Source organism: Prosthecobacter sp., from assembly GCF_014879935.1.
In the GTDB taxonomy this organism is placed as follows: domain Bacteria; phylum Verrucomicrobiota; class Verrucomicrobiia; order Verrucomicrobiales; family Verrucomicrobiaceae; genus Prosthecobacter.
The window spans coordinates 1-57671 of the sequence record NZ_JACSRD010000165.1; the positions used below are offsets into that span (position 1 = coordinate 1).

Below are 57671 nucleotides of genomic sequence, written 5' to 3' on the forward strand. Positions count from 1 at the left end.
CACGTCCGTCGTGCGGAAGTAGAACTGCGGGCGGTAGTTGTTGAAGAACGGCGTGTGACGGCCGCCTTCATCCTTGGAGAGGACGTAAACTTCAGCCTTGAACTTCTTGTGAGGAGTCACCGAGCCGGGCTTGGCGATGACCTGGCCGCGCTCGATGTCGTTCTTCTTTGTTCCACGCAGGAGGAGACCCACGTTGTCGCCAGCACGACCTTCGTCGAGCAGCTTGCGGAACATTTCGATGTCCGTGACGGTGGTCTTGACGGTCGGGCGGATGCCGACGATTTCGACTTCGGACATCTTCTTGATGATGCCACGCTCGACACGGCCGGTGCAGACAGTACCACGGCCTTCGATGGCGAACACGTCTTCCACAGGCATGAGGAAGTCCTTGTCGATCGGGCGCTCAGGCAGCGGGATGTAGCTGTCCACGGCATCCATGAGCTTGAGGATGTTGGCTTCGTGAGTGGCGTCGCCTTCAGCGGCCTTGAGGGCGGAGCCCTTCACAATCGGGATTTCATCACCCGGGAAGTCATACTTGGAAAGGAGGTCGCGAACTTCCATCTCGACGAGGTCGAGGAGTTCGGCGTCGTCCACCATGTCCACCTTGTTCATGAACACCACGAGGGCCGGCACGCCCACCTGACGGGCAAGCAGGATATGCTCACGGGTCTGGGGCATCGGGCCGTCGGCGGCGGACACCACCAGGATCGCTCCGTCCATCTGGGCGGCGCCGGTGATCATGTTCTTCACGTAGTCAGCGTGGCCGGGGCAATCGACGTGCGCGTAGTGGCGCTTCTCGGTTTCATACTCCACGTGGGCGGTGTTGATCGTGATGCCGCGCTCTTTTTCTTCCGGAGCAGCGTCGATCTGATCATATGCACGGGCCTGGGCCATGCCCTTCTTCGAAAGGACGGTGGTGATGGCGGCGGTGAGGGTCGTCTTGCCGTGGTCAACGTGGCCGATGGTGCCGATGTTGACGTGCGGCTTGTTGCGTTGGAATGCTTCTTTAGCCATGGAGTAGGTTAGGTGAGGGGGTGCGCTTGGGACTGGTTCGTTTGTCGTGTTTCGAAGACCCCGCAAAGTGCTGCCGCCTGAACTGGAGCTGTTGATGGGACTTGAACCCACGACCTCGTCCTTACCAAGGACGTGCTCTACCACTGAGCTACAACAGCAAATGTTCTGGCGGCGGCCCCCTGAAGGACCTCCTCCTCTTTCGACAAGAAAACCGGGACACAAGAATCTCTTGAACTGGCGTCAAGAGACAATACGCCCCGGCTTTTACCGAAAAAGTGGCGCGAAAGTAGGGCGAGGGGACAACCTGTCAAAGATTATTTCCAAACTTTGCGAAAGACCTGGATGCCCTCACTCGCTTTCTGCTTTCCCGCAAAGCTCGTCGGGCGGGATTTTGGTGTTGGATTAACACCCGCAGCCCCTATTCTCCACGTGAACGCACCACACACGACCTATGAAAACACTGCTGGTTTCCGCCCTCGCACTTCTCGCCATCTCCACAGCCGCCTTGGCCAAAACCGGGTGGGATGACGACTATGAAAAGTCTCTCGCCAAGGCAAAGGAGGAGAACAAAATGGTCCTGCTCGACTTCACCGGCTCCGACTGGTGCGGCTGGTGTGTGAAGCTGGACGACGAGGTGTTTTCGAAGTCAGCCTTCAAAAAGTTCTCAAAGGAACACCTCGCGCTGGTCGAGCTCGATTTTCCACACGGCAAAAAACTCCCGAAGAAGACCGCTGAACAGAACAACGCTCTCAAGAGCAAGTTTGGCGTGAGCGGCTACCCCACCATTGTCCTGCTCGACAAAGACGGCAAAGAAGCGGCACGTTGGGTGGGCTACAAAGCGACCCTGCTCGATGAATTGAAAGCCAAGGTCGATGCCGCCAAAACCTCCGCCGCCAAGTGAGTCCAGATTCCACCCGCCCGTCGCCATGAAAACACTGCTCGCATCCCTGTTGTTGCTGGTCACCGCCACCGCTTTCGCCGAGCCCAAGGCCGGCTGGAGCGAGGACTACACGGCCTCCCTCGCCAAAGCCAAGGCGGAAAAGAAGGATGTCCTGCTCGATTTCACCGGTTCTGACTGGTGTGGCTGGTGCATCAAGCTCGACAAGGAAATTTTCTCCACAGCCGAGTTCAAGCAGCTCGCCGAGAAGAAGCTGGTGCTCGTCGAACTCGATTATCCGCGCAGCAAAACACTCCCGGATGAGGTGAAGAAGCAAAACGCCGAGTTGAAGGCAAAATTTGGCATTCGCGGCTACCCCACCATCATTCTGGTCAACTCACGCGGGAAGGAAGTGAAACGCTGGGTTGGCTACAATGCGAACATGCTGGCCGAACTGAAAAAAGAAGTCCGTTAGCCGGTATGCGGCTGCCTCCGGTCCGTTCCGTCGCCATCCTGCTCATCGTGACAGGCCTTCACGCGGCGGACCCGGATGAAACGCGCCTCAAGGACATCGTCAAAGAAGCCCGGGCCGGCGATCAGGAGGCTCTCGGACCGCTACGCGATTTTCACAGCCACAAATCGGGTGCCAGCGCGGTTCTTTCGCTCGCCACCGACAGACGCGTGGGCCTCGGAATCAAACTGCGCCTGGCCGAGATCGTTTCGACCTGGCCGCCAGGTGAGGCTCGCAAGTCGCTCGGGGACTGGCTCCTCAAGCATCCTTCCTGCGAGAACAACGAACTCCTGTTTTTCGCTGAGATCGGGCTTCCGGAGGCCCGAAGCGTCTTTTGGAGCATCCTTGCCGGGATCAAAGGCCCGCTCGCAGCCATCCGCGATCCCGAACGCGTGGCCTTGGCGGCGAGAGCACTCGGTGCGTTTCAGGACAATCCTGAACCGGTGGTCTCTCGCATCGCCTCCTTGCTCGATCCTGCCTGCCAGCACGTGATGCGTGCATGCGGGGCTGACGCACTGGGCGGAATTCGGCATCCACTCGCCCTCGAATCGCTGCTTCCTCATCTCAATGACGACGCGATCGGCAGCATCGCCCGCCGCTCGCTCTACCGGCTCACCGGCACTGATTTCGGCCTCGATACAGACAAGTGGACAACCTGGCTCAAGGCGCAGGATTCCCAGATTCCGTGGAAGATGCTGACGCGGACCGACTTCGACAATTACCTCAAGCTTCAAAAGCTCCTCAAGCCACTCGATGACGATCCCGCAGGCAACTTGGCCTCGTTTTACGGCATCGAATTCAAAGCCAAGGCCGCGCTGTTCATCCTCGATGTGAGCGGCAGCATGAACGCCGACGGCCGCATCACGAAACTGAAGGCGCAAATGAGCAACCTGCTCGTCGCCATGGGCAACCACTCTGACAAGCTTCGCTATGGCATCATCACTTTCGGTGAAGCCATTGACTCGTGTTTTTCGCGGGGCATGGCCGTCAATGACGACAAGAGCCGTCGCCAGGCGGAGCGCTTCCTTGATCGCATCGAAGCCGAGGGCGGCACGCCGATGTGCGCGGCCCTCACCCACGCCCTCACCCGCATCCTCCCGGAGGGCAATGTGGACACGATCTACTTCCTCAGCGACGGCCAGCCGTGCGATGGCACGCCCGCACAGGTGGTCGAGCTCGCACAGCGCATCCACGAGACGTTTCAGACACGCATCCACACCGTCAGCATTGGCGAGGATCCTGCGCCAGATGCAGACACCCCTTCCCTGCTGCAGCAGATCGCCACCGCATGCGACGGCACCTTCGTCATTCCGCCGTGAACGTCGCAAACCGGCAAAACTGCGCCGCCTGCTTGTGCGTATTCAAAGAGTATCCTAAACTTACACCCACATTATGAAAACCATCGCATCCTTCTTGTTCCTTGCCGTTGTCGCCCTGTCCTCCTGCCGTGGCGGCGGCGGTCCAGCCACCCGTGTCGGACGCGGAGTGGATCACGCCTTCTACAAGGCCGGCCAGGGCATTTCCACGGCCGGACGCGCCATCGAAAACACAGCGCGTTAAGCCCAGGGATCGCATTTCCAGGCCAGCTCGCTGATTACGCGGCGTTCCGCGTGATCAGCGGGCTTTTTTGTCCTGTCGCATCCGATCAATCCCCCACCTTGACCGGGCAGATAATTCCGCTTTGATCCGCCACCCATGAAGCTCTTCCATCTCCTGACACTCCTGGCCCTCGTTTCTCTGGTGAGCTGTGCCACCGCCCCGAAAATCAACCGCATGCCCGTCACAGGTGGAGAAGTCGTCACCATCGCGAATCGCGGCATTTCGGTCGCATTGCCCACCGGGTGGCGCTTGACCACCTCACAGCCGGCCGACACCCTCTTTCTCGCTGATGCGGATGGCGGTGCCCTGCGATTCGCCCTGGTCAGCCCGTCAGGGAAACCCAAGGACATCAATGTCGCCAGCGCCAGCTTCCAGAACGGCGTGAAGGGCGCCCTCGCGGAAAATGGCTTCACCAAAGTCACTCGTGCTGAATTGATCAACGTGTCCGGCGTGAACGCCTTCGTTTGTGCCGCCACCGCGAAGTCCGAGTCGGTGATGCAGGTCCACCTGATCCACCGTGGAAAGGCCCTGCTGCTGGTGTTTTACTCGAAGAAGACGCCAGTCACCCAGGTGGCCTCCATCAAGGCGATCCTCAATTCATTCCAAGTCCGCTGAGGCCTGCCAGCCGCCCCTGACGGCTCAATCCAGGTCGCGGCGTGATGCAACGTCGCACCCGTCATGCTTCCGCCGAACACTTTCTTCATCGCGGGCCCCACGGCCTCCGGCAAATCGGCGCTCGCCGTTGCTCTCGCACGAGAAATCGGCGGCGAGATCGTGAATGCCGATGCCTTCCAGCTCTACGCCGGGATGGACATCCTGACGGCCAAACCCACCGCAAGTGAGATGGCTGGAGTACCGCACCACCTCTATGGAGTGCTGCCGCTGACCGACTCCTGCGATGCCCAGCGCTACCATTCGCTCGCCCAGCCCGTCATCGAAGCCATAGCGGCGCGCAGCCGCGTTCCCATCGTCGTTGGCGGCTCGGGACTTTACATCAAGGCACTCACGCACGGCCTCTCTCCCCTTCCTGCGGCCTCGTCAGAGTTGCGGGCGCTGTTTGCTCACCTGACTCCCGGCGAAAAGGTGATCTGGTTGCTACAGCGCGACCCCGAGGCCGCCACCACGGTCAATCTGCGCAATCCACGCTATGTCGAGCGAGCGCTGGAGATCTGCCTGCTCACCGGCCGGCCGCAGTCGGCATTGAGACGTTCCTTTGAGCAAGACGAACCGCAGGTGAACGGCGTCATCCTCGAATGGAACCGCGAGACGCTCTACGACCGCATCAATCGACGCACGCTCGCCATGATCGACGCCGGGCTCGTCCAGGAGGTCGCTGCCTTGCGCGATCTCTCGCCCACGGCCGGAAAAGCCATCGGCATCCAGCAAGTTCGCGAGCACCTCGCCGGCCGTGCCACGCTCGAACAAACCATCGCCGCCATCCAGCAGGCCACGCGGCACTATGCGAAGCGCCAGATCACCTGGTTTCGCCGCGAACGCTGCTTCCAAACGATTTGCCTCGATTCCCTTCCCACGGCAGAGTACGTGCGTCGTCTTCTCGAACTCTTTCCATGCCTCCGCCCGTCCAGCCTGTCCGCCCAGTCTTCGTCAACCTAGGTCCCCGCAGTTACTTGGTGCAGGTCGGACGCGATCTTTTGAAGACGCTCGGCGAGGAGGTGAACAAAAAGCTCCCCGACCGCGTGAACTGCATGGTGGTCACGGATTCGAATGTGGGGCCTCTTTATGCCGAAAAAGTGATCGAAAGCCTCCGAGCCGCCGGCAAACAACCGCACCTCGTCACCGTCCCGGCGGGTGAGTCGTCCAAATCTCTCTCCTGGAGCGAATCCGTGCTCAGCGAGATGGCCCGCGCCGGTCTTGATCGCAAAAGCTTTCTCGTCGCCCTCGGCGGCGGCGTGATCGGCGACCTGGGCGGCTTCTGCGCGGCCATCTACCAGCGCGGCATCCCCTACGTCCAGGTGCCCACCACCGTGCTCTCGCAGGTGGACAGCTCGGTCGGTGGCAAGACCGGTGTGAACCTGCCCGATGCCAAGAACATGGTTGGCTGCTTCCACCAGCCGGTTCACGTCATCGCCGACATCGACACGCTCAATTCGCTGCCCACACGCGAGTGGAATGAAGGCTTCGCCGAAATCATCAAACACGCCGCCATTCGCGATGCGTCGATGTTCGACGCCATCCGCTCCCTCGCCGAAGGCAAGGGTGATCTCGTGGCCCTCATCCGGCGGAACATCTCCATCAAGGCCGTGATCGTCGAGGCCGATGAGTTCGAAACCATCGGCACGCGTGCGCTGCTCAATTTCGGCCACACGCTTGGCCACGCCATCGAAGCCGCCGCCGGTTATGGCCGTCTGCTGCATGGCGAGGCCATCAGCCTCGGCCTCCGGGCCGCCGCGTGGCTTTCCATGCAGATCTCCGACCTCACTTCCGACGACTACGAGCGCATCGTCGGCCTTTTGAAGCTTTGTGATCTTCCCACACGCCTGCCGGATGACCTCGACATCGAGGAGATCATGCGCATCACCCGCATGGACAAGAAGTTCGAGAACGGCAAGATCCGCTTCGTCCTCCTGCGCAAACCCGGAGACGCCTACGTCAGCAAGGATGTGATCGAAGGCCATCTGAAGCAGGCGCTCGAAGAACTGCGCAAATGACGACCTGATGAACGAATGACGACGTACCGACCAGAACCGAAGCCGCGCAGCACAGCCTGCATTCGTCACTCGTCATCCGTCATCCGTCATTTTTGATGCGTTTCCTCGCTCCCAGCTACTTCCACTTTGCCTGGCTTGCTCTCATCCCGCTCGCACTGTGGTTGTTCCGCCGCCAGGCGAAGCGCGTGCCTGTTTCGACGCTGCTCTTCTTCAAATCACTCGCACGTGAGCATCAAGAGTCCGCCTGGCTGCGGCGGATCAAAAAGTGGCTCTCATTGCTGCTGACGTTGCTCGTGCTGCTCTTCGCCATCTTCGCCCTGGCACGGCCCAGCAGCAATCTGTCCGCCGACTCGCCCGGTGCTGTCGTCATCATCGTCGATTGCTCCGCCTCCATGGCCGCCAAGGATCAGCAAGGTCGCTCGCGGCTCGATGAGGTGCGGCAGCGCGTGAAGAATCGTGTGCGTTCCCTGCCTGATCAGGTGGTGCTCTCGCTCATCAACTTCGATTCACGCCCGCGAGTGCTGCTTTCCCGCAGCCGGAACCGCCGGGAGTGCCTGCGGCTGCTGGATGAACTCACCCCCATGCCCGTCGAAGGCGATGTCGAGGCCGCGCTGAACGTCGCCAGACGACTGGCCGATCTCGAATCACGCTCGCGTGTCTGGCTCGCGGCTGATTCCGCGCCCTCCGCCCCCCACGATCTTGATTTGATTCCGGCCGCTTTGGCAGAGCCGCTGAATGCGGGCATCACGGGCTTTCAGATTCGCGTCAGCCCTCTCGCTCGTGATCGATACGAGGCTTTTGTCAAAATCAGCGCCGCAGCCAGCAACGCCGCCAAAGTCACCTCGACGCTCGAGGTCTCGCTCGCCGGCCGGATCGCCCAGTTGCGGGAGCTGGAGCTCGCTCCAGGCGAGTCTTCCGCGCTCATCCTGCCTCTCGAAGGTCTGCGCGGCCAGCGGCTGGAGATGCGACTGACCACCGCAGGTGATTGTTTCGGCTGGGACGACGGACTTTCCGCCCCGCTGCCAAAAACGAAGCCGCTGAGCGTCGCCTGGTTTGCCGAAAAGCCCGATCCCTTCACCGAACTCGCCCTTTCCTCACTCATCGAGGCTGGCCGCATCGAGATGAAGAAGGGCAATCCCGCCTCATGGCCGCCGAAGGAGTCGCCAGATGTGTTCGTCTTCGAAAACTGGCTGCCGAAAGACTGGCCTGCGGACAAACCGGTGATCGCGCTCACACCGCAGCAGAACGCCGGCCCGTTGCAGACCCGCCCCATGCGCGGTCTGCCGCATGACAGCGTCCGCGCGGTGCAGCCGGATCACCCAGTGCTTTTCCGCGTCAGCAACAGCCGCATCGCCATCACCCAAACCACCGTGCTCGATCTTCCGGTGTCCATCGAGCCGTTGTGGATCGCCGGCAACGAGCCCGTGCTCGCCGCAGGCGAATCCAACGGCCAGCGTCTCGTGGTCACGGCATTCTCTCCCGCACAGTCTGAGCAACTCGCCCTGCTTCCTTCCTTCCCGCTCGTTCTCGGAAACTCGCTCTACTGGTGCGCGGAGAACAGCCAGGCGCTCGCCGACATCCGCACTCTGCACACCGGCGCGATGCTTGGCGCTGACGGCCTCGTGCAGTGGCATGCATGGGATGGCTCACAATTCATCGACACCTCCGATGATCCGGCCAATGGCCTCCTGACGCTCAACCGCATCGGCACCTGGGAAACGGGAGGCGATCGCAGCGGTTCCTGTGCTTTGATCTCCGATGCTGAGACGCATCTGCCGAAACAGGACCCTCAGACCGTCGCCTCCCCCCAGCAGGCGTCCCAGATCGTCACAGCGACGGCTTTCAGCACTTGGCCGAAACGTTTGATCTGGCTGGTGATCGCCCTGCTGCTGCTGGAAAGCTTCCTTTTCCATCGCAAAGCAGTGTATTGAAACTTGTTCACAGCCGTTTCGTTTATTCACACGAAACAAGCCTCAAAAAATCCCACATCTTGGTTAGGATCCCCTAACAAACCCCAAGATAGGGTGAAAAATCGGGTTCAGGGTTGCAGCCTCTCGGCCTGAAATGGTTCTGTCCACCTCAGAACCTCCTTCGTCAGCTTCACGCGCACCTTTTCCTGCCATGTATCTCAAAAGCCTCACTCTCCACGGCTTCAAGTCCTTCGCCGACAAGACTCACTTTGAATTCCACAAAGGTGTCACAGGGATCGTCGGCCCGAACGGATGCGGCAAATCCAACGTGGTCGATGCCATCCGTTGGGTGCTCGGTGAAACCTCCGCCAAGGCCCTGCGTGGCGATGAAATGGCGGACGTCATCTTCAACGGCACCGACAAACGCAAGCCCGTCGGCCTTGCGGAAGTCACCCTCACCATGGCGGACTGCGAGCAGGCACTGAACGTCGATTTCAACGAAGTGTCCCTCACCCGCCGCGTGTTCCGCGACGGCCGCAGCGAGTATCGCCTCAACAACACCGTCTGCCGTCTCAAGGACATCCATGATCTCATCGCCGGCACCGGGATCGGCCGCGCAGCCTACTCGATCATGGCTCAGGGCCAGATCGACATGCTTCTCAGTTCGAAGCCGGAAGACCGCCGCACGGTGTTTGAAGAGGCTGCTGGCATCACCAAGTTCAAATCGCAGAAGAAGGAAGCCCTGCGCAAACTCGAATACACCGAGGCAAACCTCCTCCGCGTCGCCGACATCATCGCCGAGGTGAAGCGCCAGATGGGCAGCCTGCAGCGCCAGGCCGCCAAGGCCCGCCGCTATCAGGCTCTGCTGGAAGACACGCGTCTCCTCGACACGCATCTGGCTCACAAGCAGTACACGGAATTCTCCGGCGAGAAATCCGAGACGGAAAACCAGGTCCGCATGCTCACCACTCAGCTCGATGAGGTGCAGCGTGATCTTCAGACCTCCGAAACCGAGGCGGCACAGACCCGCGAGGCCTATCACGCCATCGAATCCCAGATCAGCCACCTCCGCCAGCAGGCGCAGGAGCTCCGCTCGCAGATGCAGAGCGCCGAAGGCCGCATCGGCTTCAATCGCGAGCGCAATGAGGAGCTGGAGGGCCGCATCAAGCAGAACGACGAGCAGATCAGCGCCAGCCAGCAGCTTCTCGACGAGGCGCGGCATCAAATGGCCATCGCCGACGAGCAAGTGCTCACCATCCGGGAGAACATCGAGAACCGTCAGCAGGCAGTCAACGAGCACAACAGCCTGCATCAGAGCATCCTTCCGGAGCGCGGCCGCCTGGAGAGCGAACGCCGTGCCGTGCGCGAGTCGATCCGCCAGTTTGAAGGCCAGATCGCCGCCTCAGATGCCCGTGCGCAAAGCCTGGGCAACCAGATCAGCGCCGACCGCCAGCGCCACGAAACCCTGGGCCGCGAACGTCAGGCCGCCGCGCAGGCGAAGGAGGCCAGCCAGATCGAATACGACGAGCTTCAGCGCCAGATCCAGGAGCTGGAGGAGACACGCAACGAACTCGACGAAAAAGCCAAGGAGTGCGCCCGTGAGATCATCGAAAAACGCCGTCAGCGCGATTCGATGCATCAGGAGCTGAACGAGCTTCAACGCAGCGTCACCCAACGCAAATCACGGCTCGAAGTCATCGAGCAACTCCTGCAAAAGGGCGAAGGGCTGCCCGAAGGCACCCAGAGCGTGCTCCGTGGCCTCGACAATCCGGACGTGTATTCCACCGGCGTGCGAGGTCTGCTGGCTTCCAGCATCGAAGTGACGGACCCCGCCTTCATTCCCGCCGTGGAGGCCGCGCTGCGTGATCATCTGCAGGCCGTTCTTCTCACCGAAAGCGAACTCGCCGCCCAGATCGTGGATCGTCTCAACGATCACAAGATGGGGCGCGCCACGCTCTTCCCGCAGGACTTCTGCAATCTCCACCGCAACGGCGACCGCGAGCTCATGCCCGCCGGTGCCATCGCCTGGGCGACCGACAAGGTGCGCGTGAAGACCGGCGTGCAGAGCCTCATCGATCATTTGCTGCACAACGTGCTCGTCGTCGATGACATGCACACCGCATTGCGTCTGAAGCGCGAAATGCCGCACCTCGCCATCGCCACGATGCGCGGCGAATTCATCACCACCGACGGCATCATCTACGGCGGAGCGTCAAAGCAGGAGGAATCATCCACGCTTCGACGCGAGGCGGAGGTGCGCCAGCTCCGCACCGAGGTCGAAGCGCTCGATTTCCAGCTCCTGGAGAAGGAGGAGGCGCTTCAGCAACTGAACGCGCAGCTCGAAGACCAGCAGCGTGAGGAAATCACCCTGCGCGAGCAGAGCCAGCGTGCGCGCGAAGGCTTCTCACAGCTTCAGGGCAAGACCTCCGTCGTCCAGCGTGCCCTCCAGCAGGCCGTGGCGAAGCTGGAAAGCGTGGAATGGGACCAGGCGCAGATCGATGAGCGCATTGGCGGCTCTGAAAGCCAGATCAGCCAGATGCGCGAAGCCTCCGCCATCGCCCAGGAACAGCTTGAAGGCTCCCGCGTCCGCGAAGCGGAGCTGGAAGTCGAGATGGAGTCCTTCCTGCGTCGCGAACTCGAATCCAGCGAGCGTCTGAACGAACTGCGCACCTCGCTGGCCCTCGAACAGAGCGCCTTGCAGTCCCTCGAACGCCAGAAAGCCCCCATGGCCTCCCGTTTGCAGGAGCTGCAGGTGGCCGTGGAGCGTTACGACCAGGAGATCAACACCTGGCGCATGCGCATCAATCAAAGCGAGGCCGAAAACGTCCGCCTGAACGAGCAGATCGAGTCCCAACGTGGTGCCATCGGCGCCATCGAGGACCACTTGAACTCGAAGAGCGACGAACGTGCCGCCTTCTTCGAAAAAGTGTCCGAACTCGAAACGCGGCTCGTCGGCCTGCGCCAGAGCTACAACGGCCTCAACGAGTCGCGCAACCGCGCCGAGGTCACCCTCACCCGTGTCGATCTCCGCCTCGAAAACCTCATCAACCAGGTTCAGGAGCGCTACTCCTTCCACATCGAGGCCTTCGAGCCCGATTACCACGTGCTCATGGTCACGATCGAGGAGCAGAAGAAGAATCGCAATCGTGGCAAGCGCGGTGCAGCCAGCGCTGCGGAATCCGAGAACGCAGACTCGGGCGAAGACACGGTTGCAGCCGAATCTGCCGAAGTCGAAACACCTGAAGCCGAGGAGAAGCCTGAGATTCGTGGCATTTCCAACCGCGATGATGAAGTGGACATCGACGATGTCGTCGTTCCGGGCCAGGAGGCTGAACCCGACTGGGCGTTCGTCATGGAGGTCGTCTATGAACTCCGCCAGAAGCTCGAAGGCATCGGCCCCGTGAACCTGGATGCCATCCAGGAGTTCGAAGAACTGGAGGAGCGTCATCGCTTCCTCGAAACGCAGCACGGCGACCTCGTGAAGTCGAAGGAGGAGCTGCTCCAGGTGATCGCGAAGATCAATGAGACCACGAAGACCATGTTCAGCGAGACCTTCCAGCTCGTGCGTGGCTACTTCCAGAACAACTTCAAGGAGCTCTTCGGTCCGCAGGCCAAGGCGGACCTGATGCTGATCGATGAAGGCGATCCGCTCGAGTCCGGCATCGAAATCATCGCCAAGCCGCCGGGCAAAAAGCTCCAGACCATCAGCCTCCTCTCCGGTGGCGAGCGCAGCATGACCGCCGTGGCGCTGCTGTTCTCGATCTATCAGGTCAAACCCTCGCCCTTCTGCGTGCTGGACGAGCTGGATGCCCCTCTCGACGAGACCAACATCGGCCGCTTCCTCAAGATGCTCGACAATTTCATCGACAACTCCCAGTTCATCATCGTCACGCACAACAAGCGCACCATGAGCCGCGCGGATGTCATCTACGGCGTCACCATGCAGGAGTTCGGCGTGTCGAAGCCTGTCGGCGTCCGCATGACCACCGAGGACACCCGCACTTTGAAGAAGTCGGACCAGGAACTCGCCCTCGAAGCGCCAGCGAAGCCGAAACGCGGCCGCAAAGCCGCCGATTCGGACGAAGCAGAGGCCACAGACGACGAGTCCACCGATGCAGCAGCCGAAGACGAGGAGCCAAAGAGCGAACTCGATGCCGAGCAGGAACGCCTGACCGCCATCGAGGAGCGCGAGGAACAGTCCCCTGCGGTGCTGGTGTGAGGCTCCTTCGCAATCCATGAACAAAGAGGCCTTCGGCATGTGCTGAAGGCCTTTTTGTTTGTCACGCGGCGCTGTTCCGGCTCATGTCGGGCATGACTTTCACGATCGAAGCCTTCCACTTCCACGTCCTGCCGATGCGGACGCGGTTTCCGTTCAAGTATGGCATCGCCAGCATGAGCGCACTGCCGCATCTGTTTGTCACGGCGGATCTGGTGGTCGATGGGGAGCCTGTTCAGGGATTGGCGAGCGAAGGACTGCCGCCGAAGTGGTTCACGAAGGATCCGGACACCTTGTTCGAGGTGGATCTGGCTGAAATGCTGGCGGTGATCCAAAATGCCTCGCGCATCGGACGGCTGGCAGGTGAAAAGGGCACCAGCTTCTTTGCCTGGTGGAGGAATCTCTATGCCGAACAGGAAAGCTGGTCGCAGGTGCGGTCTGTTCCATCCTTGCTGGCAAATCTGGGCGTCAGCTTGATCGAGCGTTCCGTTCTCGACGGGCTGTGCAAGGCCTTGGGCCAGCCGCTGCATGCGGTGCTGCGAACCGATGCGTTGAAGATTGATCTCGGCAGTGTTCGTGAGGAACTGCGCGGCATGCGCATCACAGATGTGATTGCCGCCGAGCCGCTGTCACGTGTCCATGCGCGTCACACCATCGGCCTTGGCGATGCCTTGACGGCTGCGGATGGAAGTCTGGACGACGGACTGCCTTTCACGCTGGAGGAATCCATCCGCGCCTATGGCCTGCGTTACTTCAAGATCAAGGTCTGCGGCAAGCTGGACGCGGACCTGCCGCGCTTGCGAGACATCAGCCGCATTCTCACTTTGAACTGCCCTGACGGCTTCCACTCCACGCTGGATGGCAACGAGCAGTTCTACGATCTGGCGTCGTTCTGCGAATTCCATGAAGCCCTGCGGGCGGACCCGGCGCTGGAGCCGCTTTTCCGCAGCATTTTGCTCATTGAACAGCCGCTGCATCGCTCAAAGGCGCTCACTGAAGAGGTGCGGTCCGGCCCGGGCATGATCATCGACGAGAGCGATGGTTCCTTGAAGGATCTGCCGCTGGCCTTGGACCTCGGCTATCGCGGCACGAGCCACAAGAACTGCAAAGGCATCGTGAAGGGCCTCGCGAATGCCGCGTTGCTCAATAAGCGGGGCACCAGCATCCCCGGCGGGCCGATTTTGAGTGGCGAGGACCTGGCGGGGATGGGACCGGTGGCGATGCTGCAAGATTTGAGCATGGCAGCACTGCTCGGGATCACCCACCTGGAGCGAAACGGCCATCACTACTTCCGCGGGCTGAGCATGTATCCGCAGGAGATCCAGGAAGCTGCGTTGCAGGCGCATGCTGGCTTCTACCACCGGCATGCGGAGGGCTTCCCCACCCTCCGCATCGGCCAAGGGGTGCTGGACACAGGCACGCTCAACGCGGCTCCTTTTGGCTGCGGCATGGAGATCGATGCCAGCCGGTTCGAGCCTCTCAATGATTGGATCAAACGTGGCGGCATGAACGAACTGTGATGCGGATCACCGAAGCCGAGGAGAGCCCTCAGTGGTGGGCGCCCTCAGGATTCCGCTCGATCTCCGGACTGGCCCGGCGCTGCGGAGCTGCCCTGACCGAGCGGGGCGTGGGAGCGACGACCACGCCCGGAGCGCGCGTGGCACCGCCGGCGAGTTCCTCATCCGCCCGACCGGATGTCACACCCGTCGTCGTTCCGATGGAACGGCTGGTGCTTTCCTCCCGCTCGGCGGCAAAACTGCTCCCCTCCTCGCGGTCATCCATCGTCCCACGAAGATAGGCTGTGACCGTGCGGCCAAGATTCTGCCGGAGGTGCTCTGCCATGCGCGTTTCATCGCGAAGGATGGACTCGCAGGTGTCCACGATCTCCAGCATCTGCGCTTCCTTTGCCGCGGCGATCAAAGCCGTGTAACAGGCCACCTCAAAGTGCTCTGACGCATAGGCGGCGAGGAGGCACTTCACCTGCTCGACCTTGGCAAACATGACGCTGGCCCCCTTCATCCACTCCATGCCCTGGGCCATCATCGTTTTCAGAGTGGAGGTGTCATCCCCCAACTGGTGGAGGCAGTTCCGCACAGCCTCGGCATGAGCCTGGGTTTCGCCGAGATGGGCGTTGGCACGATCACGCGTGGTCATCGGCAGCTTGTCGTTGTCGATCTGCTTTTGAAGGGCCATTTCCATGGCTTTTTCCATGGCATAGGCATCGCGCAGCCAGTCGATCAGTTCTTCTTTGGTTTTCATGAGGAATGGAGGTGGTTGGTTGAAGAGGGTGAAAACAAATCGCTCAGTGAACAGGGCTTGAACGTCAGGCGGTGCCATGAAGCCCTTCTCGGGAATCATGGCACCACCTCGGTTCACGCAAACGATCCGTCGTGTCCTCACCGCGCGGGACGCTGCCGTCGCACCTCGACGCGAGGGGAACTGTGGAAGAGGTCCCGCAGGGTGCCTGTCATGGTGTCAGGACGAGCCTGGGCATTCTGCGCTGCGTTCACCTCGGTGTAGTAGGAGTCCGTGCGACCGTCCGAGAACATGAAGTGCGGCTGCTCCTTCAAACCGGCGAAGGTCTCATTGATCAGCAGGCCGTCGTGCCGGGCGTTGTAGCGCAAGGCTGACGGTTGAAGAACATGGCGGCCCGTGCCGCCCATGGCGAAGGTGTTGTCCACCACCTTCACGATCCGTCCGCCTGGCAGGTCCATCAGAAGGGTGCCCACCTTGCCCATGTAGCGGCCCTGCAGGTTGCGAATCTCCATCTTGTGAATCGTTTCGGTGGTGTGCACGAAACCCAGCGAGGGGCGGCCTTTCCTGTGCCCCGCATGAGAGAACCACGGATCAATGCCGAAATAGCGGCTCACCGCTGCCACGCGCTCCGGGCGTGAGGCGGTGGACACTTGCGACATGCGGATCTGTGGCGCGGCGATGAAGCGTGCCTTGCTGACGTTCAGCCGGGCGATCTCGGCGGTCGGACTGAAGGTCAGGGCCGTTGGAGGCACCGGGGTCACCCTGTCGCCACCATTCCAGAACCCTCCGCCAGAAGAGATCAAGACCTCGACCAACCGGGCATTTTCCATGTCGGCGGTGATGGCTTTGATCTCGCCAAGCCGCTCATTCTGTAAGTTCCAGACGTCCATGCCGATGATTTCGGTGAAGCGTGTCACCGGGCTGTAGATCTCGCCATTCGGCTGCGGTGTGCCGGCGGTGCCGCCGCCGTAGATCGTGACTCCGGGCATCTCGACACCGGACGTCGCCGCGTTTTGCGCGTGCAGACAGAAGCAGGAGGCAGCGAGGAGGCTGCCAATGAAGGTGGGGTTCAGTTTCATGGGGGGCTTGCAGTGGGGGGGTATCAGCGCACCCGCCGGACTTTGGCACCCACCCAATGGGAGCCTGGCCCGACGACCGCTTCGCATGAGAGTTCGCAGAGCGTGATCTCACGCGCTGTCAGTTCAGACTCCGGTCCGCAGGTCAGAGTTGAAGGGTGCCGCAGAATCAGACTTTCCCGGATGAACGGCTCAGCGTGCCGCAGAAGCCCCGAGATGACGCCTGTAAATATCTTCCAGGCGATCCAGCATGTGATCGAGGCTGTGATGTTGCTCAACCATGGCACGACCGGCCTGGATCATGCGCTTGGTGTCATCCGGATGGTCGATGGCTTCGGCAATACGTGCTGCGAGAGCGGTTGAATCTCCCGCAGCAGTAATGCGACCGGTTTTTCCTTCCTGGATGATCTCGGGAATGCCGCCGCAGTCACTGCCAACGACGGCAGTGCCGCAAGCGAGGGCCTGAAGGCCGATCTGCGGCACCCCCTCGTGCTTGATCGAGGGGATGCAGAGAACGTCGAGAGCGCGGAGGACGTTTGGAATGTCTTCGCGGTGTCCCGTGAAGACCACCTGCCCTTCCACGCCATGCTGGCGGGCGATTCCCGCGTAGTTTTCCACCGGCGCACCGCCACCGACGACGACAAACTGGAAATCGCGTCCGGCCGCGCGCAGGCGGCGGACTGCATCGAAGAAGACCGCGTGGCCTTTCCATGAGCGGAGCACCGAGACCATGCCGATCACAGGCGGTGCCCCGGGATCACAGTTCACCGGCAGTTCCGCTTCCGCCCCCTCGGGGTGGAAGCGGGACACATCAATGCCGGTGGGCAGAGTGGTGATGTGACCGCCAGAGAGATGGAAGATGCTCTGAAAATGATCGGTGATCTTCTGGCTCGTGGTCAGCACGTGATCCGCGAAGGTGGTGAACGCATGGCGGCTGACCCAGGCGTTCGGATAGCTGACATCGATGTGCCGGCTGCGGATGAGCAGCGGCGTGCGGGCCAGCCGCGCGGCGATGCCCAGGAGCCAGCCGTCGCGGGAGCTGTGGGTGTTGACGATCTGGATTCGCTCGCGCCGCAGCCACAGCGCCAGCCGGACGGCGTCAATCGGCAGCAACCGCCGATCAAAAGCGCATTCACGCCGGCCCATGCCAGCCTGCGTCGCCCGCTTCAGGATCTGGCTTTGCGGATGTGCGAGAACCCACACAGGGCAGCCCCGACGCTGAAAGCCCGACAACTCAGCCATCACACGATGCTCCTGCCCGCCCCAACCACGGGAGGCTTCGGAGTGCAGGATGCGCCAGCGGGCGCTCGAGTCGGGAGCAGGATCGGTTTGCACGCAGCCGTCTCTTGTCCGCACCGGGCTGGAAATAAAGCGGAAATCCCTCCGGGCTCAGGAAAATCAGTTTGCACCTGCCATCATCTCCCTTTTCATGCATCCTCGATTGTTTCATGAAAAAAGCGCTTATCACCGGTATCACAGGCCAGGACGGTTCATACCTGGCCGAATTGTTGCTAAAAAAAGGCTATGAGGTCCACGGTATCATCCGCCGTTCTTCGAGCTTCAACACCGGTCGTATCGATCACATCTACCAGGACCCACACGTGAACGGCGCCCGCCTGGTGCTGCATTACGGCGATCTGGCGGACGCGGTGCAGATGGTGAAGCTGCTTTACGACCTGAAGCCGGACGAAATCTACAACCTGGGCGCCCAATCACACGTGAAGGTGTCTTTTGACATCCCGGAATACACTGGAGACGTCGATGGGCTGGGTGCCCTCCGCATCCTGGAAGCGATTCGCGAGACGGGGCTCGACAAAAAGACACGTTTTTACCAGGCCTCGTCTTCCGAGATGTTCGGGAAGGTCCAGGAGGTTCCGCAAACCGAGAAGACGCCGTTCTGGCCGCGATCCCCTTATGGCTGTGCGAAGGTCTTCGCCTACTGGCTCACGGTGAACTATCGCGAGAGCTACGGCCTGCACGCGTCCAATGGCATTCTCTTCAACCACGAGAGCCCCCGCCGTGGCGAGACCTTCGTGACGCGCAAAATCACCCGTGCCGCCACCCGCATCAAAATGGGCCTGCAGGACAAGCTTTACCTGGGCAATCTGGACGCGAAGCGCGACTGGGGCTTCGCCGGCGAATACGTCGAAATGATGTGGCTCATGCTTCAGCAGGAGCAACCGGACGACTATGTGGTGGCGACGAACGAGACGCACAGCGTGCGCGAATTCTGCCAGGAGGCCTTCAGCCTCCTGGGACTGGACTGGGAAAAATACGTGGTGCACGACGCCCGCTACGAGCGCCCGGCCGAGGTCGATCTGCTCATCGGAAACCCGGAGAAGGCCCGCAAACAGCTCGGCTGGGAGCCGAAAGTGAAGTTCAAGGAACTGGTGAGAATCATGGTCGAAGCCGATCTGAAGCTTGCCGAACATGAAGCCAGGGTGAAACAGCTCTGAAGATGATGAAGCTGTACATTTCCGGTCACACAGGCATGGTGGGAAGCGCCCTGGTGCGGCGGTTTCAGCGGGAACCCGACGTCACTCTGGTGCTGCGCAGCCGCAAGGAGCTGGATCTCACCGACCAGGCCGCAGTGAAAGCATTCTACGCCGCTGAAAAACCCGACGCCGTGATCATTGCCGCCGGCAAGGTGGGCGGCATCCACGCCAACAACACCTATCCTGCCGAATTTCTCCACGAGAACCTCGCCATCGCCACCAACGGCATCCACGGAGCCTGGATCAACGGCGTCAAGCGCCTGCTGTTCCTCGGCAGTTCCTGCATCTATCCCAAGCTGGCACCGCAGCCGATGCGTGAAGACTGCCTGCTCTCCTCGGCCCTCGAACCAACCAACGAAGCCTACGCCATCGCCAAAGTCGCCGGCCTGAAGATGGCGGAGTACTACCGCAAGCAGTATGGCGTGGTATATCACTCCGCCATGCCGACGAACCTGTATGGCCCGGGCGACAACTACCACCCTCAGAACTCGCACGTGATGCCGGCGCTCATAAGGCGTTTCCACGAGGCCAAACAGGCCAGCCTGCCCGAGGTGACCGCGTGGGGCACAGGCAGCCCTCGGCGAGAATTCCTGCATGCCGACGATCTGGCAGACGCCTGCGCCTTCCTGATGAAGCTGGAGAACCCGCCCGACCTCGTGAACGTGGGCTGCGGCACCGATGTGACCATCCGTGAACTGGTTGAACTGGTGGCAGAAACCGTCGGTTACCAAGGCAAGATCGTCTGGGATGCCTCGAAGCCGGACGGCACGCCCCGCAAGCTGCTGGACACCTCGCGCATCAACAATCTCGGCTGGAAACCGCACATCTCGCTCAAGGACGGGCTCGTTCGGACTTATCAGTCGTTCCTGGAGGAACTGGCCGCAGGCAAACTGCGTGCCTAGCCCCGAGACCGGGCTCGCATCCTGCTCAGAAAGAACGGCGTTTCTTGGTTGCGCATGCCGAATGCAAAACCCAAAGTGACATTCTGCCCGACATGCCTCCCACGGACTCAAGCCTCAACATCACCCAGACCAAGTTTCTCCTCGGAACCGCAGAACGTGAGATGCTGACCGGCCATCATGGCCTTGTGGTGTGGATGACTGGACTTTCGGGAGCGGGCAAATCGAGCATCGCAGTCGGCCTGGACCATCATCTCAACCGCCAGCGCCATCTGTCCTACATCCTGGACGGCGACAACCTGCGCTCCGGCCTGTGCATGGACCTTTCCTTCAGCGAACAAGACCGCAGCGAGAACATCCGACGCGCGGGTGAAGTGGCCAAGCTCATGGCCGAGGCCGGGCTGATTGTCATCTGCGCCCTGATTTCGCCCTTTGCCATGGACCGCAAGAAAGTGCGGGAAAGCTGCGACAAGTCGGCAGTCCCCTTCATGGAGGTGTTCATCAACGCCCCTCTTGAGGTCTGCGAGCAGCGTGACCCCAAGAAACTCTATCAGCGCGCCCGCGCGGGCTCCATTCCGGGCTTCACCGGCATCGATTCGCCTTACGAGGCACCGGTGAATCCCGAGGTCGAACTGCGCACCGACCTGCACAGTCTCGATGACTGCATCCGTCATCTCGCGGCCAATATCACGAAACGCACGGCCTTGGAAGGCTGAATGTGAATCTGGCGCCTTTCTCCCCATTTCCCGCATGAGTCGCAAAGTTTGCATCGTCGTCACCGCCCGCCCCAGCTACTCCCGCATCCGCAGCACGATGCTCGCACTCCGAGATCTGCCTGGCGTGGAGCTTCAGGTGGTGCTGGCAGCCTCTTCGCTGCTCGACATCTACGGCAACGTGGCAGAGTTCATCCAAAAGGACGGCTTCACAGCCAACGCTCGCGTTTACAACGTGATCGACGGCCAGAGCCGCCTCACCTCGGCCAAGACGACCGGCCTTGGGATGATCGAGCTCGCCACGGTCTTCGATAATCTGCAGCCAGACATCGTGGTCACCATTGCGGACCGGTTTGAAACGATGTCCACCGCGGTGGCCGCAGCTTACATGCACATTCCACTGGCGCACATCCAGGGCGGCGAGATCACCGGCTCCATCGACGAGAAAGTGCGGCATTCGATCACCAAGCTGGCTGACACGCACTACGTCTCCACTGAGCAGGCACGAGATTACGTGATCCGCATGGGCGAACCGCCGGAGCGTGTGTTCAAGACCGGCTGCCCGTCGATCGACATCGCTGCCGATGTGCTCAACGCCCCAGACCTCTCCGCCGATATCTTCGAAAAGTACGGCGGCGTGGGTCACAAACTCGAGCTCTCCAGCGGTTTCATCGTGCTCATGCAGCACCCGGTGACAAACGAAGCCCCTGTGGCGCGGAAACAGATGGACGCCTCCCTCGAAGCCGCACGCCGCCTCAATCTGCCGGTTCTTTGCTTCTGGCCGAATCTGGATGCGGGTTCGGATGGCATCTCGCGCGCGATCCGTATTTTCCGCGAGAAGGGACTGGATGAGCACTTCCACTTCTTCAAGAACATCGCTGGCAATGACTTCCTGCGCCTGCTCATGAAATCGAGCTGCATCGTCGGCAACTCCAGCGTCGCCATCCGCGAATGCTCCTTCCTTGGCGTTCCGGCCGTGAACATCGGCACCCGCCAGCAAGGCCGTGAGCACGCGCCAAACGTGCTGCATGCAGGACATGATGCGGATGAAATTCTGGCCGCCATCTCGAAGCAGGTGGCTCACGGCCGTCATGAGACCTCACATCTCTACGGCGACGGACAATCGGGGCCGCGAATTGCAAAGCTGCTCTCCGAGGTCCCGCTCGAAACCGCGAAGAAACTGAATTACTGACAGCACACAGCCTCACAAACGGCTCAAGAGGCGCTCTCAACGGCCTTTCACTGACTTCCAGCACTCATCTCATGTATCCCTCCCCTCTCAGCCGTCCTGAGCGCATCAAAAATCTGGGTTATGACTTCGCCCGTCAGCCCAAGGAGCGAATCCGCCGCTGCAACCTCTCCGGAGCCAGCGACTTCATAACGATCACGCATGTGGACCGCTATGGCTACCCTGCCCGCGCTGATCTTTGCCGCACCTCAGGGCTGGTCTTCCTGAACCCTGTTATGACGCAGGACGCCTACACGGAGTTCTACAAGCACACCTACCGTCCGCTGGTCAGCGCCTTTCACAACCGCCTCATTGATGCCCGCACGATCCAGGATGAGCAGCGTGGCTACGCCGCCGAGGTGATCGAATTTGTCGCCCCTGAATTCCAGGGCAAGCCCATGCGCAACTTGCTCGACATTGGCGGCTCCACCGGAATTGTCGCAGCCGAGTTTGTGAAAGCCTTCGGCTGCAAGGCCACCGTGGTCGATCCAGCGCCCGACGAGCTCGTTTTTGCCGGCGAAATGGGAATGCAAGCAATCCCAGGCTTCATCGAAAATGTGAACCTGGAGAAAGGAGCGTACGACTTTGTGATGATCTGCCAGAGCATCGACCACCTCCTGGATGTCGATCTGGCCATCAAGCGCATGCGTGATGCCATGACGGATGATGGCGTGTTCTTCATCGACATCGTGGACTTCCGGGCGGCCTATCTGCGCAACCAACGCATCGAGGACGCGATCAAGATCGACCATCCCTACTATTTCACGCGCCAGACCATCGAAGCCTACCTGCGCAAGCATGGTCTCCGGGTCGAACGTGTGAATTTTGCCGCGGATCATCTGCATGTCGGCTTCCTGTGCCGCAAGTGCGAGCCGAAGGAAGATTTCCTCCCCGAAACTGCATGGATCGAGTCCTTCATCGACGAGGTCCGCCAGATCCAGAACGCTCCGCTGTCTCTGCGTCATGGCTAAGCCGCGAATCATCGGCCTCATCCCGGCCCGAGGCGGCTCCAAAGGCATTCCTGGCAAAAATCTGCGCTCGCTCGGCGGCAAGCCGCTGCTTCAACTCGCTCATGAAGCCGCCATGAACTCCGGGGTGGTCGAACGCGTCATCCTTTCGACCGATTCAGAGGAAATCGCCACCCTTGGACGCAAAGTCGGCATCGAAGTTCCCTTTCTCCGCCCTGCTGAATTCGCGCAGGATGACACGCCCATGATCGCGGTGCTCAAACACCTGATTGAGCATCTGCGTGCCAGTGGCGACGTGCCGGATGCGATCATGATCTTGCAACCCACGGCCCCTCTCCGCAGGGCCGAGCATCTGCGCAAGGCCGGTGAACTGCTGGTCCCCGAGGAAGTGGATTCAGTGGTGGGGGTCACTGAAATCCCGCAGCACTACGCGCCTCACTACGCAATGAAGGTCACGCCGGAAGGACGACTCACACACTACCTTCCAGACAGCGCCAGCATCAAACGCCGTCAGGATGTGCCCAAAGCGTATTCGCGGGATGGCACGGTTTACCTTTTCCGTCTCTCGACGCTTGAGAAGTACAACGACATCTATGGAGCCAATTGCATCCCGCTGGTGGTGCCTTCGGATGAAACGCTGAATCTCGACACGCCCGAGGACTGGGAGCAGGCGGAGCGGGTCTTTGCACGAACGGCGTCCCGCTGATCAGTCGAGAAACTGCCGCGCCCAGATTTCGAGATTGATCCACTGCCAGATGAAGAAGGAGTTCTGGTTGTCGCCAGCCAGGTAGCGATCATAACGCTCCTTCGCACGATCAGGGCAGATCCATCCACGTTGCCGGAAAGACGCGCTGCCGAGGATGTCTTCGACGAAGGGCCTCCACTCGTTCGCCAGCCACTCCCGCTGCGGGCTTTGCACGGTGCGTTTGGGTGCCTCGGCGACGGCTGGATCAATTTGCCGGCGCAACAATTCGCGCACCGGCGCCTTGGTGCCGCGCCGGTTCATCAAGATCTCCGGTGACAATGCCAGCCCCCATTCAACCAGTTCGTGGTCCATGAACGGAACACGCAGTTCCTTAGAGTACATCATCGAGATGCGGTCGTTGAAGCGGAGCGCTCGTGGAATCTTGGTGGCGAGGAGGTCGCTCATCGCCAGATCACGTGCCGAGTGGCCTGTGGATGGCGGGAGCGTTGGAGTTCGGATTTCCGCGTTCCGCAAGACACTGCCCATGGCTTCGGCGTGAAAAGGGATCGTGCCATCGATGGCCGCACCGCCGCCGACGCGGGCGTGGGCGAGGTGCTTTTCGATGCCGGCCCGCGGTTCCTGCCAGAATGCCATGTACTCAGACAAAGCGGCCTCATAGGCCGGTGTGCCCAGCTTCTGGGCGAGGTCGGCCAGGTGGTACTTTTTGTAGCCGAGGAAGATTTCATCGACGCCGTTGCCGTCCAGCAAGACCGTCACGCCAAGCGAACCCGCGCACTCATACAACGGAGCAAAGCCAATGACCGGAACACCCCCAAACGGCTCCGCCTGATGCCGTAACACGGATTCGAACCGTGCCAGGCAATCTTCCGCGTCCTGCATGATGTAATGACAATTCACGCCCGTGCCCTGCGTCGCACGCCTTACCCAATCTCGCTCGCTGTAAGGATCTGCGTAATCCTGGGTGAAACCATGGATCTCCGGATGAAACCGGGTGACGTAATGGATGAGCGTGGACGAATCGACTCCGCCAGAGACGTTCACCCCGACAGGCACATCACTGATCAAGTGACGTTTGACCACAGCCGCCAGCAGATGGTCCAGTTCTTCGAGGATGTCTTCTTCTTTGCACGCAGTGCGACCCGCAGCCTTGGCTGCGACGTCATACCAGCGGACGATCTTCACTGCCGCGGGATCATCGAGACTCACCCGCATGCAGCAGCCTGCCTCAAGGCGGATCACCCCTTCAAAGAAGGTGGGCGTGCCGATCTCGTAGGTGCCGGTGGCCAGGAAGGTCTTGATCGTGTTCAAGTCAGGCGAACGTCGGCCCAGCATCGCAAGCAACGGCGGAATCTCGCTGGCAAACAGCCACTGGCCGTCTCGGGACGCGTGGTAGAATGGTTTGATGCCAAAACGATCACGTGCCGCGAACATGGCCCGCTCGGCACGATCATAAATGGCGAAGGCGAACATGCCATTGAGGTGATCCAGCATCTTGTCCCCCATCGCGGCGAACAGTTCGACCAGCACCTCCGTGTCGCCGTCGGTGCGCCATTCATGCCCGGGCAGCAGCGCTCTCAGCTCACGATAGTTGAACACTTCCCCGTTGAAAACGATCAGGTAGCGGCCGCAGGCGGATGCCATGGGCTGGTTGGCACGATCATTGAGGTCCAGAATCTTCAGACGCTTGTGGCCGAGCACGCAGCGTGAGCCTTCCAAGGATTCGAGCCGCCACGCATCAGGACCGCGGTGATTCATCAGATCAAGGGCACGACGGCAGAGGTCTTGATCGAAAAGTTTTTGCAGGCTCAGCCCGCCAAGAATGCCACACATGCTCGTTTACGGTGAAAGTGCGTGAGACTGGCGGCAAAGCAACGCATCCGCAAGATCAAAGCCGATGAGAGCCACCTCCCTGACGGCTTGCATGGGCATCAAACAACGCTACCAGTCGCCTTTTCCACGGCCCACCGATCTCCCGACTTGGACCCCAAGCTTTCATCGCCACCCATCGACCAGACGCCGGGCCTCAGCGCCCGTATTTTTCATGCCAACGTCCTGGAAGCTGGAAAAAAGGCGGTCCTCTTCCCTGTCGAGACCATCAGTCGTGAACTGGACTTCAAGCTGGTGCTCGCGGGCTTCTGCGTCACGCCGGAAAACCAAATCTTCCTGGGCAACCACACCGACATCTATGAGCTGGGCAAAAAACTCAACCACGGCCTCTACGTCGGCAAAAACGTGCTCAACGTCTCACCGACTCGGCTGCGGGTCTGCTACGACGATCTGAAGAAGAACCATTTCCGTGTCATCTACCTCGACGAGGAAGGTGCGATCTTCGCGGGCGGCCCTGAGGACTGGAAACAGGACATGATCCGCAAATTCGACCCGCGCTGGCTCAATGCGGAGGATCATGCGTGCTCCTGGGGCACCTTTCAGGACCAGCTCTATCACGATCTGAAGCCAGCCTGCGAAAACAACATCGTGATGACCGGCCATCCCCGGTTCAGCCTGTGCCACGAGCGCTTCCTGCCGTTGTATCAGAAGGAGATCGACGAACTCAAACAACAGCACGGCAGATTCATCCTCGTCAGCACCAACTTCACCCGTGGCAATTTCGGCGCGGGCGCCGACTACTTCTTCAAACGCTACCACGTGACGCCTGATTCGCCGCTTCGGGCCCCGCTGGTGGAGGAATTTGCCTACCATCATCAAAAGCTCGGCCTTTTCATTCGGCTGGTCAGCCGCCTCAGCGACTCCTTCCCACAACACAAGATCATCCTGCGTCCGCATCCGAGCGAGAGCCATGCGATCTATCAGGCGATCCTGCAGCACATTCCGCGGGCTGAGATTCACGTGCATGGCTCTCTCACCGCCTGGCTGCGTGCCGCCGATGCGCTGATTCATTGCGGGTGCACCACGGGCATCGAAGGCTGGCTCTCCGGCACCTACGTCGTCAATTACCAACCGCTGCATGCGGATGCTTTTGAACGCAGAGTGCCGAATCTCGTCGGTGAACGTTGTGAAACTGAAAACGAGGTCGTTTCACGGCTTCAGCAAGCCCTCGCTTCCCAGCATCCTCCCCGCACGATTCTGGCACCCGAGGCACTGGCTCTGATCAAGAGCCTGATCGACAACGTTGAGCAGTCCACCGAGAGCTTCGGGAAGCTCGCAGCCCTTGTGCAGTCGGTTGAAAAGGAACTGCCGCCGGCCACGGCTCTTGGCTCTCTCAGCCCGTTCTCGCGACGTGGAGCCAAGGAGAAAGTGAAGACGTTTGTCCGTTCGCACTACCCGCGCTTCATCAAGCCGTGGAAGCCGCGCAGTTCCTACCGCTTCCAGCGTTTCCCCGGCCTCGATCCGGCAGCAATCGACTCGAAACTTACTTTTGTGAGCGAACTCACAGGCCGCCGTCTCGTGGCGAAATATTGGAGTTCCAAGTTGATGAGCGTCACCTGCGGGTAAATTCAGCCTTTCTCCCTCCATGAATCTCTCTCGAATCAAAATCTACGGCGCAGGCTCCATCGGCAACCATCTGACCAACGCGGCGCGCAGCCTCGGCATCAGTGTTTGCGTGGTGGACCGTGACCGCGAAGCCTTGCGCCGCATGCGGGAGGAGATCTATCCCTCACGTTATGGCCGCTGGGACGACGCCATCCAACAGTTCGATGCCGATAACGACCCGGAAGGCGGCTTTGACCTCATTTGCGTCGGCACACCGCCTGCGGCCCATATTCCTCTGGCACTGAAAGCCTTGAAGGAGAAGCCGAAGGCCATCCAGGTCGAAAAACCCCTCTGCATGCCGGACATGGCCTCCGCGGAAGAGTTGCGGAAGCTGGCACATGACAACGGCGTGAAGGTTTTTGTCGGCTATGACCACGTGGTGGGCAAGTCTGCCCGTCAGGCCGTCGAGATGGTCAAATCAGGCGTGATCGGCGACGTGCTCACCCTTGATGTGGAGTTCCGTGAGTTCTGGGGTGGCATTTTTGCCGCGCATCCTTGGCTGGATGGCCCGCATGACAGCTACCTTGGCTTCTGGAAGCAAGGAGGCGGTGCCAGCGGTGAGCACTCACACGCGCTGAATCTGTGGCAGCATCTGGCTCGAGAATTTGGCTTTGGCCGCGTCTCCCAGGTGGATGCGCTGATGCGTTATGTGTCGAACGAACGCGTGGACTATGACGAGCTTTGCTCCATGCATGTGATCACCGACACCGGCTTCTGCGGACGCGTGATTCAGGATGTGGTGACCCAGCCTGTGCGCAAGGTGGCCATCATCCAGGGCAGCAAAGGCACCCTGACGATCCATGTGAATCACAGCAAGGCCGGTGACGCCCTGATCCTGCATCTCACAGGCCAGGAACCGGTTGTCACCCCAGTCTCCAAGACCCGTCCGGATGATTTCATCGAGGAAATGAAGCACATCGATGCCTCCTTGAATCCAGGGGCTCCTGTCAGCCCTCTCGATCTCGATTATGGCCTCGACACCATGATGGTGGTGGCTGCTTCGCATCGCTCCCACTCTGAGGGCCGACGCATCGTGCTTCCTCCTTCGCCTGACTACAGCTTGAACTCGCTGCGGTTCGCCTGATCCTTCAAATAGCCTCCTTCATGCAGAACCGATTCGATTTCCGCGGCCTCTATGTCCTGGACATGGCCAACAACCATCAGGGACAGCTCGACCATGCCCTGCGCATCGTCAGCGAACATGGCAAAGCAGTCGCCAAACATGGAGCAAAGGCCGCGTTGAAGTTCCAGTTCCGCCACTTCGACACCTTCATCCATCCCGCGCATAAGTCCGGCTCCAGCAACAAGCACATTCCGCGCTTCCTGGCCAATGCGCTGAGCGATGACGACTTTGCCACACTGACGCGTGCCGTGCGTGAGGCCGGCATGCTCACGATGGCCACTCCGTTTGATGAGGAATCGGTCGATCTCATCGAGAAGCTCGACATCTCCATCATCAAAATCGCCAGCTGTTCCGCACGTGACTGGCCGCTGCTGGAAAAGGCCGCACGGCACAACCGCCCGTTCATCGTTTCGACCGGAGGCCTGACGCTTGCCGAGATCGACGACGTGGTCAGCTTCCTGGAGCACCGCAGCGTGGACTTCGCGCTGATGCATTGCGTGTCGGTTTATCCGACTCCGCCGGAGCACCTGCAGCTCAACCAGATCACCACGCTGAAACAACGCCATCCGCGCATCACCGTGGGTTTCTCCACCCACGAGGACCCGGCGGATACCCGCCCGGTGATGGTAGCAGTGGCAAAAGGAGCAGAAATGCTCGAGCGCCACGTCGGTGTCGTTACAGACAAGATCCAGCTCAACGCCTATTCATCCACGCCCGAGCAAACAGATGCGTGGATCGCGGCCGCGCAAGACGCACGGATCATGTGCGGGGCCACCACACGTCCCGTTTCGATTCCGGTCGAGCAGGAGTCCCTCAAATCACTCAAGCGCGGCGTGTTCGCAGCCCGGACGCTCCAGACCGGAGATGCCTTGGAACGCGACGCGGTTTACTTTGCGATGCCGATGACAGAAGGCCAGCTCACCAGTGACTTGTGGAAGCCCGGCATCAAGACCATGACCGAAGTGGCTCAGGACGGCGCCATCATGATGACGGGTGTCCAACTGCCGCCCGTGCCCCCGAAGAAGCATCTGATCCATGCCATCCATGAGATCAAGAGCATGCTGAATGAGGCAAGGATCTTCCTGCCAGTGGACTTCAATCTCGAGTTTTCCCATCACTACGGCGTGGAAAAGTTTGACGAAACGGGCGCGGTGCTGATCGACTGCATCAACCGCGAGTACTGCAAGAAAATCGTCATCCAGCTTCCAGGACAGGCCCATCCGAACCACTTCCACAAACGGAAGGAAGAAACGTTCCAGGTGCTGGCCGGAGAGCTCGAACTGGTGCTCGAAGGCAGGCTGCGTGTGCTTTATCCGGGAGATCTGCACCTCATCCCACAGGGGGCTTGGCATAGTTTCTCGACCAAGACGGGTGTCATCTTCGAGGAAGTCTCCACCACCCACCACAACGATGATTCGTTCTATGAGGATAAGCTCATCAACGAACGTGGACGGGATTTCCGCAAGACTGTGGTCAAGCAGTGGGGCCGTTATCAGCTCGACTAGCGATGGCTGTTTCTGCAATCGCCTTCGATCTCGATGGCACTCTGATCGATTCCAATCAGGTGAAGCGACGTGGCTTTGACCACGTGTTTGAAGGCTACCCTGACTGGCTGGCTCATGTGGCCGCAGTCCTGGAAACCCACCGGAAATCCTTTCGAACGGTGGTCATCCGGGAGGTGCTCCGGCGTATGAATGCCGAGGGCTGGCCGGCCACCCAGCCGACCGAAGAGCACGTCGCAGAACTGGCCGAACGCTATAACCGTTTTTGCATTGATGGAGCAGTCGCCTGTCCCGAGATCGCCGGAGCCGGGGAGATGCTGCATAAACTGGCATCCACCCATGCCTTGTTCATCAACACCGCCACCGCGACGGAGGCAGCAGTGGAGATCATCAATCGCCGTGGCTGGACACGCCACTTCAAAGCCGTCCTGGGTTTCCCCCCCTCGAAAGAGGAAAACTTGGCTGACATCGCCCGGATGGAAGACCTCCTGGCAGGCGACATGCTCATGGTTGGTGACGATGATCACGATCTTGAGGCCGCGTCGGCATTTGGCTGCCCATCCGTCGCCCTGTTGGGGCCGACTTCACACTTTACTCGCCCTTTGCCACTGGCTATATCCTCCCTCGCCGAACTGCCGCCTCTTTTAGACCAAATATGACTCAAAACCGGATCAAAGACCTCCTGATTCAGCTTGGCCTGAGCGCCCCAGACTCTTTCACGCAAATTTTCGACCGCGTACGGGACCGCGAGGACATCGCCGTGCTGCGCTGCAACCAGAGCGGAGCCATATTGCTCAGCAGGACAGACCACATGGAGATCGGCCACTACCAGGAAAAGGAAGTGCTGTCCTATTACAATGCCGACTCAGTCCAGTCAGCCGCGTTGAAGACCGAGATCGATGACAGCCGTCGTGAGCAGATGTTCAAGGACCTCGTTCGCAACAAGTCACTGGTGGATGTCGGCTGCGGCGCTGGTGGATCGCTCAAGAAGCTGTCCGCCTATGCGAAATCAGCCGTCGGTGTCGAACCACAGCGCTTGGCCCGCAGTCTGGCTGAAAATTTGGGCCTCAACATCAAAGCGGACATCAACGATGTCCCCGAAGGCTCATGTGATGTCGCCACGCTGTTCCATGTTTACGAACACATCACCGACCCGATCGAGTTTCTAAAGCTGGTTCGCAAACGCCTTCGTCCTGGGGGCAAGATTCTGATCGAAGTTCCCCACAGCGGCGACTTCCTCATCAGCTTCCTGGCAAACGAGGCATTCATGAAGCACACCTTCTGGAGTGAGCACATCATCCTCCACAGCCGTGTGACTTTGGAGCGCTTTGCCAAAGAGGCAGGTTTTGTCAATCCCGTCATCCGCGGCTACCAGCGCTACCCGCTGGCCAATCACCTGCACTGGCTCGCCAACGGCAAACCCGGCGGCCATCTGAACTGGTCCTTCCTGCGCGATGAGCAACTCGACGCGGCCTACACGTCCGTCCTGGCCAATCTCAATCTCACCGACACGATCATCCTGGAAGCCTCCAACCCGCTTTAGGCTTTCCGGAGCGCCTGCCCTCACCCACATTGATTCATGTAGTCGCCATGGAGGACATGCCTTTCTACTACAAGGATCTACCCCCCTACAGACTTGCAGAACAGTGTGCAGTTGACCCTCTCCACGACTGAGGACCATGAGGTGAACGGCTTCATTGCACGTCGCTACGTAAACAGACCGAAGCATGAATACGGCCTGATCTTCATCGACGGCCCCGAGATTCCCAGCCAGAAGGAGGACCCGCGTTATCTCGACGGTGATATGCTCGATGTGGTGGAATGGAACAAGAAGCCCTTCACCGCCTACCTCGACTGCCGCATCGGCACCCGGGACGTCATCAAGGCGCTCATGCCCCGCGCCACCCTTCACTGGAACAAGCAGCACAAGTTCTCGCGCGTATCGTTTTCTCCTGCCACAAAACAAGGCATGATCACAGCTTGCCGCCGGTCAGGGCGAGTATCTGACCAGACATGAAGCCGCTGTCGCGGCCTATGAGATACTTGACCATGGCCAGTACGTCCCCGGCCCCGCATAGACGTCCGGCAGGAACGAGAGCCTTCTCTTTCAACATCACACGTTCTGCCGTGGCATGATTCATGCCGAGAGGCATGAACGACGGACAGATGGCATTCACCGTGATCTGGCGCCTGGCGGCCTCTGGAGCGAGCAGGCGGACACAGTTCTCAAGGCACGCCTTGCCCAGCGAATAGGCGCTCAGGTGAAGGTTCGGATCCTTGGAACCATAGGTGGAGCCAACCGCGATGAACCTGCCTCCCTGATCCTGCGAGCGCTCAAACAGCACACGCATCAATTCAATGGGGATGCGTGTGCCGTGGCGCACTTGTTCCTCAATCATGGCCAAATCACTGGTGATCAGGCTGGAACGGGACGGTCGCGGCCATGCCGCGTGAATAATGCCATAAAGAGGCATCCGGCCCAGTGCGCCCTCCAGTCCATCACGCCAGTTTGGATTGTCGAAATCCAGTGTGATCCAGTTCAATCCAGAGCCGTCATTCCCGGAGCTGAGACGGGTGGTGGCGTACACTACAAACTCCGATTTCAGCGACTCCGCAATCTCCCGTCCCAAACCTCCGCCAGCCCCGGTGACAAGCACCGCATGCCTGCCATCCTGATATGCTTTTTCTTGAGGTGTTTGAAGAGCGGAGGTCTCCGCCACGCAGCTTTCCTTTTCCTCGTGGTAACCAAAAGAGATGAAAACACTGGCAGTCAGGCACCGGGAAGCCTTCTCCATGACCGTAACTTTCAACTGTCCCATGCGGGTGGTTTCGTTCCACGACGTGATCTCGCCTCTGACCACAACCTGGCACGGATAGTACAACGGAGCCGGAAACTGGCTCTGCATGCTGCCGATCACCACCTGCCTACCCGGCAGATGCATGCCTGCCATGGCGGATGCTAGCCCGAGTTGAAAAACTCCATGAACGATGGGTCGCTGGTACTGCGTCATGGCCGCATAATCCACGCTCAAGTGCAGAGGATTGAAATCCCCCGAGACTGCCGCGAAGGCGCGAACCTCCTCCGGTCCAATCGACTGTTCCCATTCATGCGCCAGGCCCGCTTTGAGGGCATGCGGTGGGAAATACTGTGCTTCAGGCGTCATGCAGGCTTTCCTGAATCCATGCGAGGAAGAGTTCGAAAGACATCATCTCCTCAAAATTTTCCGGGGGCATCTGCAATCCAAACTCCTCATCCACCAGAGTGACCAAGGTCACCATCGCGACGGAATCCCAGTCTGCAACGGAATGGCTCGTGGCGCGGCGCACTTCATCGTCCCTGAGTTCCGGGAACACATTTTTGAAACAATTGATCAAACGCTCTTCGTGGCTCATGCGGATTGGAAGGTGAAGCAAAGCTCCGGGCGTGCCTTCAAAAAGGCATCGCGTCGGATCATGCAGTCGCCTGACGCTCCACAGGCGTCAAGCACATTAAAAAAGGCACCGTTGCGCTCTGTTCGAAGTGCCGTCGTGTGAATTTCCCGAACACCTGTCTTTTCGAACAGCCAGGCAAGACAGGCGTGCTCGATCCTGCGGTTGAAGGCCCTGCAACTCATGACCCAATGCTCCAAGGTGAGCACGCCATCATCAACCATGCCCGTGATGACCGCGATCCGCCCCAGCGGGCCGAAACGGTCTTCATACGCGAAAGTAAACGCCACCACGTTCTGCCTGGACAACGCCGCCGCCCACTCGGCCTCGGACGGACGTCGACCGTTCATGTTGAACTGGTTTGTCTTCAGTACCAATGCCAGCGACCTGGCGTCTGTTTCCCGGCGTGTGTCGGTGATGACTAGGCGTGCGTTCAATGACTGGTGAAAGCGGTCCTCGTCGAAATCCTCCGCGCATGCATTGTATGCGGCCTGGGAGCGAATGGAGGCTGCTCTGATGGCATCTTCCGCCATCAGACGCCCCCTTGCGAAGAGGTCTCGAATCTCCACCAGGAAATCATCAAACGCCGCCACATTCGCAGGCGGGAACAACCGACAGTGAATGGCAGGAAACGCCTCCTTAATCCGCTCGATCTCACGCTCATCGTCATCGACAAAAAGCACATGCCCCGCCCCGATGTTCCAGGCCGCCAGAATGCGCGAGATGGACTCCACCTTGCTACCCCAATGAACCTCCAGAGGAAAAAACAGGCAGGGGTTGATGAGCAGGTCGTTCCGCTGAAATGCCTTTTCCACAACCGCCGGGTCATTCCTGCTGGCCACCGCGAGAAGGACACCCGCATCAGCAAGCACGGCCAACAACCTCTGATAGAGGCCGTGCCGCTGCGCCTTGCCGTCCAGATCCCAGCGAATCCCATCCACACCATCTTCCCCCACAATTCCTCTCCAAAAGGTGTTGTCGAGATCTGTGACCAGCCCACGCAGGGGCTCTGGTGGCCGCATCAGGCTCACGATCTCTTTTGCCAAGGCCGAGCAGGCTTCCGTCGTGAAAGGAAGACCACTCGTCAGAAGCTGGTTCAAATCCAGTCTGCGCACGGGAAGCCGGGCCACTAGGCCATCGACATCCAGACACTTGATGCCGGGCTCGACGGCCAGTTCTGCAGTCATTTCCGCAACCAGAAGACGCATCTGCGCCCGCTCCGCTCCCGCGTGTGAGCCCTGCAGCATGTCGAACGGGGGCAACGGAAGAAGCGGCGGCACAAAAATTACCGGCTGGCGGACCGCCAGCTGCCTGCAAAGCACCGTCAGCCGTCCTGCTGCCTGGCGGGCCTCCATCAGCGAGGCAGCGCTTCTCGTACCAGCAAGGGCTCCATTGCCACGCCATGACAGGCAGGGATTCAAGTCTTCCCAGCTCATCATCACGATGCAGCCTTCCGCAGGATTTCCCTCGGCTTTCTCCAAATTGGCTGGCAGGCTGCCATAGGCTCCGCCCACGACCTGGAGATCCTCCTCCGGCCGGATGAGCCTGAAGCAGGCACGCAGAAAGGTGCCCAGATGCAACGGCTCAAAACTAGCCGCCAGCCGCCAGCGACTGACACCCTTCGTTGCGGGCGGCGCGGCGCGCAGCATGGACATGGCTTCGCCCAGCTTCATGACACGCGGTTCAGCAGGGTTCCTTCGTTTGGCATGGGTGTGGAGAAGGGGGAAATAATGATGTTATCTTATTGACGCAAACTCTTGTTTTCGCTTTTTTGAAGTCCTATGATCCATCGGTCTCTTAAAGCAGCACTTCGACATGATTCCCTTGGAGGAACCTTCTGTCGGCTGCTGTTGGGATACCCTGCTCCGTCGCTGGTCCGGCAACGTTGCATCTTCATTGCGTGCTTCCCAAAATCGGGTTCCACCTACATGGCCCGCCTGCTTGAGGCTGCCACTCACCGCAGTGGCTTGAAAGCCGCCTATCTGATGGGACACAATGAACAAAACATTGATGAGAAGGCCTTGGCACGCTGCGTCCGCAAGTTATCCGTCGTCCAGCAACATACTCAAGGAGGAGACTGTAATGTGAATTTGCTGGCCAAGTTTCATCTGCAGCCCATCATCTTGACCAGAAACCTGCCCGACATTGCGATTTCGCTACTCGACCATCTTCATTTGCATCAACACACTAGAAATCCCATGGCCTTCGCTCCCGGCAACTTTTTCGATTGGCCGCAGGAGGAACAATTGCGTTGGATCATCTGGGCCTACATGCCCTGGTACTTTAGTTTTTATCAGTCTTGGAAAACCAACGGAAGCCGGATCAATGCCCTTTGGGTCGAATTCAACGATATGATCTCCCGTCCGGTCGAGGTGGTCGGCGGACTGCTTCAGAAGATGGGATTGCCATGTGATATCAAGGCTCTCGAACAATCCACGGATCCCCACAACAGTGGAAAACACACACGCATTAACAAGGGCGTCACCGGACGTGGCTCCCAGCTTTCTGCAGAACTAAAGGCCCACCTTTGGGATTTGGCCGATGTGTGGAAATTCGGGCTTGAAGATCGTGAGCGACTGGGCCTGGAACGTCATATCTGAACACGACATGACGTCCCTCGTCCCGACCATTGAATGGTGCCCTGTCAGCCGTGTTCCAGCCTTGATGGCATTCATCGACGAAGTCTGGAAGACAGGCCATGTTCTAGGTCGGGACGCCAGTCTGCTTCGATGGCAATATCAGCACCCCCTGCTCCCAAACCGCCTCTCAGTGCTGATCGCCACGGATTCCGATGTCATTTTAGGAATGCTGGGCGTGATCTTTCACCAGTTTAACGACCATGGAACCCGCATGCCCGCCGCCATGCTGGCTACCTGGGTGACCCGCAGGGAAAAACGTGCAGCCGGCCTGGGATTGCGGATGTTGAACTCTCTCCATGCCTCCGACGTTAAAGTCATCGGCTGCCTGGGTGCCGACACCAAAACCACAGTTCCCATCTGCCGCGCCTATGGATATGCCGTACTCGACCATGTGCCGCGCTTCATCAAAGTCTTTGATCCTGAGGCGCTTTCCGCGCTTCTCGCATCTGCATCTCCGGCATCAACCGGATCCCAGTTCGAGGCCTGGACACAGCCCCAGCCCACAAAGCGCCTTTCGTCGTCCGGCGAGGTCACACGCGTCACCCCATGGGGGCATCACTCCGCCGACATGTGGGATGAGTGCTGGCATGAGCGTCTGGCACCGCATTTGAGATCCTTCGAGAAGGACGCCAAATTCATCGGACGGAGATACCTAGCACACCCGGCTTTTGTTTACACCATCCTCATGGCTTGTGACCCATCAGACAAGTGCCAGGGTCTGGCCATCTGCCGTATCGAGCAGGTCCGGGACAGGAGCGAAAAGATTTTGCACGTCTGCGAGTTTTTGGCGGCGTCCCAGACGGCGGCGCATGCCTTGCTCGCAGCGATATCTGAGATTGCGATGAAAGAGTCCATTTGCTTTGCCACATGTCATTTCACCCATGAGGAAGCCGGTCGCTGGCTTGAAGAAGACGGTTTCCGAAAGGAAAACCCAAGTCAGCCCATGGCCCCCACTCTTTTCCAGCCATTGGACTTTCGGCGTCATTCCTTGAACGGAGTCATCTGGCTGGCCAAAGGCAGACCAACCGCCGGGGCGCTGCTCGCCTCTTCCGACTTTTATTGGGTTCGTGGCGACGGGGACCAGGACCGGCCAAATTGATTTTCGCAGCCACGTTGCTCAAGTATCCATCGCCACATGTCATCCCCATCCCTCAAGCTGCTTTTCTTTGTCGAGAATCCCACCTCGCTCCAGCATCTCACGCGTTCGAGGCTGCTGCACCATCTCACCGATGAGCAGCAAGGCTTCGTGTGCACGGTCGTCCTGCCGCCCACTCTCAGGCTTTCTGACGAGGAGTTGAAGCACCTCCAGCATGTCCGCTTTCACTACCTCGACTTTCACCGGCTACGGCCTGTGGATTTTCAGGCAAGGACGCTCAAGAAGTCCCTGCATGCCGTGGCCAGGGATCTGCTCACCGTCACCGCCCCTCATTCCACTCTTTCCCAAGACCGGCACCATCTCTTCAAACAAAAGGGCAGAAGCGCACGCCTGCGTCTGCTGTATGCCGACCTGCTGAAGAAAGCGGGACTGAAGAGCCACCACATCGGGCGGATGGCGCAGAACTTTGGCGTCTATCCGGAGATCGCCTCGCTGTTGGACGCAGAACCACCCGATTATGTCATCTATTTCAACATCCTGATCGGGCAGATGGATTTTCTGCGGGAGGTGAAACGACGCGGCATCCCGCTCATCCTGGACATCCCCAACTGGGACCAGGCGTCCTCCAAGGGCCCCATGACCGTGCTGCCGGACCATGTTTTTGTCTGGTCGAATTTCATCAAGAAAGACTTCTGCGAGATCCATCATTTCCCCCCCGAGCGCGTGCGCACGATCGGCGTGCTCCAGTTTGACTACTATTTTCAGGGCAACAAGCCTCTTTCCCGTGAGGAGTTCTGCAAGATTCACAACATTCCCGTTGAGTCGAAGATCGTCTTGTATGCCTATGGGCAGCCACCCGGCATCAGGGCCTGCGGCCCGTTTGTCAAAGAGATCATCGACATCATCGGAGACAACAAGCAGGGCTTCCGCTGCCATCTGATATTCCGCGCCAGCCCGCGCGTCCCCTTTCCGACAATGCTCAACGACGAGCCCAACATCAGCATCCAGCATCCTTCCGGCCATGAATCCCCGGACGGCCTGGGGTGGATTTCATCCCCCAATGAGGACCGCATGCGGATGAGCACATTGATGCACAGCGACGTCGTCATCAACATATTCTCCACCATGATGCTTGATGCACTGTGCCTCCGGAGGCCCGTCATCAACATAGGCTATGTGTGTGGTGCGACCGAGGACCAGCCGAACCTGATGGAACGCTTTTTCAAATACACGCACCTGAGCGCCGTGATGAAAAGTGGCGGCACCTGGATTCCCCGCAACCGGGCCGAACTCGGCCAGGCGATCAAGGAGGCGTTGACAGCCCCGGCATCCTGCGGATCCGCCGCCCAGGAACTCCTGCAGGAGATCTGCGGCCCTTCAGACGGGAAATCCTACCTTCGCTGGGTGGACGCCCTGCAAAAAGCACATGCCTACGAGTCTGCGAAGACGGAAAGGGCCAAGCCATGACCTCCCGGATTCTGGTCATTTCATATCACTATCTCCGCAGCAAGGAGGACATTCCTCACCCGGGCATCCACCCGCTCACACCGGAGTCTTTTTTGCGTCAGATCCATTCGATCCAGCAAAACCATCCCGTCTTGTCCCCCTCGCAGTTTGAAACGTGGATGGACGGCAGTTCCGCAGATGCCTCGTCCGTGCTGCTCACCTTTGATGACGGCCTGCGTGACCACCTTTATGCGGCGGCCGAACTGGAGAAGTCTGGCCTGCGCGGCGCCTTTTTTGTATGCTCCAGACCAGCCCTGGACAACAAGGCCCTTCCTGTCCACAAGGTCCACTGGCTGCGCGCCCACACACCTCCTGGGGATTTCCTCAACCAGTTTGCGGCACTGCTTTCCGACGACTGGCAGCAGATGGTCGCCCAGCCTCCTGAAGACATCCGGCGTGCCGCTGCGGAAACCTACCAGTTCGACGCCCCGGACACACAGGTTCTGAAGTACCTCATCAACTTTGTCCTGCCTTATGAATGCGTGGACGAAATCACGTCCCGCATGCTGGTCGGCCATGGCCTGGACGAGATGACATTCTGCGCGCTAAGCTATCTGACGAATGAGGAGATTCATGATCTGTCCCGACGCGGCCACCTGATCGGCTGTCATGGCCATCTCCATCTGCCGTTCTCTCGCCTTGCGCGTGGGAAGCTTCAGGAGGATGTGGCCAAAAATAAAGCCTACATCCATACCGTCACCGGTGCCCAAGCTGGTTGGCTGGCCTACCCTTATGGCAGTGACTGGTCATTGCCTGCGGACACCGGGATGTTTGCCGCCAGGGCCGGCATCCGCGCCGCCTTCACCTACACGCGGGGATGGAACACGCAATCAACCCCGCGCCACCGCCTGTGCCGCATCGACTGCAACGAGCTTGAGGCGCATCTGACAGTCTGCTAAGGGACGGCGGCGGGGCGGGCGCAATCACATTCAGACACACCAGATGAAAATATTGATCATACAATCAAAGGGGATCGCCCTCAACAACACCGGCCAGGGAACGGCCATCATCCAGTTTGCGCTGATCGCCGGGCTATTGAAGGAAGGGCATGAGGTGAGCTACCTGCTTCTATCTGGCAAAAGCAGATTTCAAAAAAACCTCCCGCTCATGGAGACAGTGCTGCGGCAGGAGTCGATGCGAGGCCTTGACTGTCGGCAGTTTGAATCCAACAACTACAAGGAAGACCAGGCAACCCTGCGGCAGCATTACGACCAGTTGAAGCCTGACGTTTGCATTGTTTACCAATTTGAAGGCATCAAACTGGTGAGAGAAACCATTCCTGACGCATTTGTGTTGGGCTGCTCCATTGACCTGGAGTTTTTGCCCAAGCTCATGCGAGTGCTGGTCCTGCTGCGCTATGAGACGCTTCCCAACAAGCTGAAAATCCTCGCCAGGAGCCCGTCAATGCTCAAGGAAGCTTTTAAAAAGTGGCGAAAGACACTGAAATACTATGCTCTTGCCGACGCGCACATCAACCATGCGGCGCATCATGCCAAATGGATTGCCGACAAGTTTCATCTGCCGGTCATCTACACGCCCAACCCTGTGGCTGAGGCTGTGACCTCCATTGGCCCAAAATCCGTTGACGCGCTTGCCTCCCCGCCCCGCTTCCTCCTGCTGGGTGGACTCCAGGGGGTCGCAACCTTGAGCGGCCTGTATTATTTTGCAGACCAGGTGCTGCCTCACTTGGCGGACGATATCAAGGCCCGCAAAATCGAGGTCCGGCTCATAGGCAGGGACACGCTTGAAGGCAAGCTCCTCAAACAGTTTTCAGAGGCCGGCATCACTTTTTGCGGCTTCGTGCCAGACCTGACGGATGAGATGTCAAAGGCCTCGGCCATGCTTGTCCCCACGGAGATCGATCTGGGGTTCAGAACCCGCATATTGGACGCGTTCAGATACCGGCTTGCCGTGATAGCTCATCAATCAAACCAGCTTGGCTTCCCGGAGCTGGAACATATGAAAAACTGCATGCTGTCCGATGACGCGGAAAAGTTTGCCGGGTTAGTCCGCGATCTGGCTAATTCCCCGCAAAAAGCCATTGAAATCGGCGAGCAAGGACACGAGGACTTTCTCAAAAAATTCGGGGCGGGCGAAAGCATAAAAACGATCTCCAACTGGTTGAAGAAAATTAAGCGCTAGCTGTGATGCATCCAAAAATACGCAAGGTCATTCTGCTTTGTGGCGGCCTGGGGACACGACTCCGGGAGGAAACCGAATACCGTCCAAAGCCCATGGTTCCCATCGGCGGGCAGCCCATCGTCTGGCACATCATGAAGTCCTACGCCCATCATGGCTTCAAAGATTTTGTGCTCTGCCTGGGCTACAAGGGGGAGGTGGTCAAGGACTACTTTCGCAACTATCTTTGGAACCGCAGCGACGTGACCCTCAAGCTCGGCCGCAATCCACAGATCATTTACCATAACACGCACGAGGAGGAGGATTGGACGGTGACACTCCTTGAGACCGGCATGCAAACCATGACCGGCGGTCGTCTGCTCCGCGCCATGGAGCACATCGGCGACGAAGATGTCATGCTCACCTATGGCGACGGGCTGACAGACTCCGACATCGCCGCCTCCGTGCGCTTTCACTATGAACAGAAAGCGCTCGTGACCATGACGGCTGTGCGTCCTGCTGGCCGTTTCGGCGAACTGGGAATAGATGGCCACACCGTGCAGTCTTTCCAGGAAAAGCCCGAGCGGGAGACTGGCTTCATTAACGGTGGCTACATGGTACTCGACAAGTCAGTGCGTGAACTCCTCACCGGAGATGACTGCATCTTCGAGCACGCGCCACTACAAAAACTGTCCGATTCAGGTCGCCTGAAAGCCTTCTGCCACGACGGTTTCTGGCAGTGCATGGACACCTACCGCGAGTTTGAGATGCTTAACAAAATGTGGGACAGCGGCAACGCCCCCTGGAAAGCCTGGTGACATGTTTGCGGGCATCTACCATGGCAAACGCGTGCTATTGACCGGCCACACCGGCTTCAAGGGGGCATGGCTCACCCTCTGGCTCCATGCGCTGGGGGCTAAAGTGAGCGGCTACGCACTCGCCCCGCTCCACGCGGAGGACTTAAGGCACTTCATTCCAAGTGATGTGCTCGAGCACGAATGGATCGCTGATCTGCGTAACCGGGACACACTCACCGACGCCATCCAGACCGCGAAACCAGATCTCATCATGCATCTTGCCGCACAGCCGCTTGTGCGTCTGTCGTATGCCGAGCCACTGGAGACCTTCTCCGTCAACGCCTGGGGCACCGCGTTGCTGCTGGAAACGGTGCGCGCCACAAACTGCGCCGCTCAGGTCATCGTCGTCACGAGCGACAAATGCTACCTCAATCAAAACCTTGGCCGCCCGTTTTCCGAGGACGATCCGCTCGGCGGGCACGATGTGTACTCAATGAGCAAGGCCGCCACGGAGCTCGTCGCGGCGGCCTGGCATGCCTCGTTTTTTTCCAGGGAGCCAAATCTGGGCCGAATCGCCACCGTGCGCGCTGGTAACGTCATTGGTGGCGGTGATTACGCTGAGGACCGCATTCTGCCGGATTGCGTGCGTGCGCAAATCGTCGGGCAACCGGCCATCCTGCGCAATCCGAACGCCACACGGCCCTGGCAGCATGTTTTGGAGTGCCTCAGTGGCTATTTGAGCGTCGGCCAGCACCTGCTGGACCAGCCTTCCTCCAAGGAGCTGCTCAATCTCAATTTTGGTCCTGATCCCGAGTCGGAGCGCAGCGTCGGTGAGATCGTGAAAGCCTTCTTTGAAGCCTGGCCGGGCCGTTGGGAGGCACGACCAGACCCGAATGCCCCGCCGGAGGCTACTCGGCTGACATTGAACCATGCCAAGGCCACGCGTGTGCTTGGCTGGAGGCCCGTGTGGGGATTCGAAAAGGCCACGCAGGCCACCGCCGAGTGGTATCGCGCCCGGCACACGGAAAAAGATGCTGACATGCTGTCATTCACCCGCCAACAGATTCAGGGTTACGCCGCACAGGCCCGAAATGCAGGGCTCCCCTGGACAAACTGACCCCAGCCATGCCCGAAGCTCATCGTTGCCGTTCCTGCGGCTCCACACACTCCCATCCCGTGATCGATCTCGGCCTCCAGCCGCTGGCGAACAACCTGCTTCGCCCAGAAGATCTCAGCAAACCAGAACCGCGCTTCCCCCTCGCGGTTTTCGTCTGTGGCGACTGCTGGCTCATGCAGATCACGGACACAGTGCCGCCCATCGATCTGTTCAGCGACTACATCTACTTTTCCTCCTTCTCCGACGCCATGCTCCGTCACGCCCGTGCCGCCGTGCAAAAGCACATCATGGAGAAAAAGCTCGGCGCTGACAGCTTTGTCATTGAGATCGCGAGCAACGACGGCTATCTGCTCAAAAACTTCGTCGAAGCGGGCGTGCCCTGTCTCGGATTCGAACCCGCAGCGAACATCGCCGAGGTCGCGCAGAAAAATGGCGTCGCGACGCACTGCGAATTCTTCGGTCAGTCCACAGCCGCTGGTTTGCGTGATCAAAAGGGCCGGGCAGACCTCATTCTTGGCAACAACGTCTTCGCTCATGCGCCGGACACGAACGACTTCGTCGCCGGTGCTGCCGAGCTGATCAAGCCGCACGGCTGGGTGGTGTTCGAGTTCCCCTACGGCGTCGAGATGATCGAGAAGGTGGAGTTCGACACGATCTACCACGAGCACGTCTATTACTTGACCCTCACCCCGCTCATCCCGCTCTTTGCCCGGCATGGCCTGGATGTCTTCCACGTCGAGCGCCTGCCCATCCACGGCGGCTCGCTGCGCCTCTACGCCTGCAAAAAAGGTGTCGAGGCCATCCACAGTTCCGTGAAGCAGACGCTGGAGGCGGAAACCACGCAAGGGGTACGCAGCGCAGGCTATTACCAGCGCTTCAGCGAGCAGGCCGAGCGTGTGAAGACGGATTTGATCACCTTTCTCGGTGAGCAAAAACAAGCCGGCAAACGCGTGGCCGCCTACGGAGCCTCCGCGAAGGGCAGCACCCTGCTCAACTACGTCGGCGAAGCCGCGAAGAGTCTCGAATTCATCGCAGATCGCAGCACCTACAAGCAGGGTCGTCTGAGTCCCGGCCAGCATGTGCCCATCGTGGCTGCGGAGGAACTCGCAATCCGTCGGCCCGACTACGCGGCGCTGCTGGTGTGGAATTTCGCCGAGGAAGTCATGGCGCAGCAGCATGAATTCCGCGCCAAAGGCGGCCGGTTCGTCATTCCGCTGCCCAAATTGATCGTGGCATGAAATTTCACCCTGCCACGCTAGAAGGAGTCCTGATCGTCGAACCGGAGCCGCGCCGCGACGAGCGCGGTTTCCTGGCCCGGACCTACTGCGAGCGTGAATTTGCCGCCCAGGGACTCAACACCCGCTGGGTGCAGCAAAATCACACGTCCACCCGCGAGAAAGGCAGCGTGCGGGGCATGCACTGGCAGGCAGAGCCACTGCCGGAGATCAAACTGGTCCGCTGCCTCGCCGGACGTGTGCTTGATGTGATCGTCGATGTACGTCCGAACTCACCCACCTTCGGAAAATGGCATGCGGAGGAGCTTTCCGCCGAAAACATGCGGGCGCTCTACATCCCGGCGGGCTTCGCGCATGGCTTTCAATGTCTGGAGGATACCTGCGAGCTGTTTTATCTCATGTCCGAGTTTTATCAGCCGGACCTGGCGCGTGGATTGCGCTGTGACGAACCGCAGGTCGGCATCGCGTGGCCGCTGTCTATCTTGAACCTTTCCCCGCGTGATGCCAGCCTGCCGCTGCTGAGCGAGGCGGTCGTACCCACCCCAGCCTGACCGCTATCCCATGCCAGCGACATTCACCATTCTAGGCTCGCGCGGTTATGTCGGCTCGCACCTGGCGGCGTATTTGCAGTCCTTGCCGGACAGCATTGTGAGGCTGGACGCTGGAGCGTCTCTCACGGGCAATCTGGGGCACGTTTTCTTCTGCATCGGCGTCACCACAGATTTCGCCAGCCGCCTGCACGACACGATGCGTGCGCACGTCTCGAAGGTCATCGAGATTCTCGACACGCACGAGTTTGAATCCTTCACCTACCTTTCCAGCACCCGCGTGTATGAGCGCGGCGTCGGTGGTGATGAGTCGGCAGTGCTTTCGTCGCAACCGGCCAGCCTGGCGGATTTCTACAAAATCTCGAAAATCGCAGGTGAAGCGGTGTGCCTGACTCATCCCAATCCCGCCGTGCGTGTGGCTCGTCTGTCGAATGTGATCGGCTTTGAGCTGCCGCCGCTGACCTTTGTGCCCAGCCTCATTCGAGACGCGCTGAATCACGGGCGAATCGTCCTGCGAACCTCTCCGGACTCTGCCAAGGACTACATCCTCATTGAGGATGCGCTGGCGGCGCTCGTCCACATCGCCCGCAGCGGTCGTGAGCGCGTTTACAATGTCTCGTCGGGCATACAGATCAGCCACCGGCAGATCGCGGAACGCATCGCCGCGACGCTGCGCTGCGAATGGGAGGCGCACGTGGGCGGAGCGGTCTCCATCTTCCCCGACACGCCTGCCACACGGCTGCAGACCGAGCTTGGCCTCCACGCCGGTTCCATCTTGGACAAACTGCCCGCCCTCTGCTCCCGTTACGCGGACTTGAAGCAGCCAACATCGAACTGAGAACCGAGATGCCCATGCCACCCGACTCTTCCAATGCGCTCACTCTGGGCGAGGGCGTTTACATAAGCCCGGACGCGCGCATCCACCCGTCGACACGCGGCACGCGCATCATCATCGGTGCGCACACGCAGATTTACGATTTTGTCTGCATCCGCGCGGTTGGCGGCGCGGGAGACCTGGTCATGGGAGAGCACTGCTACATCAACCCACACTGCGTCATGTTCACCGGCAACGGTATCACGCTTGGGGACTATGTTCTGCTGGCTCCCGGCGTCATGCTCATGCCAGCGAATCATGCTTTTGGCCGTCGGGACATCCCCGTCCGTCATCAGGGCTTCTTGGAGAGCAAGGGCGGCATTTTCATTGAGGACGATGTCTGGATTGGCGCCAACAGCGTCATTCTCGACGGAACCCACATCGGCAAGGGAGCCATCATCGCCGCCGGCAGCGTAGTGCGGGGGCAGGTGCCGCCCTATGAGATTTGGGGCGGCACTCTTGCGGTGAAAATCAAGAGCAGGCCGGCTTGATGAGAAATCCCTGGCTTGTAAGCAGAGAAAGCACCTTCACGCCCTACAACGTGGCAAGTCGATGGTCTGCTTCTGAGCGGCATGGGCGACCCATGCATAGTCATCGAATACAATCATGGCACCAGGCACGAGCCGGGGCCAGAAGAATTCGATGGCCGCACGCTCAGGCACAGTTGCATTTAAGTCGATGTGTAGGAACGCGACTTTATCTGGCCCGGCGGTGTGCAGGACATCTGGCACGATGCCTTGGACCACCTTCACGTTGCTCCACGGTCGGAAATGCGCCACCACCTGCGTGTAACATTCCGTGAAATCACCGGCATGGCGGCCCATTTCGTCCTTGGTGCTGACCGAGCTGTTGAGACCACGGAAGGTGTTGTAGAGCCAAAACTCCGGCGTTCCAGCCTTTCCACATAACGCAACACGACCATCGCGGTCCCCCCCGGTTGGTACCGCACTCAACATACTCGCTAGGCAGAAAGGCGGCCTGGCTGGCAGCCCAGCAAAGAACATGGCAGCGCCAGTGAATGTTGCAGGAGTTCCAGGAGTTAGTTTCTACCGCCTCTGCGTAAGCGCTGGCGAAGTCCGGCTCGCGCGCAAAGTCGTGCTATGAAGCGTGACCAAGCCGTCTTGATTGTGGGTCCGGCGGTGCAAGGGGATTATTTCGACAGGTTTGCCGATGAGGTCGGGCAGCATAGGCTGCTTCTTTTTTCTCCAAAAGAGGAGTCTCATGAGGGGCGGATTTCGAGGTTAGCGCACGCGCTTCAAATATCCGTCCAACCCCTCGCTGATCATTCCCTTCGCGGTCAGGAAGCTGTCAAGTTCAAAGTCCGTGCGCTCGGAGAGGAACTGACGCGCCGCCGTGCATGGGTTGTTTCCCACATCCCACGGTCGGTTGCTGTAGTAGCCCTTCGGGAAGAACTCAATGAAGGTGTCCGGCAGGATGCAATAGGAGCCGACTGTGACGAGGTCGGCGTACAGCTTCAACTCTTCATAGACGTGTTGATGCGTGTGGTTCGAATCGAGGAAAACCATCACCGTGCGGGCACCGGCGGCAAGCTCTTTGATTTGGTTGAAAATAGCCGGATCCACCGAACTGCCCTGGAGCATGGTGATGTGCTTCGCCATCGGATGCGCCTCAATCTCCGCCCGGTTATGATCCCGAATGTCGATGTCCACCGCGATCACACGGCCATCAGTGATGCCCATCATCTGCTGCATCGCTGCGGAGAAAATGATGGAGCCCCCATGGGCAATCCCGGTCTCGATGACCAGATCAGGCTTGATCTGCCACATCAACTCCTGCTGAATCACCATGTCACTGGGGAACTTGATGATCGGTCGCCCCATCCATGTGAAATTGTAAGTGTACTTGTATTTGTCCGCGTGAACCATCCACTCGATCGATTTCCGCTTCAGTTCCTCGTCCTGTCCCATTTTGACGATGTCGGCATGTCGTTCGTCGGAGAACTGCTGAACATCCGGATGTGGAGTAGTGGCCATGGTGCGCAAGGTGTGGGAATGAAAACCTAGAAAGTGGGAATTAGTCCATTCTGCAACACAAACAAGCATTTTTCATTGTTCGTGCTTGCCGCTGAATCTGCGGCTTGCGGGCCATGCCTGCTCGGCAGCGGCCAACCAAGAATCGGGCTTGGTCACGGCTTCATCAAAAAACATTTGCAGTTTCTCACATGAATTTGTCATCTGTAATTCTAAAGAATAAGATTCCTCCCCACGCTGGTCTAAAGTCCACTTCTCATTGTCATTCAAATGAATAAAGATTGCACGATATCCATCAACTTGCCGACAAGAAACAGGCTGGACACCATCAAGCTAACGGTGGAGAAAATTAAGAATCAGACATTTCAGGACTGGGAACTGATCATCAGCGACAACGCCTCGGACGACGTCCACAAGCTTGAGTACCTGGATCAACTGGCCGCCGGCGACCCGCGCATCAAGGTGTTCAAGCATCCCGAGAATCTTGGAATCCTTGCCAACTGGATGTTCGCAATCGAACAGTGCAACGGACGGTATTATGTGGCCGTGGCAGATGATGATTACTGGCAGGAGGACAAATTTTTGGAGGCGCTGCTAGCCATGCATGACGGAGGGACCGGCGTTGTGTTCCCCAATCTGTCCAAAAACCTGCCTGAGTCCGGCCAGTTTCTGGACAAGGTCGTCACCCATTTGTATCCCAAGGAGCCAAGCAAATATGAGCTGTGCGAGACCCTGATCAATGACCGAAAGTGCGTCGTAATGCTGGGCTTGTTCGACTTGAATGTCATTCCCAAAAGCGAACTACTGTCAGTTTACGACCATGGACGCTGCGGCCACTGCGAAAATGTGGGAATGCTGCGTTTGGCGCGAAAATATAAGGCAAAATTCTGTCCTGACGTCAGCTATGTTCATACTGACTACAGCAAAAATTACTCTCGTGGTTGCGACAGGGAGTTCGCAGTTCGCGACACGGCCATTGCAATATTCCAGATACTTGATGAATTCAGGCTCGCATCCAAGGGGGATCCCGGCTTCAACAAGGCGTTTTTAGACCAGTGGAAATTTGCGATACACTACTGCAAGTCAATCGCCAGCACGTTTGCCATGGAAAACGGCTCGGTTGTCATAAAAGAGCAAAAAAACGGCGTGTGGAAAAGGTTTCGAAAGGCTGTCGGCCTCAAGTAAAAGGTTCTAACGACTTCCCATGATCAAAAGTAAAAAAATCCTCGCCGTGGTGCCCGCTCGTGGCGGCAGCAAGGGTGTTCCGCTCAAGAACATCAAGCTGCTCGCAGGTCAGCCACTGATCTCCCACACCGCCCAGGTCATCCGGCAGGTGCCGCGCATCGACCGTGCTGTCGTTTCGACTGATCACGCTGAGATCGCACGCATCGCGACCGAAAATGGTCTCACCTTCTTTGGTCCTCGTCCCGAGGAACTCTCCGGCGACCGCGTTGGCGATCTCCCGGTGCTTCAGCATGCTTTGGAGCAGGCGGAAGCCGCCGACGGCTGCCACTACGCCATCATCCTCATGCTACAGCCGACTTCACCCGTCCGCCTGCCTGCCGACATTGACGCGTGCATCGACAAGCTGGTGGCCGGCGGCCATGACGCTGTTTGGACCATCTCGCCGATTGATCTCAAGTTCCATCCCTTGAAGGTCCTGCGCATCCACGAAGGCAAAATGGGGCTCTGGGACGAACGCGGGCACCAGATCATCGCACGGCAGCAATTGGAGCCCCTTTACTATCGAAACGGCATCTGTTATGCCTTCACGCGAGAATGCCTCATGGAAACACGCAGCATCTACGGCACCAACGCGGGTGCCTGCGTGATCGACCATCCCTTTGCCAACATCGACACCGAAGTCGATTTTCAATCCGCGGAAAAACTCATGAGCCGCTGAGAAGGCGGTCCGCACACTCCAAAGTTCACTCAGACTCATGCAGGTTCCCACTCCCAATTCTCCGCCAGAGCTTCCCGACCTCAAGATCGCAGTCTCGTCCTGCGATTTGTACTGCGACATGTGGCCGCTGTTCTTCCATTTTCTTTTCAAACACTGGCCTGACGCCCCGACGCCCATCTATCTCATCACCAATCACCTCTCCTATGACGACCCGCGCGTCGTGACCGTCAAAGTGGGGGATGACACCTCGTGGAGCGATGGCGTGGCACGAGGAATGGCGCAAATCCCGTCAGAATACAGCTTCCTCTTTTTGGATGACTTCATGCTGACGAAGCCGATGCCGGTCGAGCGTCTTGCCGAAGTTTACCTCCCGCTTCGCGAACAGAACGGCGACTGGGTTTGCCTCCGTCCGAAAGCTCCCGCACCGGAAAGTGATCCCCATGCGCTGATCTCTCCCATCACCGACGCCGCGCAATCAGCAGGTTTCCACGCCGGCATCTGGCGCACCAGGCACCTCCAAAAAATCTGTTCCGAAGTCCAGCTCAACATCTGGCACATGGAAGGCCATATCCGGAAGCTCATTCGCGCCGGCACTGCGGGGAACCTTTTCTACATGACTGAAAACGCCGCCGGTCTCGTCTCCTACATCGAGGTGGTGAAACGCTTCTGGCAGAAGGACGGCATCGACTACGTCCGCGCCAACAACATCCAGCCTGACCTCTGGCGCCGCCCTTTTCCGCCGCAGGGGGACAATGTTTTCGCCCGTTTCATCCGCAGCCTTTTGAAGCGCTACGTGCGCATGAAGTCCGCGCTTGAAACCAAACGCCTGCTCAGGGACAACAACGGCGTGGTCAGCTCGACGGTCCGCCATATCAAGCCCGGGCAGCCACCTGCTTGAGCCAGTCTTCAACCTGCACAGGCAACTCTTCCGGCACCAGGTCGGCGATCCGGCGTCCTTTCGCGGCACCCGGATCAATGCCCGGGAAGACCGCACGGGAGATCGGCGTCGTCAGATGCCAGTGATTCACATTGGTCGGGCCAAAGAACGTCATGCACGGCCTGCCAAACGCGGAAACCAGGTGCGAGACAAAGCCATCCACCGCCAGCGCCACGGTGGCCTTCGAAGCCGCCGCCATGACACCGCGGAGGCTGGTGCGTGCGCCCAGATTCGTGACGCCGTCCAGGCCTTCTTCAATGCTGGCACAAAGTCCTCGCTCCCATTCCGTTGTTCCCCCCGTCAACACCACGGGCATGCCGGTCACGTCCTTGACCCGCTCAATGATGGGCCTCCAACACTCCGCGGAGAGGCATTTGCGCTGCCATGCGGACGTCGCATGAATCAACACATACGGTTCCGAGGGAAGCTCCGCTGGCAGCCAGTCATCAGGGGGCGCATTCAGCCGTGGCGGCTCAAATGACTCGGCATCACCCCCAGGTGTGCAGCGCCAAAAGTAGCGTGCCCGATACATCTGCTCCTGATCACGCAGGTGGATGCGATCAAAGATCCACCGGTGGAAGAAGCGCACATAAAAGTCGCTGAAGGTGAGCAGATGCTTCTCGTCGGCACGGCACCACAGGCTGATGAACGCACTGCGGTCACCAGCATCGTAAGCCAGCAGTCGCCTGACGCGTGGAGCATCTCTCCAACTGGTGAATTTCACGTCCGGCATGAGTCGAACGAGATCCTCAAAACCCGGTCTTGCGATCAATCCAACGGGTTCGCCATCCTGACGCGCTAGTCTGGCGAGGGCTGGCTGTAACAGCAACGTGTCGCCCAGTTGTTTGTGATAAACCGCCAGCGTTTTCATTTCAACACGGCTGCCGGTCCTTCTGAAACAACTTCCACGAACGATGCAGCACATCGGCGAATCGGTCTTCGTTGAAGGACCAGTTTCGATCCGCATCCCACGGCGTGTCACGGGTGAGCAGCACCGACTTGTTGCCACCGAGCAGAGCCAGATTGTGATACGCGCGCCCCCATGAACGACGTCCGGGCACGATCTGCTCCTCGACCGTCATGATCAGCACGAGTTTGCCCGAGGCGCAGAGAACTTCGGTCAGATTCTGACCCACCGCCCCAACAATCACGGTGGCGGACGCGAACAAGCGCAACTGATCCGCCAGCGAATGCTCGGACATCTTGACGATTCGAACATCACCGAGAATCTCACGCGCCCGCTCCGCCAGTCGTTCTTCGTTCACCAGCTTCTTGTTCGGCGCATCCAGACGGGAGGCGAAGATGCAAAGCGGCGCGTCATTGGGGGCGGCCTTCGCCGCCAGCGCATCACGAACCGCCAGATGATTCCCGGGTGCCGACAATTTCGCCACTCCATCCTCCGCATGGAGGATGGGCGCATACCACAGTTCATCCACTTCCAGTGTGCCATGCACGCCTTCCACCACCCGGTCTTCCGTGATGCCGAAGCGCGCCAGATAACGGCACTGCCACTTTTTGCGACCGGGGCTGACGAGGATGCGCACCCGTGGCTCGCGGCGAAAACGTTCCAAGAACGGCATCAGCTTGGGCAGGTAATCGAGAATGAAATGCCCGTGGTTTTCGGAGTTCGGCCCGCAAAGATGAATCAGCGGTCCCTTCATCTCCTGCGCCATGCCGGAGATCGGTCTGCGCAGCACACGATCCTTCTTTTCCCTGCGTGTCAGAGGATCCACGTTGAAGAGCTCGCCGTTGGCGAAATAGACCTGCCCTGCGCCGCCGCCCAGACGCACATCGCGCAGCCGGTAGGCATGAGCATCAGACCACCAGTAGCGGGTCGTCGTCTCGTCGGTCCCCAGAATCTCGGCTTCAAACTTGTTGTCGAACACATGCTCGCCCGCAGTTTGAACCTGCCAGCTTTCGATCAGCGCTTCCGGCGGAGGGATCTCCGTCCGTTTGAGTGAAGAGACGGCGGATGCAAGGCCTGCGTACCAATCGTGGATCTTGCGTGTCAGATGCGAACTCATGATGTCAGACCACTCGAAGGGCCACCTGCGCCGAGGATGTGCTTGCCGCCGCGCCCCTGCGCAGCATGCTGTTCATCATTACACAACCACGCATGACCTTTCGAGGACACGACAGAGCCGCCGGGAAATTCGGGCGCGAAAAACATGGATGCAGGAGGGCGGTCACGAGCCCGCATTCATGCACGATTCCCGCATGTCGTCTCATGTTTTCTTCTCCCAGACGCCGGTCATGAAGGTCGCCCATGTGTTCATCCGCATGCCGGTCGGCGGCGCAGAAGATCTGGTCGGTGACATCCTGCGAACCATGCCCGAGGGCGCGGACATGCGGGTCGTTTGCCTCCAGAACCTCGGCAAGGTCGGTGAAGCCCTTCAGCAGCAGTTCCCCGGTCGTGTCAATCTGCTGCCCTGGGTGCCCGGAAAGCGCTTCCGGATTGGTGCCGTCTTGAAACTGAGCCGCTGGCTACGCGACGAGGGCATTCAGCTTGTGCACACACATGTCTATAACGCGCACGTCTATGGCCTGCTCGCCGCCCGCCGGGCCGGGATTCCGGCCGTGCTGCATCATCACAAGACGTATGCCGAAATGCGCTGGCGGCGGAAGATCATCCTGCGGGCCTTGTCCCATCGTGCGGCGGGGCACATCACCCTGTCGGCGCAGACGCGGGATGATCTGTGCCGGGTGTTCGGCATTCCGCGGGAAAAAGTCCGCGTTTTCGTCAACCCGGTGGACGAGGAGACCTTCCATCCGGCCGCAGATCGCGAGCAACTTCGCCGCTCGCTCGATCTGAGTGCTGGCACATTGCTCGTGGGCACGGTGGCCTCGTTGACTCCGCCGAAAAATCATCTCCTCAATGTGTCGATGACCGCCAAGCTCAACGAACTCGGCTTCACCGGCCGCTTTCTGGCCTTTGGCGAAGGCGGCGAGCGCTCACGCATCGCCGAGGCGGCCTCCCAACAGAAACTGCCAAACTTCGACCTCATGGGCGCACGCCGCCCCATCGCCCCGTGGATGCAGGCACTCGACGTCTTCACGCTTGGCTCCACCTGGGAGGGACAGCCGATGGTGCTGCTTCAGGCGCTGGCTGCCGAGCTTCCAATCGTGGCGTCCAACATCGAAGGAAATGCTGCGGTGCTCGGCCCCGACCACCCGGCGTTGTTCGATGTCAATGATGCGGAGGCCTATGCGAACACGGTGTGGCGTGTGTTGAACGACGAATCCTTTCGCGCGGCCATTCTGGCGCACCAGAAGCGGCGCAGAGCAGACCTGCCCATGCTCCGCGATTACACCAAGGAATTGGTCGCCTTTTACCAGACCATCGTCGGTTTACCGCGTCACTGAAAGTCATCAAGGCTCAAAAAATGAGCCGCTTTCACCGCATGTTTGAGCGTTCGGCCGATGACCGACTCCAGGTTTGCGGCGGAGATGCCATGACCGGGCTTGCGACAGGACAGGTTGTCGCGAGTGAGCGCCGTGCCCGCTGCGAGGTCGGTAGCGGCGACCAAACTCTGGCCGAACATGCGACGCAAGGGCTCCATCTGCTCAGCGGAGGCATCTTTGACCATTGGACTGGCCTTCATGCGCTCGATGAAGCGAATGCCTTCGACCATCTTCGCAAACTCGTCGGTGGTGAGAGAAGCGGAAACATCCGGTCCGAACATCTCGCGACTGAAGGTGATGTGCACCTCAATCAACCTTGCGCCGAGCGTCACGGCAGCCAGTGACGGATACGACGTGCCGGAGTGATCCGACAGGCCAATCGGGCAATCATAGCGCTGCATCAACTCACTGACCTGATTGAGACCGATTTTCTCCGGAGGACACGGATACGCCGTCGTGCATTGAAACACGGCGGCAGGTGATCCCGCCGCCTTCAACAAGGCCACCGTCGCATCCATCTCCTCGAGATAACTCATCCCGCTCGAAACCAGCACCGGCTTTCTGGTTGCGATCATCGCATCGAGAAACAATCGATTCGTCACCTCACCCGAGGCCACCTTCCAAGCGGTCACGCCGAGGCGCTCGAGCAGGTCGATCGCGGCCAGCGAAAAAGGAGAACTCAGGAAAACGAGGCCCTTTTCCTCGGCGTGCTGTTTCAGCCCCGCCCACTGTTCCGCGGTGAATTCCATGCGTTTCCAGTAGTCGTAACGGGTGGCATCCTGGCGGCTGAACTTCACCCGCCAGGTGTCGAGCTCGGAACTTTCCTCCGCAGCGATGTGGGTTTGAAATTTGATCGCGTCCGCACCGGTCTTCGCCACGGCATCGATGTAGGCGTGTGCGGTTCCCAAGCTGCCATCATGAGCCTGCGCGACTTCGGCGATGAGGAAAGACGGCGCGGCCGGATCCTGCCAGAGGTCGTTGATGTCGCGCGGATTCATCAGGCACGGAAGATGTTCTTGCCGCCTGCCGGCAGCACGTTGCGAGTGTCCACGATCACATCCGCCCAGCGGGCGAGCGCACGGTAGTCCACATTCGTGTGATCCGTGCAGATCAGCACCGCATCCGCCTCGGCAACGGTCTTTTGTGTCAGCGGACGGCTCTTCCGGGGTTTCAGCTTGGGGAAATGGTGATCGCCCGGGAACTGTGGAATGTAGGAGTCGTGATAGTCCACGCGGCACTTGTTGCGCTCCAGGATGTCCATGAGCTTGAGCGTCGGCGACTCGCGGAAATCATCGACATCACGCTTGTAGGCCAGACCGAGCAGCAGCACGCGGCTGCCCCGCAGCGACTTGCCCTTGCTGCCCAGCGCGTCCTGCAGCTTGGAAACCACGAAATAGGGCATGTTGGTGTTCACCTCACCGGCGAGCTCGATGAACTTCGTCGAGATGTCGAACTCACGGGCTTTCCACGTCAGGTAGAACGGATCGATCGGAATGCAGTGCCCGCCGAGGCCCGGACCCGGATAGAACGGCATGAAACCAAAGGGTTTGGTCTTCGCCGCGTTCACCACTTCCCAGATGTCGATGCCCATGCGGTCGAAGACGATCTTCAATTCGTTCACCATCGCGATGTTCACCGAACGGAAGATGTTTTCGAGCAACTTCGCCGCCTCAGCCACCTCCGCGCTCGTCACCGGCACGACCTTGGAAATGATCTGCTCGTAGAGCATCACGGCCAGTTTGCCGCTCGCCGCATCTGTGCCACCCACGACCTTCGGAATGCTGGCGGTGGAGAAGGTTGCGTTGTTCGGATCCTCGCGCTCGGGGCTGTAGGCCAGAAAGACATTCGTTCCAGGCTTTAACCCTGCCTTCTTCAAGATGGGTGCCACGATGTCACGCGTCGTTCCGGGATAAGTGGTCGATTCCAGGACCACGAGGCACCCCGGCTTGATGTTGGCCGCCACCCACTCGGTGGAGGACTCGACATACGAAAGATCAGGCTCCCGCTGCTTGGTCAGCGGTGTGGGAACACAGATCAACACGGCGTCCACATCCTTCAATCCCGCCGGATCGGCCGTGGCTCGGAACAGACCACTCGTCACCGCCGCCTTGACGCGGGCGTTTTTGATGTGGCGGATGGGAGAGCGCCCCTGATTCAGCGCCCGGGTGCGACGTTCATCCGGGTCCACCCCCACCACTTGCAGGCCCTTTTCCGCAAACAGCAGGCCGAGAGGCAGCCCCACATAACCCAGACCCATGATGCCCACCTTGAGACTGCGATTCTGAAGTTTGGCCTGCCACTGGGACGAAAGCTTGGAGGCCGATGAGTTTTTGACAGGCATAGCGGGCGATAGGGATGAAGGCGCGCATCAAAGCGCCGGGCGGCCCTCTTGTAAAGCTACGCCCGGCACGGCGTCAACCTGTGATGCCCTGGATCGGGAACGCCAATTCCCGGTTGTGCGGTGTATGATGCCGCAGTTAGTGACGATTTTATCATGCTCGCCCAAGTCCCCACACCTCGGCACCTGCCCCCCCCACCCACCGACTCGAACCTTCCCGACGTGGTGAAGAAGACACTGCGTTCCATGTGGAAGTACCTCTTACCCTATCGCTTCCGCTTCTCCCTAAGCATCACCCTCGGAATGCTCAGCGCCCTATTCAATGGCATCATGCTTATCGGCTTCCAACTGATTTTCTCTCTCGTCTTGAAAGGACAAACTCGCACGCTGGGCGAAGCCACGAAATTGCCTCTAATTGGTGAGATCAACTTGGCAGACATTATCGGTGTTGCCGACGACACTCCCGTCGGGCTCACCGGGGTGATGATCGCCTGCTCCTTCATCCCCGTGCTGATCTTCATCCGGGGTTTCCTCGGCTATCTGTCCAGTTATATGCAGGTCTGGGTGACGAGCAAAATGGTCTATCAGATCCGCAATGATGCCATGTGCAGTGTCTTGCGGCAATCACCAGCCTTCTTCAACAGTGCTAAAACCGGGGAGATGATGCAGACCGTCACGGCGCAGACCAGCGTGGTCCAACGAAACGGCATGATGCTCCTCCAAACCCTCGCACAGCGTCCCCTGACGATCGTTTCGATCCTTGTCGTGCTCTTTGCCCAGGACTGGTTTTTCACCCTCATGTCGCTGGTGGTTTTTCCGGCGTGTCTTACTCCTATCATACGGATCGGCAAACGAGTTCGTAAAATGGGAGCTCGTGAAGAGTACGATTCACGAGCCCTCTCCGTTGCCATGGTGGAAACCTTTTCTGGAATTCGCCTTGTTAAATCCTACGCACGCGAAGATCACGCGGCGCAACGCTTCGAGCGCACCAATGCCAGCATGACACGCAACATGGTGCGCTGGACGAAAGCCATGGAACTCGTCGGCCCGGTGGTTGAAACCGTGGCGTCCTTCGGCATCGCGGCGGGCCTCGTCTATGCCTGGCATCGGGGCCTGGAGGCGGAGAATTTCTTCCTGCTCGTCATGGCCTTGACCCAGATCTACCCGCCGGTGAAGGAGCTCAGCCGCGTGCAGATGCTGCTGCAAAAGACCACGGTGGCGGCAAGCATGGTCTTTGAGCTTCTCGAACGAAAGCCCGACATCCAGGATGCGCCGGACGCCATCGACGGCGGCCGCACCAACGGTGCCGTGACCTTCCGGCACCTCACCTTTTTCTACCGGGAACGCGATGGCAGCAAAAAGGAGACGCCCGCCGTTCAAGACATCGATCTCCAGCTCGATCCGGGAAAGTTCTACGCCTTCGTCGGCCCCAGCGGCGCTGGCAAAAGCACGCTGTACTCGCTTCTCCTGCGTTTTTACGACCCCGACGACGGCGCCGTCCTCCTCGATGGTCGCGACATTCGCAGCCTCACCCAGGCGTCCCTCCGGGCGAACATCGGCGTCGTCAGCCAGGACACGTTTTTGTTCCATGACACCATCCGCGAAAACATCCGCTACGGCCGTCTGGACGCCACGGAGGGCGAAATCATCGCCGCGGCGAAAAAAGCGCACGCTCACGAGTTCATCGAGCGAATCAGCGGTGGCTACGACGCCATCGTCGGCGAAGGCGGCTGCAACCTTTCAGGAGGCCAGAAGCAGCGCATCTCCATCGCACGTGCCATCCTGCGCGACGCGCCCATCCTGTTGCTCGATGAAGCCACTTCGGCGCTCGACACCGAGAGCGAAAAAATCATCCAGGAGGCCATTCACACGCTTTCGGAAGGCAAGACGGTGGTCGCCATCGCTCATCGCCTCTCCACCGTGCTTGAGGCGGATCAGATCGTCGTCATGGACCACGGCCGCATCCTTGACCGCGGCACGCACACCGAGCTTCTGGCCCGCAACGCACTCTACCAAAGGCTCTACCACCTCCAGTTCAGCAGCGAAGAGAAGCAGACGGCGTGACAGCGCCGATGGCATGCCCGCCAGACAATTACACACCTGGACGGCAAGCTTTTCCTCGCCATGTGCATGATCATGGCGGGCATTTGCCTGCGTCTGTTTTGATTCCCCCCTCATGAAAGCTCTCGTTACCGGCGGTGCCGGCTTCATTGGTTCCCACATTGCCCAACACCTTTGCCGCATGGGCGCGGAAGTGCTCGTCCTGGACGACCTGAGCACCGGCACGCCAGAAAACCTCGCCTGGAAATCCAGCGGCGACTCGCTCGAACTGATCCAGGGCGACAGCCGGGATGAAGGCCTGCTGGCAAAGATCGTCCCAGGCTGCGACTGGGTGTTTCATGAGGCGGCCGTGGCCTCGGTGCCGCAATCGGTCGCCCAACCGCTGGAAACCAACCAGCACAACCTCGACGCCACGTTGAAGCTGCT

The 57671-nt window shown here is 59.4% G+C and carries 53 protein-coding genes and 1 tRNA gene (1 of these 54 running past the window's edge); 39 read left to right on the forward strand and 15 right to left on the reverse strand.

Translation table 11 applies throughout. The features are described from left to right. Together tuf and IAE77_RS16380 are read right to left on the reverse strand one after the other, a co-directional pair. A partial coding sequence (tuf, locus tag IAE77_RS16375; RefSeq protein WP_294228522.1) for an elongation factor Tu occupies positions 1-1014 on the reverse strand: 1014 nt, incomplete at its 3' end. 83 nt (positions 1015-1097) lie between these two features. Next, positions 1098-1172: transfer RNA gene (locus IAE77_RS16380), tRNA-Thr, on the reverse strand. Between the two features lie 293 nt (positions 1173-1465). On the opposite strand from IAE77_RS16380, the gene IAE77_RS16385 reads away from it, so the two are divergent. From IAE77_RS16385 to IAE77_RS16430, 10 genes are all read left to right on the forward strand, one after another. Then, positions 1466-1915 carry a thioredoxin family protein gene (locus IAE77_RS16385; protein ID WP_294228524.1) on the forward strand — a complete coding sequence of 150 codons (450 nt, stop codon included), beginning with the start codon at positions 1466-1468 and terminating at the stop codon, positions 1913-1915. 25 nt (positions 1916-1940) lie between these two features. Continuing rightward, the gene (locus tag IAE77_RS16390; RefSeq protein ID WP_294228526.1) at positions 1941-2366 is read left to right on the forward strand and encodes a thioredoxin fold domain-containing protein; all 426 of its coding nucleotides are present in this window, start codon (positions 1941-1943) and stop codon (positions 2364-2366) included. Positions 2367-2413: 47 nt separating this feature from the next. Further along, positions 2414-3721 carry a vWA domain-containing protein gene (locus IAE77_RS16395; RefSeq protein ID WP_294228528.1) on the forward strand — a complete coding sequence of 436 codons (1308 nt, stop codon included), beginning with the start codon at positions 2414-2416 and terminating at the stop codon, positions 3719-3721. Positions 3722-3794: 73 nt separating this feature from the next. Continuing rightward, entirely contained in the window at positions 3795-3962 is a 168-nt protein-coding gene (locus IAE77_RS16400; protein WP_294228530.1) for a hypothetical protein, read from the forward strand. A gap of 135 nt (positions 3963-4097) precedes the next feature. Continuing rightward, a complete protein-coding gene (locus IAE77_RS16405; protein WP_294228531.1) occupies positions 4098-4616 on the forward strand; it encodes a hypothetical protein in 519 nt (172 codons plus the stop codon). 63 nt (positions 4617-4679) lie between these two features. After that, entirely contained in the window at positions 4680-5615 is a 936-nt protein-coding gene (gene miaA / locus IAE77_RS16410; protein ID WP_294228533.1) for a tRNA (adenosine(37)-N6)-dimethylallyltransferase MiaA, read from the forward strand. Further along, complete coding sequence (gene aroB, locus IAE77_RS16415) at positions 5570-6670, forward strand: 3-dehydroquinate synthase (RefSeq protein ID WP_294228535.1); 1101 nt, start codon at positions 5570-5572, stop codon at positions 6668-6670. The genes miaA and aroB overlap by 46 nt, the downstream gene beginning before the upstream one ends. A 95-nt stretch (positions 6671-6765) precedes the next feature. Further along, positions 6766-8601, forward strand: a complete 1836-nt coding sequence (locus tag IAE77_RS16420; RefSeq protein WP_294228537.1) for a BatA and WFA domain-containing protein — start codon at positions 6766-6768, stop codon at positions 8599-8601. Between the two features lie 190 nt (positions 8602-8791). After that, complete coding sequence (gene smc / locus IAE77_RS16425) at positions 8792-12799, forward strand: chromosome segregation protein SMC (RefSeq protein WP_294228539.1); 4008 nt, start codon at positions 8792-8794, stop codon at positions 12797-12799. 92 nt (positions 12800-12891) lie between these two features. Next, complete coding sequence (locus IAE77_RS16430; RefSeq protein WP_294228541.1) at positions 12892-14316, forward strand: hypothetical protein; 1425 nt, start codon at positions 12892-12894, stop codon at positions 14314-14316. Between the two features lie 28 nt (positions 14317-14344). On the opposite strand, the gene IAE77_RS16435 is transcribed toward IAE77_RS16430, so the two are convergent. The 3 genes from IAE77_RS16435 to IAE77_RS16445 form a co-directional block, all read right to left on the reverse strand. Then, positions 14345-15055: a DUF892 family protein gene (locus IAE77_RS16435; protein ID WP_294228543.1), complete on the reverse strand. Its 711-nt coding sequence runs from the start codon at positions 15053-15055 to the stop codon at positions 14345-14347. Between the two features lie 137 nt (positions 15056-15192). Continuing rightward, entirely contained in the window at positions 15193-16131 is a 939-nt protein-coding gene (locus IAE77_RS16440; protein WP_294228545.1) for a PRC-barrel domain-containing protein, read from the reverse strand. 189 nt (positions 16132-16320) lie between these two features. After that, on the reverse strand, positions 16321-17463 hold the full coding sequence (locus tag IAE77_RS16445) for a glycosyltransferase family 4 protein (RefSeq protein ID WP_294228547.1): 1143 nt from the start codon (positions 17461-17463) through the stop codon (positions 16321-16323). Positions 17464-17576: 113 nt separating this feature from the next. Here IAE77_RS16445 and gmd point away from each other — a divergent pair, with 113 nt between their 5' ends. The 6 genes from gmd (at position 17577) to IAE77_RS16475 (ending at position 23137) form a co-directional block, all read left to right on the forward strand. Then, positions 17577-18584: a GDP-mannose 4,6-dehydratase gene (gene gmd / locus IAE77_RS16450; RefSeq protein WP_294228550.1), complete on the forward strand. Its 1008-nt coding sequence runs from the start codon at positions 17577-17579 to the stop codon at positions 18582-18584. Positions 18585-18589: 5 nt separating this feature from the next. Beyond that, positions 18590-19525: a GDP-L-fucose synthase gene (locus IAE77_RS16455; RefSeq protein WP_345780990.1), complete on the forward strand. Its 936-nt coding sequence runs from the start codon at positions 18590-18592 to the stop codon at positions 19523-19525. A gap of 92 nt (positions 19526-19617) precedes the next feature. Next, positions 19618-20238: an adenylyl-sulfate kinase gene (gene cysC, locus IAE77_RS16460; RefSeq protein WP_294228553.1), complete on the forward strand. Its 621-nt coding sequence runs from the start codon at positions 19618-19620 to the stop codon at positions 20236-20238. A gap of 34 nt (positions 20239-20272) precedes the next feature. Then, the gene (gene neuC, locus IAE77_RS16465) at positions 20273-21427 is read left to right on the forward strand and encodes a UDP-N-acetylglucosamine 2-epimerase (RefSeq protein WP_294228557.1); all 1155 of its coding nucleotides are present in this window, start codon (positions 20273-20275) and stop codon (positions 21425-21427) included. A gap of 71 nt (positions 21428-21498) precedes the next feature. Next, on the forward strand, positions 21499-22434 hold the full coding sequence (locus tag IAE77_RS16470; RefSeq protein ID WP_294228560.1) for a class I SAM-dependent methyltransferase: 936 nt from the start codon (positions 21499-21501) through the stop codon (positions 22432-22434). Beyond that, positions 22427-23137 (forward strand): acylneuraminate cytidylyltransferase family protein, encoded by a 711-nt coding sequence (locus IAE77_RS16475; protein ID WP_294228562.1) that lies wholly within the window; start codon positions 22427-22429, stop codon positions 23135-23137. Before IAE77_RS16470 ends, IAE77_RS16475 begins: the two co-directional genes overlap by 8 nt. On the opposite strand, the gene asnB is transcribed toward IAE77_RS16475, so the two are convergent. Then, positions 23138-24967: an asparagine synthase (glutamine-hydrolyzing) gene (gene asnB / locus IAE77_RS16480; RefSeq protein ID WP_294228564.1), complete on the reverse strand. Its 1830-nt coding sequence runs from the start codon at positions 24965-24967 to the stop codon at positions 23138-23140. A 147-nt stretch (positions 24968-25114) separates the two neighbouring features. On the opposite strand from asnB, the gene IAE77_RS16485 reads away from it, so the two are divergent. The 6 genes from IAE77_RS16485 (at position 25115) to IAE77_RS16510 (ending at position 31271) form a co-directional block, all read left to right on the forward strand. Continuing rightward, positions 25115-26590, forward strand: coding sequence for a surface carbohydrate biosynthesis protein (locus IAE77_RS16485; protein ID WP_294228567.1), 1476 nt, complete (start codon positions 25115-25117; stop codon positions 26588-26590). Positions 26591-26609: 19 nt separating this feature from the next. Next, positions 26610-27713: a Gfo/Idh/MocA family oxidoreductase gene (locus IAE77_RS16490; protein WP_294228570.1), complete on the forward strand. Its 1104-nt coding sequence runs from the start codon at positions 26610-26612 to the stop codon at positions 27711-27713. 20 nt (positions 27714-27733) lie between these two features. Further along, a complete protein-coding gene (locus IAE77_RS16495; protein WP_294228572.1) occupies positions 27734-29257 on the forward strand; it encodes an N-acetylneuraminate synthase family protein in 1524 nt (507 codons plus the stop codon). 2 nt (positions 29258-29259) lie between these two features. After that, positions 29260-29913 (forward strand): HAD hydrolase-like protein, encoded by a 654-nt coding sequence (locus tag IAE77_RS16500; protein ID WP_294228574.1) that lies wholly within the window; start codon positions 29260-29262, stop codon positions 29911-29913. Beyond that, the gene (locus tag IAE77_RS16505) at positions 29910-30797 is read left to right on the forward strand and encodes a class I SAM-dependent methyltransferase (protein ID WP_294228576.1); all 888 of its coding nucleotides are present in this window, start codon (positions 29910-29912) and stop codon (positions 30795-30797) included. The genes IAE77_RS16500 and IAE77_RS16505 overlap by 4 nt, the downstream gene beginning before the upstream one ends. Positions 30798-30938: 141 nt before the next feature. Then, entirely contained in the window at positions 30939-31271 is a 333-nt protein-coding gene (locus IAE77_RS16510) for a hypothetical protein (protein WP_294228578.1), read from the forward strand. On the opposite strand, the gene IAE77_RS16515 is transcribed toward IAE77_RS16510, so the two are convergent. Genes IAE77_RS16515 through IAE77_RS16525 form a run of 3 tightly spaced genes read right to left on the reverse strand, consistent with a single transcriptional unit; the run spans position 31228 to position 34356 of the window. Then, entirely contained in the window at positions 31228-32418 is a 1191-nt protein-coding gene (locus IAE77_RS16515; RefSeq protein WP_294228581.1) for an SDR family oxidoreductase, read from the reverse strand. The two genes, IAE77_RS16510 and IAE77_RS16515, sit on opposite strands and share 44 nt — an antisense overlap. Further along, positions 32408-32647 (reverse strand): acyl carrier protein, encoded by a 240-nt coding sequence (locus IAE77_RS16520; RefSeq protein WP_294228583.1) that lies wholly within the window; start codon positions 32645-32647, stop codon positions 32408-32410. Before IAE77_RS16520 ends, IAE77_RS16515 begins: the two co-directional genes overlap by 11 nt. After that, the gene (locus IAE77_RS16525; protein ID WP_294228585.1) at positions 32644-34356 is read right to left on the reverse strand and encodes an HAD-IIIC family phosphatase; all 1713 of its coding nucleotides are present in this window, start codon (positions 34354-34356) and stop codon (positions 32644-32646) included. Before IAE77_RS16525 ends, IAE77_RS16520 begins: the two co-directional genes overlap by 4 nt. A gap of 108 nt (positions 34357-34464) precedes the next feature. Between IAE77_RS16525 and IAE77_RS16530 the strand changes: the two genes are divergently transcribed. From IAE77_RS16530 to IAE77_RS16580, 11 genes are all read left to right on the forward strand, one after another. Beyond that, complete coding sequence (locus tag IAE77_RS16530) at positions 34465-35283, forward strand: sulfotransferase domain-containing protein (RefSeq protein ID WP_345780989.1); 819 nt, start codon at positions 34465-34467, stop codon at positions 35281-35283. Positions 35284-35290: 7 nt separating this feature from the next. Next, on the forward strand, positions 35291-36421 hold the full coding sequence (locus IAE77_RS16535; RefSeq protein ID WP_294228589.1) for a GNAT family N-acetyltransferase: 1131 nt from the start codon (positions 35291-35293) through the stop codon (positions 36419-36421). Between the two features lie 36 nt (positions 36422-36457). Next, positions 36458-37885 (forward strand): hypothetical protein, encoded by a 1428-nt coding sequence (locus IAE77_RS16540; protein WP_294228590.1) that lies wholly within the window; start codon positions 36458-36460, stop codon positions 37883-37885. Between the two features lie 188 nt (positions 37886-38073). Continuing rightward, entirely contained in the window at positions 38074-38823 is a 750-nt protein-coding gene (locus tag IAE77_RS16545) for a polysaccharide deacetylase family protein (protein WP_294228592.1), read from the forward strand. A 43-nt stretch (positions 38824-38866) separates the two neighbouring features. Beyond that, the gene (locus tag IAE77_RS16550) at positions 38867-40066 is read left to right on the forward strand and encodes a glycosyltransferase (protein WP_294228594.1); all 1200 of its coding nucleotides are present in this window, start codon (positions 38867-38869) and stop codon (positions 40064-40066) included. A gap of 5 nt (positions 40067-40071) precedes the next feature. Further along, on the forward strand, positions 40072-40860 hold the full coding sequence (gene rfbF, locus IAE77_RS16555) for a glucose-1-phosphate cytidylyltransferase (RefSeq protein ID WP_294228596.1): 789 nt from the start codon (positions 40072-40074) through the stop codon (positions 40858-40860). Between the two features lies 1 nt (position 40861). Then, entirely contained in the window at positions 40862-41956 is a 1095-nt protein-coding gene (gene rfbG, locus IAE77_RS16560; protein ID WP_294228598.1) for a CDP-glucose 4,6-dehydratase, read from the forward strand. 8 nt (positions 41957-41964) lie between these two features. Continuing rightward, entirely contained in the window at positions 41965-43194 is a 1230-nt protein-coding gene (locus IAE77_RS16565; RefSeq protein WP_294228600.1) for a class I SAM-dependent methyltransferase, read from the forward strand. Next, positions 43191-43742 (forward strand): dTDP-4-dehydrorhamnose 3,5-epimerase, encoded by a 552-nt coding sequence (rfbC, locus tag IAE77_RS16570; protein WP_294228602.1) that lies wholly within the window; start codon positions 43191-43193, stop codon positions 43740-43742. Before IAE77_RS16565 ends, rfbC begins: the two co-directional genes overlap by 4 nt. A gap of 10 nt (positions 43743-43752) precedes the next feature. Continuing rightward, positions 43753-44577, forward strand: coding sequence for an SDR family oxidoreductase (locus tag IAE77_RS16575; RefSeq protein WP_294228604.1), 825 nt, complete (start codon positions 43753-43755; stop codon positions 44575-44577). A 14-nt stretch (positions 44578-44591) separates the two neighbouring features. Next, entirely contained in the window at positions 44592-45104 is a 513-nt protein-coding gene (locus IAE77_RS16580; RefSeq protein ID WP_294228606.1) for an acyltransferase, read from the forward strand. 36 nt (positions 45105-45140) lie between these two features. Here the strand turns inward: IAE77_RS16580 and IAE77_RS16585 are convergent, their stop codons facing one another. Further along, positions 45141-45617, reverse strand: a complete 477-nt coding sequence (locus tag IAE77_RS16585) for a class I SAM-dependent methyltransferase (RefSeq protein WP_294228607.1) — start codon at positions 45615-45617, stop codon at positions 45141-45143. Positions 45618-45854: 237 nt separating this feature from the next. Further along, positions 45855-46607 carry a CmcI family methyltransferase gene (locus IAE77_RS16590; RefSeq protein ID WP_294228610.1) on the reverse strand — a complete coding sequence of 251 codons (753 nt, stop codon included), beginning with the start codon at positions 46605-46607 and terminating at the stop codon, positions 45855-45857. A gap of 267 nt (positions 46608-46874) precedes the next feature. Between IAE77_RS16590 and IAE77_RS16595 the strand changes: the two genes are divergently transcribed. From IAE77_RS16595 to IAE77_RS16605, 3 genes are read left to right on the forward strand one after another with little or no spacing between them, the layout of a single operon-like run. Beyond that, on the forward strand, positions 46875-47789 hold the full coding sequence (locus tag IAE77_RS16595; protein ID WP_294228612.1) for a glycosyltransferase family 2 protein: 915 nt from the start codon (positions 46875-46877) through the stop codon (positions 47787-47789). 19 nt (positions 47790-47808) lie between these two features. After that, complete coding sequence (locus tag IAE77_RS16600; protein ID WP_294228614.1) at positions 47809-48507, forward strand: acylneuraminate cytidylyltransferase family protein; 699 nt, start codon at positions 47809-47811, stop codon at positions 48505-48507. A 37-nt stretch (positions 48508-48544) separates the two neighbouring features. After that, complete coding sequence (locus tag IAE77_RS16605; protein ID WP_294228616.1) at positions 48545-49405, forward strand: hypothetical protein; 861 nt, start codon at positions 48545-48547, stop codon at positions 49403-49405. Here the strand turns inward: IAE77_RS16605 and IAE77_RS16610 are convergent. Continuing rightward, positions 49380-50315, reverse strand: a complete 936-nt coding sequence (locus IAE77_RS16610) for a glycosyltransferase family 9 protein (protein WP_294228618.1) — start codon at positions 50313-50315, stop codon at positions 49380-49382. The two genes, IAE77_RS16605 and IAE77_RS16610, sit on opposite strands and share 26 nt — an antisense overlap. A gap of 1 nt (position 50316) precedes the next feature. Beyond that, positions 50317-51468, reverse strand: a complete 1152-nt coding sequence (locus IAE77_RS16615) for a glycosyltransferase family 61 protein (RefSeq protein ID WP_294228620.1) — start codon at positions 51466-51468, stop codon at positions 50317-50319. Between the two features lie 193 nt (positions 51469-51661). Here IAE77_RS16615 and IAE77_RS16620 point away from each other — a divergent pair, with 193 nt between their 5' ends. Then, entirely contained in the window at positions 51662-52807 is a 1146-nt protein-coding gene (locus IAE77_RS16620) for a glycosyltransferase (RefSeq protein ID WP_294228623.1), read from the forward strand. Here IAE77_RS16620 and IAE77_RS16625 read toward each other — a convergent pair. Further along, positions 52801-53844 (reverse strand): N-acetylneuraminate synthase family protein, encoded by a 1044-nt coding sequence (locus IAE77_RS16625; RefSeq protein ID WP_294228626.1) that lies wholly within the window; start codon positions 53842-53844, stop codon positions 52801-52803. The two genes, IAE77_RS16620 and IAE77_RS16625, sit on opposite strands and share 7 nt — an antisense overlap. Continuing rightward, a complete protein-coding gene (locus tag IAE77_RS16630) occupies positions 53844-55187 on the reverse strand; it encodes a nucleotide sugar dehydrogenase (protein ID WP_294228628.1) in 1344 nt (447 codons plus the stop codon). The genes IAE77_RS16625 and IAE77_RS16630 overlap by 1 nt, the downstream gene beginning before the upstream one ends. 153 nt (positions 55188-55340) lie before the next feature. On the opposite strand from IAE77_RS16630, the gene IAE77_RS16635 reads away from it, so the two are divergent. Then, a complete protein-coding gene (locus IAE77_RS16635) occupies positions 55341-57248 on the forward strand; it encodes an ABC transporter ATP-binding protein (protein WP_294228630.1) in 1908 nt (635 codons plus the stop codon). Positions 57249-57360: 112 nt separating this feature from the next. Then, positions 57361-57671, forward strand: the beginning of a protein-coding gene (locus IAE77_RS16640; RefSeq protein WP_294228633.1) for an SDR family oxidoreductase. Its footprint extends 640 nt past the window's final position; only the first 311 of its 951 coding nucleotides appear in the window; it begins with the start codon at positions 57361-57363; the stop codon falls past the right edge of the window.

What these genes read in the sequence shown, in the direction of transcription:
- IAE77_RS16540 (WP_294228590.1), top strand. Translation starts at nt 36,458, where the DNA reads ATGTCATCCCCATCCCTCAAGCTGCTTTTCTTTGTCGAGAATCCCACC.
- neuC (WP_294228557.1), top strand. Translation starts at nt 20,273, where the DNA reads ATGAGTCGCAAAGTTTGCATCGTCGTCACCGCCCGCCCCAGCTACTCC.
- IAE77_RS16520 (WP_294228583.1), bottom strand. Translation starts at nt 32,647, where the DNA reads ATGAGCCACGAAGAGCGTTTGATCAATTGTTTCAAAAATGTGTTCCCG.
- IAE77_RS16525 (WP_294228585.1), bottom strand. Translation starts at nt 34,356, where the DNA reads ATGAAGCTGGGCGAAGCCATGTCCATGCTGCGCGCCGCGCCGCCCGCA.
- IAE77_RS16385 (WP_294228524.1), top strand. Translation starts at nt 1,466, where the DNA reads ATGAAAACACTGCTGGTTTCCGCCCTCGCACTTCTCGCCATCTCCACA.
- rfbF (WP_294228596.1), top strand. Translation starts at nt 40,072, where the DNA reads ATGCATCCAAAAATACGCAAGGTCATTCTGCTTTGTGGCGGCCTGGGG.
- IAE77_RS16585 (WP_294228607.1), bottom strand. Translation starts at nt 45,617, where the DNA reads ATGTTCTTTGCTGGGCTGCCAGCCAGGCCGCCTTTCTGCCTAGCGAGT.
- IAE77_RS16440 (WP_294228545.1), bottom strand. Translation starts at nt 16,131, where the DNA reads ATGAAACTGAACCCCACCTTCATTGGCAGCCTCCTCGCTGCCTCCTGC.
- IAE77_RS16575 (WP_294228604.1), top strand. Translation starts at nt 43,753, where the DNA reads ATGCCAGCGACATTCACCATTCTAGGCTCGCGCGGTTATGTCGGCTCG.
- IAE77_RS16580 (WP_294228606.1), top strand. Translation starts at nt 44,592, where the DNA reads ATGCCACCCGACTCTTCCAATGCGCTCACTCTGGGCGAGGGCGTTTAC.
- IAE77_RS16550 (WP_294228594.1), top strand. Translation starts at nt 38,867, where the DNA reads ATGAAAATATTGATCATACAATCAAAGGGGATCGCCCTCAACAACACC.
- IAE77_RS16470 (WP_294228560.1), top strand. Translation starts at nt 21,499, where the DNA reads ATGTATCCCTCCCCTCTCAGCCGTCCTGAGCGCATCAAAAATCTGGGT.
- IAE77_RS16605 (WP_294228616.1), top strand. Translation starts at nt 48,545, where the DNA reads ATGCAGGTTCCCACTCCCAATTCTCCGCCAGAGCTTCCCGACCTCAAG.
- rfbC (WP_294228602.1), top strand. Translation starts at nt 43,191, where the DNA reads ATGAAATTTCACCCTGCCACGCTAGAAGGAGTCCTGATCGTCGAACCG.
- IAE77_RS16635 (WP_294228630.1), top strand. Translation starts at nt 55,341, where the DNA reads ATGCTCGCCCAAGTCCCCACACCTCGGCACCTGCCCCCCCCACCCACC.
- IAE77_RS16625 (WP_294228626.1), bottom strand. Translation starts at nt 53,844, where the DNA reads ATGAATCCGCGCGACATCAACGACCTCTGGCAGGATCCGGCCGCGCCG.
- IAE77_RS16435 (WP_294228543.1), bottom strand. Translation starts at nt 15,055, where the DNA reads ATGAAAACCAAAGAAGAACTGATCGACTGGCTGCGCGATGCCTATGCC.
- smc (WP_294228539.1), top strand. Translation starts at nt 8,792, where the DNA reads ATGTATCTCAAAAGCCTCACTCTCCACGGCTTCAAGTCCTTCGCCGAC.
- miaA (WP_294228533.1), top strand. Translation starts at nt 4,680, where the DNA reads ATGCTTCCGCCGAACACTTTCTTCATCGCGGGCCCCACGGCCTCCGGC.
- IAE77_RS16595 (WP_294228612.1), top strand. Translation starts at nt 46,875, where the DNA reads ATGAATAAAGATTGCACGATATCCATCAACTTGCCGACAAGAAACAGG.
- IAE77_RS16420 (WP_294228537.1), top strand. Translation starts at nt 6,766, where the DNA reads ATGCGTTTCCTCGCTCCCAGCTACTTCCACTTTGCCTGGCTTGCTCTC.
- IAE77_RS16630 (WP_294228628.1), bottom strand. Translation starts at nt 55,187, where the DNA reads ATGCCTGTCAAAAACTCATCGGCCTCCAAGCTTTCGTCCCAGTGGCAG.
- IAE77_RS16500 (WP_294228574.1), top strand. Translation starts at nt 29,260, where the DNA reads ATGGCTGTTTCTGCAATCGCCTTCGATCTCGATGGCACTCTGATCGAT.
- IAE77_RS16400 (WP_294228530.1), top strand. Translation starts at nt 3,795, where the DNA reads ATGAAAACCATCGCATCCTTCTTGTTCCTTGCCGTTGTCGCCCTGTCC.
- aroB (WP_294228535.1), top strand. Translation starts at nt 5,570, where the DNA reads ATGCCTCCGCCCGTCCAGCCTGTCCGCCCAGTCTTCGTCAACCTAGGT.
- IAE77_RS16620 (WP_294228623.1), top strand. Translation starts at nt 51,662, where the DNA reads ATGTCGTCTCATGTTTTCTTCTCCCAGACGCCGGTCATGAAGGTCGCC.
- IAE77_RS16495 (WP_294228572.1), top strand. Translation starts at nt 27,734, where the DNA reads ATGCAGAACCGATTCGATTTCCGCGGCCTCTATGTCCTGGACATGGCC.
- rfbG (WP_294228598.1), top strand. Translation starts at nt 40,862, where the DNA reads ATGTTTGCGGGCATCTACCATGGCAAACGCGTGCTATTGACCGGCCAC.
- IAE77_RS16515 (WP_294228581.1), bottom strand. Translation starts at nt 32,418, where the DNA reads ATGACGCCTGAAGCACAGTATTTCCCACCGCATGCCCTCAAAGCGGGC.
- IAE77_RS16530 (WP_345780989.1), top strand. Translation starts at nt 34,465, where the DNA reads ATGATCCATCGGTCTCTTAAAGCAGCACTTCGACATGATTCCCTTGGA.
- IAE77_RS16535 (WP_294228589.1), top strand. Translation starts at nt 35,291, where the DNA reads ATGACGTCCCTCGTCCCGACCATTGAATGGTGCCCTGTCAGCCGTGTT.
- IAE77_RS16615 (WP_294228620.1), bottom strand. Translation starts at nt 51,468, where the DNA reads ATGAGTTCGCATCTGACACGCAAGATCCACGATTGGTACGCAGGCCTT.
- cysC (WP_294228553.1), top strand. Translation starts at nt 19,618, where the DNA reads ATGCCTCCCACGGACTCAAGCCTCAACATCACCCAGACCAAGTTTCTC.
- IAE77_RS16405 (WP_294228531.1), top strand. Translation starts at nt 4,098, where the DNA reads ATGAAGCTCTTCCATCTCCTGACACTCCTGGCCCTCGTTTCTCTGGTG.
- IAE77_RS16600 (WP_294228614.1), top strand. Translation starts at nt 47,809, where the DNA reads ATGATCAAAAGTAAAAAAATCCTCGCCGTGGTGCCCGCTCGTGGCGGC.
- gmd (WP_294228550.1), top strand. Translation starts at nt 17,577, where the DNA reads ATGAAAAAAGCGCTTATCACCGGTATCACAGGCCAGGACGGTTCATAC.
- IAE77_RS16610 (WP_294228618.1), bottom strand. Translation starts at nt 50,315, where the DNA reads ATGAAAACGCTGGCGGTTTATCACAAACAACTGGGCGACACGTTGCTG.
- IAE77_RS16490 (WP_294228570.1), top strand. Translation starts at nt 26,610, where the DNA reads ATGAATCTCTCTCGAATCAAAATCTACGGCGCAGGCTCCATCGGCAAC.
- IAE77_RS16590 (WP_294228610.1), bottom strand. Translation starts at nt 46,607, where the DNA reads ATGGCCACTACTCCACATCCGGATGTTCAGCAGTTCTCCGACGAACGA.
- IAE77_RS16390 (WP_294228526.1), top strand. Translation starts at nt 1,941, where the DNA reads ATGAAAACACTGCTCGCATCCCTGTTGTTGCTGGTCACCGCCACCGCT.
- IAE77_RS16455 (WP_345780990.1), top strand. Translation starts at nt 18,590, where the DNA reads ATGAAGCTGTACATTTCCGGTCACACAGGCATGGTGGGAAGCGCCCTG.
- asnB (WP_294228564.1), bottom strand. Translation starts at nt 24,967, where the DNA reads ATGTGTGGCATTCTTGGCGGGCTGAGCCTGCAAAAACTTTTCGATCAA.
- IAE77_RS16565 (WP_294228600.1), top strand. Translation starts at nt 41,965, where the DNA reads ATGCCCGAAGCTCATCGTTGCCGTTCCTGCGGCTCCACACACTCCCAT.
- IAE77_RS16505 (WP_294228576.1), top strand. Translation starts at nt 29,910, where the DNA reads ATGACTCAAAACCGGATCAAAGACCTCCTGATTCAGCTTGGCCTGAGC.
- IAE77_RS16475 (WP_294228562.1), top strand. Translation starts at nt 22,427, where the DNA reads ATGGCTAAGCCGCGAATCATCGGCCTCATCCCGGCCCGAGGCGGCTCC.
- IAE77_RS16430 (WP_294228541.1), top strand. Translation starts at nt 12,892, where the DNA reads ATGACTTTCACGATCGAAGCCTTCCACTTCCACGTCCTGCCGATGCGG.